Source organism: Nonomuraea sp. GTA35 (genome assembly GCF_041950525.1).
Lineage (GTDB): Bacteria > Actinomycetota > Actinomycetes > Streptosporangiales > Streptosporangiaceae > Nonomuraea.
In genome coordinates, this window is record NZ_JBGNUV010000016.1 from 56,228 (window position 1) to 110,893 (window position 54,666).

56 protein-coding genes and 4 pseudogenes (1 of these 60 running past the window's edge) are annotated in these 54,666 nt (G+C 70.1%); 30 read left to right on the forward strand and 30 right to left on the reverse strand.

Annotated elements, in window-relative coordinates; translation table 11 throughout:
- Together ACBJ32_RS47820 and ACBJ32_RS47825 are read left to right on the forward strand one after the other, a co-directional pair.
- Positions 1 to 223 carry the end of a S8 family serine peptidase gene (locus ACBJ32_RS47820; RefSeq protein WP_375132550.1) on the forward strand. The gene continues 986 nt to the left of window position 1, outside the view, so the window shows 223 of its 1,209 coding nt (coding positions 987-1,209); its start codon lies off the left edge, out of view; the stop codon is at positions 221 to 223.
- 181 nt (positions 224 to 404) lie between these two features.
- Positions 405 to 1,346, forward strand: coding sequence for a Tn3 family transposase (locus ACBJ32_RS47825; RefSeq protein ID WP_375132551.1), 942 nt, complete (start codon positions 405 to 407; stop codon positions 1,344 to 1,346).
- Positions 1,347 to 1,613: 267 nt separating this feature from the next.
- On the opposite strand, the gene ACBJ32_RS47830 is transcribed toward ACBJ32_RS47825, so the two are convergent.
- A complete protein-coding gene (locus ACBJ32_RS47830; RefSeq protein ID WP_375117904.1) occupies positions 1,614 to 2,213 on the reverse strand; it encodes a TetR/AcrR family transcriptional regulator in 600 nt (199 codons plus the stop codon).
- Positions 2,214 to 2,311: 98 nt separating this feature from the next.
- On the opposite strand from ACBJ32_RS47830, the gene ACBJ32_RS47835 reads away from it, so the two are divergent.
- Positions 2,312 to 3,802 (forward strand): carboxylesterase/lipase family protein, encoded by a 1,491-nt coding sequence (locus tag ACBJ32_RS47835; RefSeq protein ID WP_375132552.1) that lies wholly within the window; start codon positions 2,312 to 2,314, stop codon positions 3,800 to 3,802.
- Positions 3,803 to 4,206: 404 nt separating this feature from the next.
- Positions 4,207 to 5,184 (forward strand): SDR family NAD(P)-dependent oxidoreductase, encoded by a 978-nt coding sequence (locus tag ACBJ32_RS47840; RefSeq protein WP_375132553.1) that lies wholly within the window; start codon positions 4,207 to 4,209, stop codon positions 5,182 to 5,184.
- A 112-nt stretch (positions 5,185 to 5,296) separates the two neighbouring features.
- On the opposite strand, the gene ACBJ32_RS47845 is transcribed toward ACBJ32_RS47840, so the two are convergent.
- Positions 5,297 to 5,872: a TetR-like C-terminal domain-containing protein gene (locus tag ACBJ32_RS47845; RefSeq protein ID WP_375132554.1), complete on the reverse strand. Its 576-nt coding sequence runs from the start codon at positions 5,870 to 5,872 to the stop codon at positions 5,297 to 5,299.
- 67 nt (positions 5,873 to 5,939) lie between these two features.
- Between ACBJ32_RS47845 and ACBJ32_RS47850 the strand changes: the two genes are divergently transcribed.
- Both ACBJ32_RS47850 and ACBJ32_RS47855 read left to right on the forward strand, forming a co-directional pair.
- Positions 5,940 to 7,265 carry an alpha/beta hydrolase gene (locus ACBJ32_RS47850; RefSeq protein WP_375132555.1) on the forward strand — a complete coding sequence of 442 codons (1,326 nt, stop codon included), beginning with the start codon at positions 5,940 to 5,942 and terminating at the stop codon, positions 7,263 to 7,265.
- Between the two features lie 139 nt (positions 7,266 to 7,404).
- Entirely contained in the window at positions 7,405 to 8,007 is a 603-nt protein-coding gene (locus tag ACBJ32_RS47855) for a TetR family transcriptional regulator (RefSeq protein ID WP_375132556.1), read from the forward strand.
- Between the two features lie 88 nt (positions 8,008 to 8,095).
- Here ACBJ32_RS47855 and ACBJ32_RS47860 read toward each other — a convergent pair whose 3' ends face one another.
- On the reverse strand, positions 8,096 to 9,775 hold the full coding sequence (locus tag ACBJ32_RS47860) for a tannase/feruloyl esterase family alpha/beta hydrolase (protein WP_375132557.1): 1,680 nt from the start codon (positions 9,773 to 9,775) through the stop codon (positions 8,096 to 8,098).
- A 454-nt stretch (positions 9,776 to 10,229) separates the two neighbouring features.
- Between ACBJ32_RS47860 and ACBJ32_RS47865 the strand changes: the two genes are divergently transcribed.
- Genes ACBJ32_RS47865 through ACBJ32_RS47875 form a run of 3 tightly spaced genes read left to right on the forward strand, consistent with a single transcriptional unit; the run spans position 10,230 to position 13,378 of the window.
- Positions 10,230 to 11,291, forward strand: coding sequence for a hypothetical protein (locus tag ACBJ32_RS47865; protein WP_375132558.1), 1,062 nt, complete (start codon positions 10,230 to 10,232; stop codon positions 11,289 to 11,291).
- Between the two features lie 3 nt (positions 11,292 to 11,294).
- Positions 11,295 to 12,770, forward strand: coding sequence for a PrsW family intramembrane metalloprotease (locus ACBJ32_RS47870; RefSeq protein WP_375132559.1), 1,476 nt, complete (start codon positions 11,295 to 11,297; stop codon positions 12,768 to 12,770).
- Positions 12,771 to 12,820: 50 nt separating this feature from the next.
- The gene (locus tag ACBJ32_RS47875) at positions 12,821 to 13,378 is read left to right on the forward strand and encodes a hypothetical protein (RefSeq protein ID WP_375132560.1); all 558 of its coding nucleotides are present in this window, start codon (positions 12,821 to 12,823) and stop codon (positions 13,376 to 13,378) included.
- 12 nt (positions 13,379 to 13,390) lie between these two features.
- Here ACBJ32_RS47875 and ACBJ32_RS47880 read toward each other — a convergent pair whose 3' ends face one another.
- A complete protein-coding gene (locus tag ACBJ32_RS47880) occupies positions 13,391 to 13,774 on the reverse strand; it encodes a phytanoyl-CoA dioxygenase family protein (protein WP_375132561.1) in 384 nt (127 codons plus the stop codon).
- A gap of 122 nt (positions 13,775 to 13,896) precedes the next feature.
- On the opposite strand from ACBJ32_RS47880, the gene ACBJ32_RS47885 reads away from it, so the two are divergent.
- From ACBJ32_RS47885 to ACBJ32_RS47895, 3 genes are all read left to right on the forward strand, one after another.
- Positions 13,897 to 15,534, forward strand: coding sequence for a hypothetical protein (locus ACBJ32_RS47885; protein ID WP_375132562.1), 1,638 nt, complete (start codon positions 13,897 to 13,899; stop codon positions 15,532 to 15,534).
- A 419-nt stretch (positions 15,535 to 15,953) separates the two neighbouring features.
- Positions 15,954 to 17,498 carry a hypothetical protein gene (locus ACBJ32_RS47890; RefSeq protein ID WP_375132563.1) on the forward strand — a complete coding sequence of 515 codons (1,545 nt, stop codon included), beginning with the start codon at positions 15,954 to 15,956 and terminating at the stop codon, positions 17,496 to 17,498.
- 163 nt (positions 17,499 to 17,661) lie between these two features.
- On the forward strand, positions 17,662 to 17,862 hold the full coding sequence (locus tag ACBJ32_RS47895; RefSeq protein ID WP_375132564.1) for a DUF4158 domain-containing protein: 201 nt from the start codon (positions 17,662 to 17,664) through the stop codon (positions 17,860 to 17,862).
- 186 nt (positions 17,863 to 18,048) lie between these two features.
- Here ACBJ32_RS47895 and ACBJ32_RS47900 read toward each other — a convergent pair whose 3' ends face one another.
- Positions 18,049 to 18,210, reverse strand: coding sequence for a hypothetical protein (locus ACBJ32_RS47900; protein ID WP_375132565.1), 162 nt, complete (start codon positions 18,208 to 18,210; stop codon positions 18,049 to 18,051).
- Between the two features lie 206 nt (positions 18,211 to 18,416).
- Here ACBJ32_RS47900 and ACBJ32_RS47905 point away from each other — a divergent pair.
- The 4 genes and pseudogenes from ACBJ32_RS47905 to ACBJ32_RS47920 form a co-directional block, all read left to right on the forward strand.
- A pseudogene (locus ACBJ32_RS47905) lies at positions 18,417 to 19,172 on the forward strand (transposase); the annotation flags it as partial.
- A 276-nt stretch (positions 19,173 to 19,448) separates the two neighbouring features.
- Positions 19,449 to 20,093, forward strand: coding sequence for a carbonic anhydrase (locus tag ACBJ32_RS47910; RefSeq protein ID WP_375132566.1), 645 nt, complete (start codon positions 19,449 to 19,451; stop codon positions 20,091 to 20,093).
- Positions 20,094 to 20,195: 102 nt separating this feature from the next.
- Positions 20,196 to 21,188 (forward strand): L-threonylcarbamoyladenylate synthase, encoded by a 993-nt coding sequence (locus ACBJ32_RS47915; RefSeq protein ID WP_375132567.1) that lies wholly within the window; start codon positions 20,196 to 20,198, stop codon positions 21,186 to 21,188.
- 38 nt (positions 21,189 to 21,226) lie between these two features.
- Complete coding sequence (locus tag ACBJ32_RS47920) at positions 21,227 to 21,421, forward strand: hypothetical protein (RefSeq protein WP_375132568.1); 195 nt, start codon at positions 21,227 to 21,229, stop codon at positions 21,419 to 21,421.
- Between the two features lie 30 nt (positions 21,422 to 21,451).
- Here the strand turns inward: ACBJ32_RS47920 and ACBJ32_RS47925 are convergent, their stop codons facing one another.
- On the reverse strand, positions 21,452 to 21,700 hold the full coding sequence (locus ACBJ32_RS47925; RefSeq protein ID WP_375132569.1) for a hypothetical protein: 249 nt from the start codon (positions 21,698 to 21,700) through the stop codon (positions 21,452 to 21,454).
- A 617-nt stretch (positions 21,701 to 22,317) separates the two neighbouring features.
- On the opposite strand from ACBJ32_RS47925, the gene ACBJ32_RS47930 reads away from it, so the two are divergent.
- Complete coding sequence (locus tag ACBJ32_RS47930; protein WP_375132570.1) at positions 22,318 to 22,728, forward strand: hypothetical protein; 411 nt, start codon at positions 22,318 to 22,320, stop codon at positions 22,726 to 22,728.
- Positions 22,729 to 22,821: 93 nt separating this feature from the next.
- Here ACBJ32_RS47930 and ACBJ32_RS47935 read toward each other — a convergent pair whose 3' ends face one another.
- The gene (locus ACBJ32_RS47935) at positions 22,822 to 23,007 is read right to left on the reverse strand and encodes a hypothetical protein (protein ID WP_375132571.1); all 186 of its coding nucleotides are present in this window, start codon (positions 23,005 to 23,007) and stop codon (positions 22,822 to 22,824) included.
- Between the two features lie 40 nt (positions 23,008 to 23,047).
- Here ACBJ32_RS47935 and ACBJ32_RS47940 point away from each other — a divergent pair, with 40 nt between their 5' ends.
- On the forward strand, positions 23,048 to 23,764 hold the full coding sequence (locus ACBJ32_RS47940) for a class I SAM-dependent methyltransferase (RefSeq protein WP_375132572.1): 717 nt from the start codon (positions 23,048 to 23,050) through the stop codon (positions 23,762 to 23,764).
- Positions 23,765 to 23,860: 96 nt separating this feature from the next.
- On the opposite strand, the gene ACBJ32_RS47945 is transcribed toward ACBJ32_RS47940, so the two are convergent.
- From ACBJ32_RS47945 to ACBJ32_RS47975, 7 genes and pseudogenes are all read right to left on the reverse strand, one after another.
- Positions 23,861 to 24,430, reverse strand: a complete 570-nt coding sequence (locus tag ACBJ32_RS47945; protein ID WP_375132573.1) for a TetR family transcriptional regulator — start codon at positions 24,428 to 24,430, stop codon at positions 23,861 to 23,863.
- Between the two features lie 49 nt (positions 24,431 to 24,479).
- Complete coding sequence (locus ACBJ32_RS47950; RefSeq protein WP_375132574.1) at positions 24,480 to 24,725, reverse strand: alpha/beta fold hydrolase; 246 nt, start codon at positions 24,723 to 24,725, stop codon at positions 24,480 to 24,482.
- A 445-nt stretch (positions 24,726 to 25,170) separates the two neighbouring features.
- Positions 25,171 to 26,199 (reverse strand): alpha/beta hydrolase, encoded by a 1,029-nt coding sequence (locus ACBJ32_RS47955; protein WP_375132575.1) that lies wholly within the window; start codon positions 26,197 to 26,199, stop codon positions 25,171 to 25,173.
- A 216-nt stretch (positions 26,200 to 26,415) separates the two neighbouring features.
- Positions 26,416 to 27,351: an oxidoreductase gene (locus ACBJ32_RS47960; protein WP_375132576.1), complete on the reverse strand. Its 936-nt coding sequence runs from the start codon at positions 27,349 to 27,351 to the stop codon at positions 26,416 to 26,418.
- Positions 27,352 to 27,447: 96 nt separating this feature from the next.
- Positions 27,448 to 27,735 carry a tyrosine-type recombinase/integrase gene (locus tag ACBJ32_RS47965; RefSeq protein ID WP_375132768.1) on the reverse strand — a complete coding sequence of 96 codons (288 nt, stop codon included), beginning with the start codon at positions 27,733 to 27,735 and terminating at the stop codon, positions 27,448 to 27,450.
- A 295-nt stretch (positions 27,736 to 28,030) separates the two neighbouring features.
- Positions 28,031 to 28,243: pseudogene (locus ACBJ32_RS47970) on the reverse strand (hypothetical protein); the annotation flags it as partial.
- Positions 28,189 to 28,572 carry a hypothetical protein gene (locus ACBJ32_RS47975; protein ID WP_375132577.1) on the reverse strand — a complete coding sequence of 128 codons (384 nt, stop codon included), beginning with the start codon at positions 28,570 to 28,572 and terminating at the stop codon, positions 28,189 to 28,191. The pseudogene ACBJ32_RS47970 and the gene ACBJ32_RS47975, both read right to left, overlap by 55 nt.
- Before the next feature lie 358 nt (positions 28,573 to 28,930).
- Here ACBJ32_RS47975 and ACBJ32_RS47980 point away from each other — a divergent pair, with 358 nt between their 5' ends.
- A complete protein-coding gene (locus ACBJ32_RS47980) occupies positions 28,931 to 30,106 on the forward strand; it encodes a YbfB/YjiJ family MFS transporter (protein ID WP_375132578.1) in 1,176 nt (391 codons plus the stop codon).
- A gap of 110 nt (positions 30,107 to 30,216) precedes the next feature.
- Entirely contained in the window at positions 30,217 to 30,924 is a 708-nt protein-coding gene (locus ACBJ32_RS47985; protein ID WP_375132579.1) for an alpha/beta fold hydrolase, read from the forward strand.
- A 470-nt stretch (positions 30,925 to 31,394) separates the two neighbouring features.
- Here ACBJ32_RS47985 and ACBJ32_RS47990 read toward each other — a convergent pair whose 3' ends face one another.
- On the reverse strand, positions 31,395 to 32,267 hold the full coding sequence (locus tag ACBJ32_RS47990; RefSeq protein ID WP_375132580.1) for a hypothetical protein: 873 nt from the start codon (positions 32,265 to 32,267) through the stop codon (positions 31,395 to 31,397).
- Position 32,268: 1 nt separating this feature from the next.
- Positions 32,269 to 32,769 (reverse strand): SigE family RNA polymerase sigma factor, encoded by a 501-nt coding sequence (locus ACBJ32_RS47995; protein WP_375132581.1) that lies wholly within the window; start codon positions 32,767 to 32,769, stop codon positions 32,269 to 32,271.
- Between the two features lie 143 nt (positions 32,770 to 32,912).
- Between ACBJ32_RS47995 and ACBJ32_RS48000 the strand changes: the two genes are divergently transcribed.
- Positions 32,913 to 33,497 carry a hypothetical protein gene (locus tag ACBJ32_RS48000; RefSeq protein ID WP_375132582.1) on the forward strand — a complete coding sequence of 195 codons (585 nt, stop codon included), beginning with the start codon at positions 32,913 to 32,915 and terminating at the stop codon, positions 33,495 to 33,497.
- 54 nt (positions 33,498 to 33,551) lie between these two features.
- On the opposite strand, the gene ACBJ32_RS48005 is transcribed toward ACBJ32_RS48000, so the two are convergent.
- The 5 genes and pseudogenes from ACBJ32_RS48005 to ACBJ32_RS48025 form a co-directional block, all read right to left on the reverse strand.
- Positions 33,552 to 34,580, reverse strand: coding sequence for an aldo/keto reductase (locus tag ACBJ32_RS48005; protein WP_375132583.1), 1,029 nt, complete (start codon positions 34,578 to 34,580; stop codon positions 33,552 to 33,554).
- A gap of 79 nt (positions 34,581 to 34,659) precedes the next feature.
- Complete coding sequence (locus tag ACBJ32_RS48010) at positions 34,660 to 35,097, reverse strand: nitroreductase/quinone reductase family protein (RefSeq protein ID WP_375132584.1); 438 nt, start codon at positions 35,095 to 35,097, stop codon at positions 34,660 to 34,662.
- Between the two features lie 183 nt (positions 35,098 to 35,280).
- Entirely contained in the window at positions 35,281 to 36,180 is a 900-nt protein-coding gene (locus tag ACBJ32_RS48015; protein ID WP_375132769.1) for an AraC family transcriptional regulator N-terminal domain-containing protein, read from the reverse strand.
- A 75-nt stretch (positions 36,181 to 36,255) separates the two neighbouring features.
- A pseudogene (locus tag ACBJ32_RS48020) lies at positions 36,256 to 36,399 on the reverse strand (transposase); the annotation flags it as partial.
- A 405-nt stretch (positions 36,400 to 36,804) separates the two neighbouring features.
- Positions 36,805 to 38,208, reverse strand: a complete 1,404-nt coding sequence (locus ACBJ32_RS48025) for a sensor histidine kinase (protein ID WP_375132585.1) — start codon at positions 38,206 to 38,208, stop codon at positions 36,805 to 36,807.
- A 120-nt stretch (positions 38,209 to 38,328) separates the two neighbouring features.
- Here ACBJ32_RS48025 and ACBJ32_RS48030 point away from each other — a divergent pair.
- A pseudogene (locus tag ACBJ32_RS48030) lies at positions 38,329 to 38,790 on the forward strand (transposase); the annotation flags it as partial.
- Here the strand turns inward: ACBJ32_RS48030 and ACBJ32_RS48035 are convergent.
- Together ACBJ32_RS48035 and ACBJ32_RS48040 are read right to left on the reverse strand one after the other, a co-directional pair.
- Positions 38,772 to 38,924 carry a hypothetical protein gene (locus ACBJ32_RS48035; RefSeq protein ID WP_375132775.1) on the reverse strand — a complete coding sequence of 51 codons (153 nt, stop codon included), beginning with the start codon at positions 38,922 to 38,924 and terminating at the stop codon, positions 38,772 to 38,774. The pseudogene ACBJ32_RS48030 and the gene ACBJ32_RS48035 overlap by 19 nt on opposite strands.
- Positions 38,925 to 39,014: 90 nt before the next feature.
- On the reverse strand, positions 39,015 to 39,161 hold the full coding sequence (locus ACBJ32_RS48040; protein ID WP_375132776.1) for a hypothetical protein: 147 nt from the start codon (positions 39,159 to 39,161) through the stop codon (positions 39,015 to 39,017).
- 176 nt (positions 39,162 to 39,337) lie between these two features.
- Between ACBJ32_RS48040 and ACBJ32_RS48045 the strand changes: the two genes are divergently transcribed.
- Positions 39,338 to 39,670, forward strand: a complete 333-nt coding sequence (locus tag ACBJ32_RS48045; RefSeq protein ID WP_375132777.1) for a hypothetical protein — start codon at positions 39,338 to 39,340, stop codon at positions 39,668 to 39,670.
- Here ACBJ32_RS48045 and ACBJ32_RS48050 read toward each other — a convergent pair.
- Together ACBJ32_RS48050 and ACBJ32_RS48055 are read right to left on the reverse strand one after the other, a co-directional pair.
- A complete protein-coding gene (locus tag ACBJ32_RS48050; RefSeq protein WP_375132586.1) occupies positions 39,628 to 40,002 on the reverse strand; it encodes a hypothetical protein in 375 nt (124 codons plus the stop codon). The two genes, ACBJ32_RS48045 and ACBJ32_RS48050, sit on opposite strands and share 43 nt — an antisense overlap.
- Before the next feature lie 287 nt (positions 40,003 to 40,289).
- On the reverse strand, positions 40,290 to 40,490 hold the full coding sequence (locus tag ACBJ32_RS48055) for a hypothetical protein (RefSeq protein WP_375132587.1): 201 nt from the start codon (positions 40,488 to 40,490) through the stop codon (positions 40,290 to 40,292).
- A gap of 278 nt (positions 40,491 to 40,768) precedes the next feature.
- Here ACBJ32_RS48055 and ACBJ32_RS48060 point away from each other — a divergent pair, with 278 nt between their 5' ends.
- A complete protein-coding gene (locus ACBJ32_RS48060; RefSeq protein WP_375132588.1) occupies positions 40,769 to 43,564 on the forward strand; it encodes an AAA family ATPase in 2,796 nt (931 codons plus the stop codon).
- Between the two features lie 24 nt (positions 43,565 to 43,588).
- Here ACBJ32_RS48060 and ACBJ32_RS48065 read toward each other — a convergent pair whose 3' ends face one another.
- A complete protein-coding gene (locus ACBJ32_RS48065; protein ID WP_375132589.1) occupies positions 43,589 to 45,586 on the reverse strand; it encodes a hypothetical protein in 1,998 nt (665 codons plus the stop codon).
- Between the two features lie 362 nt (positions 45,587 to 45,948).
- Here ACBJ32_RS48065 and ACBJ32_RS48070 point away from each other — a divergent pair, with 362 nt between their 5' ends.
- Positions 45,949 to 46,110, forward strand: a complete 162-nt coding sequence (locus tag ACBJ32_RS48070) for a LysR family transcriptional regulator (protein WP_375132590.1) — start codon at positions 45,949 to 45,951, stop codon at positions 46,108 to 46,110.
- A 29-nt stretch (positions 46,111 to 46,139) separates the two neighbouring features.
- Here the strand turns inward: ACBJ32_RS48070 and ACBJ32_RS48075 are convergent, their stop codons facing one another.
- The 3 genes from ACBJ32_RS48075 to ACBJ32_RS48085 all read right to left on the reverse strand — a co-directional run bounded on the left by ACBJ32_RS48075 (position 46,140) and on the right by ACBJ32_RS48085 (position 47,989).
- Positions 46,140 to 47,054 carry an IS982 family transposase gene (locus ACBJ32_RS48075; RefSeq protein ID WP_375132591.1) on the reverse strand — a complete coding sequence of 305 codons (915 nt, stop codon included), beginning with the start codon at positions 47,052 to 47,054 and terminating at the stop codon, positions 46,140 to 46,142.
- A gap of 228 nt (positions 47,055 to 47,282) precedes the next feature.
- Positions 47,283 to 47,663, reverse strand: coding sequence for a hypothetical protein (locus tag ACBJ32_RS48080; protein ID WP_375132592.1), 381 nt, complete (start codon positions 47,661 to 47,663; stop codon positions 47,283 to 47,285).
- A gap of 71 nt (positions 47,664 to 47,734) precedes the next feature.
- Positions 47,735 to 47,989 carry a hypothetical protein gene (locus ACBJ32_RS48085; RefSeq protein WP_375132593.1) on the reverse strand — a complete coding sequence of 85 codons (255 nt, stop codon included), beginning with the start codon at positions 47,987 to 47,989 and terminating at the stop codon, positions 47,735 to 47,737.
- Between the two features lie 430 nt (positions 47,990 to 48,419).
- Between ACBJ32_RS48085 and ACBJ32_RS48090 the strand changes: the two genes are divergently transcribed.
- The 3 genes from ACBJ32_RS48090 (at position 48,420) to ACBJ32_RS48100 (ending at position 51,485) form a co-directional block, all read left to right on the forward strand.
- The gene (locus tag ACBJ32_RS48090) at positions 48,420 to 48,872 is read left to right on the forward strand and encodes a hypothetical protein (RefSeq protein WP_375132594.1); all 453 of its coding nucleotides are present in this window, start codon (positions 48,420 to 48,422) and stop codon (positions 48,870 to 48,872) included.
- A gap of 381 nt (positions 48,873 to 49,253) precedes the next feature.
- The gene (locus ACBJ32_RS48095; RefSeq protein ID WP_375132595.1) at positions 49,254 to 49,889 is read left to right on the forward strand and encodes an MFS transporter; all 636 of its coding nucleotides are present in this window, start codon (positions 49,254 to 49,256) and stop codon (positions 49,887 to 49,889) included.
- Between the two features lie 627 nt (positions 49,890 to 50,516).
- A complete protein-coding gene (locus ACBJ32_RS48100; protein ID WP_375132596.1) occupies positions 50,517 to 51,485 on the forward strand; it encodes an ankyrin repeat domain-containing protein in 969 nt (322 codons plus the stop codon).
- Positions 51,486 to 51,988: 503 nt separating this feature from the next.
- Here the strand turns inward: ACBJ32_RS48100 and ACBJ32_RS48105 are convergent.
- A complete protein-coding gene (locus tag ACBJ32_RS48105; RefSeq protein WP_375132597.1) occupies positions 51,989 to 52,378 on the reverse strand; it encodes a hypothetical protein in 390 nt (129 codons plus the stop codon).
- Between the two features lie 607 nt (positions 52,379 to 52,985).
- On the opposite strand from ACBJ32_RS48105, the gene ACBJ32_RS48110 reads away from it, so the two are divergent.
- Positions 52,986 to 53,603 carry a dihydrofolate reductase family protein gene (locus tag ACBJ32_RS48110; RefSeq protein ID WP_375132598.1) on the forward strand — a complete coding sequence of 206 codons (618 nt, stop codon included), beginning with the start codon at positions 52,986 to 52,988 and terminating at the stop codon, positions 53,601 to 53,603.
- 211 nt (positions 53,604 to 53,814) lie between these two features.
- Positions 53,815 to 54,636, forward strand: a complete 822-nt coding sequence (locus ACBJ32_RS48115) for an alpha/beta fold hydrolase (protein WP_375132599.1) — start codon at positions 53,815 to 53,817, stop codon at positions 54,634 to 54,636.
- Positions 54,637 to 54,666: the final 30 nt, after the last annotated feature.

Genomic DNA, 54,666 nt, shown 5'->3' on the forward strand with positions numbered 1-54,666 from the left:
CGCGCAACTCGGTGGAGGGCTGGTTTCCTGGTCCGGCACGAGCATGGCCACGCCGCACGTCGCCGGTGTGCTGGCCCTGTGGTGGGAGGAGGTCATGAAGTCGCCGGTGCCGGTGAAGGCCGCAACGGTCTTGGCGCGCATGCTCGCGCACGCCTCCATCGAGCCCTTCGTCCTGAACGTGGACATCGCCGACCGCGGGATCGGCATCGTCCGCGCCCCATAGCTGTACCAACCCGCGATGGCGTGACCCACGGCGGCCGGATCCGACAATTGGCTGACACATCCGGGCGGGTCGCCGCCGAGCTGGCGACCTCGGCGGTAGAGCCGGTCGCGGCGTTCGTGCCCGTCACTGATGATGACGCGGCGCACAGTGGCGGGTCTAGCTGGTCAAGCGCTAGCGCACGGTGCAGGGCTTCATCGAGCTGCTGCTGGAGGTGATTCGCTTCCGCGCGGTGGAGGCCGGCGCACCGGTGCTGGCGATGGTGCGCATGGCCGCGGCGGTGGCCAAGGGGCGTCGCCGCTACGGCCCTGGCGACGTCGCCGAGCGCGAGGCGCTGATTACCGGGTCGTGGCGGCCGCTCGTCTACCGCAACCCGGACCTGCCGGAGGGGCAGGTCGACAAGGCCGCGTTCGTGCTGTGCGCGGTCATGCACCTGCACCACGCGCTGCGCCGGCGCGATGTGTTCGCCGAAGGGTCCGAGCGGTGGAGCGCCCCGCGGGCCGCCCCGCGGGCCCGGCTGCCGGACGGGGACGCGTGGCAGCAGGCGCGGCCGCGCATCCTCACCTCGCTGGAGCCGGAGGTCGAACCGGCCGGGCATCTGGCCGAGCTCGCCGGCGCGCTGGAGGGCGCCTATGCCCGCGTGCTGGACGGGCTCGGCGCCAACACCGTGGTGCAGTTCGTCGGCGGCCGGCTGCAGCTGGCGAAGCTCGGCGCGGCCGAGGAGCCGCCGCTGATGAAGGAGCTGCGCGCCCTGCTGGATGACATGCTGCCCCGGCTGGACTTTCCCGAACTGCTGCTGGAGGTCTTCGACCGCACCGGCCTGCCGGCCGACTTCACCCACATCTCCGGCGCCGAGCCGTCGGTGGAGGACTTCGGGGTCATGGCCGACACCCGGCTGTGGCGGACCAACACCCGCGCCGTCTACGGGCCGCTGGAGCACATGTCCCGCCACACCGTCCGGCTGGACAAGATCCGCGCGCACTGGCGCGACATGCTGCGGGTGGCCGGCTCGCTGACGATGGGCACGGTGCGCGCCTACGACCTGATCCGGATGCTGTCGGCCGACGGCCGCACCACCGGCCTGGGCGAGGCGTTCGCGCACTACGGCCGCATTTCCAGGAGCTAAGGTTTGGAGGATCAGCTGGGCAGTCTGGGGCTGGCGTTCAGGAGGCCGCGCGAACGTGGAGCTGGTAAGGGTCAGTCGGTGGTTGACTGCCACGGTGCATGGGGCCTCGGTACGGCGGGCGTCGGCGCGGACGCTCAGGGCGTAGATGGGACGGTCGTTGCCGGGCGCGGTGCCGAGGTAGCGGTGGCCGGTCAGATGGCACCAGGCCGGGGAGCGGCCGGACTAGAGCTGATCTTGTCCCCACCTGACCCGTGTCCCGGGGGCAGGTCACGTACTCCTGAACAGCCGGTCCAGCTGCACGTCGATCGCGGCGAGCGCGTCCTGGGGCTCGATCACGTCGAGTTCGATCAGGGAGGTGAAGCCGGTGAGGGCGAGGAGCAGGTTGGTCTCGGTCGCCGGGTCGCGGCCGGAGTCGATGTGCCCGTCGGCGATCGCCTGGCGGACCAGCTGCTCGACGAGGGCCCGCCCCTGGACGAGGCCGCGGCGCGCCTGCTCGTGCACGGCCTCGTCGTGCAGCGCCTCCAGGACGTAGGCGGCGCTCATCCGGCTGGTCGCGCGGGCGTCGGCATGCAGGGGGAGCATTTCCGCGAGCGTCAGTCGCAGCACGTCACGGGGGTGCGGACGGTCACCGAGCTTTTCGAGCCCCTGGTGTACGCGCACCGAGGTCTGCTCGGACGCGAAGTCCATGGCGAAGGAGAGCATGGCGGTCCGGGAGGCGAAGTAGTGCTGCAACTGCCCGAGTGACATGCCCGCCTCCTGCGCCACCACGCGCATCGTCAGCTGTGTGACGCCGCGCTGCTCCACCACCCGCCACAGTGCGCGGGCGATCGCTTCGCGGCGTTCGCGGTGATCCACCTGTTTCGGCATTCGCCGGCCCCTCCCTCGTACCCCGGGACTGTTCCAATACAGTTGACATAATACACCTGACCCATAATCCTGGGGTCCACTCGAGGGAAGGAATCGTCATGTCCGAACAGCCAAAGGTACGGACCACGGAAGGCGTGGTGCAGGGGCGCCGGCGGCAGGGGCACGCGGTGTTCCGCGGCATCCCCTACGCCCGGCCCCCGGTCGGAGCGCTCCGCTTCGCCGCGCCCGCGCCGCCGCACCGCTGGGAGGGGACGAGGCAGGCGGTCGAGTTCGGCCCGGTGGTGCCGCTGTCCCTGCCGATCGACGTGCCCCCGCAGGGCACCGACTGGCTGACGCTCAACGTCGGCACTCCGGATCCCGGCGCGGCGGGACTGCCGGTGCTGGTGTGGATCCCCGTGGGCGGCTACCTCTCGGCGGCGTCGAGCGACCCGATGTTCGACCCGGCAGCGCTGGCCGAGGCGGGACTCGTCGTGGTGACCATCAACTGCCGCGTGGGCGCGGAGGGTTTCGCGTTCTTCGACGACGCGCCGCCCAACCGCGGATTCCTCGACCAGATCGCGGCGCTGGAGTGGGTGCAGCGCAACATCGCCGCCTTCGGAGGCGACCCCGGCCGGGTCACCGTGGCCGGGGTGTCTGCCGGGGCAGGGTCGGTCGCCGCCCTGCTGACGATGAAGCCGGCGCGCGGCCTGTTCCGGCGGGCCATCGCCCATTCGGTGCCGGGGCTGCACAGCACCCCCGCGCTGGCACGGCAGGTCACCGCCGCGTTCGCGGACCGGCTCGGCGCGGCGGCCCCCACCGCCGAGGCCCTGCGCGACATCGACCCATGGCACCTGGCCGCCGAACTCACCTCCTTCAACGCCGGCCTCCACGCGCACCGGGAGAGCTGGGGACGCCTCACGGAGACCGGCACCGCGCTGTGCCCCGTCGTCGACGGCGAGGTCCTCCCGGAAACGCCCTGGCCCGCGCTGACCGGCGCGCGCGCGAGCGGGACCGAACTGCTCGTCGGCCACACCCGGGACGAATTCCGGTACTTCAGCGTCATGAGCGGACGGTACGGCACCTTCACCGAGCAGGACGCCCACGCAGCCCTGGAACTGCACGCCCCGCAGCCGGACGGCGCGCGGGCCTACCGTGCCGCGTTCCCGCAGGCAGGCCCGGAGGAGCTGGTGGAGACGGTGTACTCCGACGCCCTCTTCCGCATGCCGTCACAGAAGCTGGCCGAGGCGAACGCCGCAGCCGGCGGCACCTCGTACCTGTTCGAACTGTGCTGGGTTGCCCCGGCCCGCGGCGGCATCCTGGGCGCCTGCCACAGCCTCGACGTGCCCCTGGCGTTCGGCACGCTGGACAGCCCCGTCGGCACCCAGCTCATCGGCGAGGAGCCCACTCCCGAGGCCGTCGCGCTCTCCCGCGAACTCCAGGAGGCATGGGTCCGCTTCGTCACCACCGGCGACGCCGGCTGGTCCGCCCACCGGAGCGGCGGGCACCTCACCCGCGTCCTGGACACCGAGTCGGAGACTCTGCCCTACCCCGAACAGGCATCCCGCCAGATCTGGGAAGGCCACTCCCCCGCCCCTTTCGATCTCGCGTAATTGTCCGGGTCGGCTCCTACGACTGCGACGCCGCCACTCACCTGCCCGTCGGGGACAGCGCGAATTGGCGTACAACCAGGCAACACCCGGCCCGCTTGGCATCAGATCCCACCCGAGGATGACGGACGGCATCAGGAGCCAGGAGAGGCCGACGGGAGAGGGCCCAGGTCACGGACGATCCCGGCCAGGGCCCGGATGGGCTCGCTCTCCGCCTCCCTCCGCCGCACCAGCGCGTACGGCGACGGCCGGCAGTCGATGGTTGCCCGAGCCGGCCAGGCGGCCGGGGCAGCCGCCGGCGTGTGGCCGGTGTCGGGCGACGACGAGGCGGATGTTGTGAGGTGGACCAGGCGTTGATGGCCGCCCCGGTACGTGCGAGGGTGGTCAGCGGCGGAGGGAGTTGAGCGATGAGATCGTTCACGGGAAAGATGGCCGTCGTCACCGGAGGCGGCGCCGGGATGGGACGCGAACTGGTCGTTCAGTTGGCCGCCGAAGGCTGTTCGGTCGCCGCGTGCGACGTCGACGAGGCCGGGCTGGCCGTCACCGCCGAGCGAGCCGCCAAAGCCGCACCCGGCGGCGGCGATGTGCGGGTCACCACCCACCACTGCGACGTGTCGGACGAGGCTCAGGTGACGAGGTTGCGCGACGAGGTGGTCGAGCGGCACCGGACCGGCCACATCAACCTGCTGTTCAACAACGCCGGCATCGGCGGCGGCGCCAGCTTCTTCACCAGCTCGCGAGCCGAGTGGGAGCGTACGTTCGGCGTCTGCTGGGGCGGGGTGTACAACTGCACGCGTGCGTTCATGCCGCTCCTGATCGCCAGTGATGAGGGGTGCCTGGTCAACACCAGCAGTGTCAACGGGTTCTGGGCGGCCGGCCCCGGTGTGCCGATGAGCGCGTACAGTGCCGCCAAGTTCGCCGTGAAGGGCTTCTCCGAGGCGATGCTGACGGACCTGCGGATCAACGCGCCGCACGTACGGGTCGCGCTGGTGATGCCGGGGCACGTCGGCACGGAGATCGTGATCAACTCCCGCCGGATCCACGGCCACTCCGAGCCTGACGACATGACCGCCGAGGAGCTCGCGGACGCCCGTGAGCGCGCCGCCGTCGTCGCGGGCGTTCCCGCCGACCGGTTGAGTGATGAGGAGGTTCGGGCTGCGGTCAAGAGCATGGGTGAGTGGTTTCGCGACACCGCGCCGCTGACGGCCGCCGACGCCGCGACCGTCATCCTTGATGGCGTACGCGCCGGCACGTGGCGCATCCTGGTCGGTGATGACGCCCACGCGCTCGACGCGGCGATGCGTGCCGACCCGCTGGACCTGTACCGGCCCGACAGCCCGACCCTGGCGGCCGTGTTTCCCGACATGCGCCGTCGCGAGGAGTGACGCGGATTCGGCAAGCCGGTCGCCCGGGCCGAGTCGCCGTCGTGGCGGCAGGCGCCGAGCTGCGTCGTCCTTTCGGTGACCGATCAGGCCGGGACGCGGCGACGACAAGACGTCAGGCTGCCCAGCCGCGCAGCGCGGCGGGGATCGCCGAGCGGAAGGTGGCCTCGGCCGCGGCGGTGTCGAGGGCCCCGGCCAGTTCGAGCGTCACCAGGCCGTGCAGGGTCACCCAGAGGGAGAGCGCGATCGAGGTCGCGTCACCCGAGAGTGCGCAGGCCGATCGAGCGCGGTCTATCGCCTCGATGAGCGGCCTGACGGGATCTGCGGCGCCCACTTCGCCGGACGGGTCGAAGCTCTGCACGCCGCCGAACAACACGGTGTAGAGGTGGCGGTGCTCGCGCCCCCATCGCCGGTACGCGACCGCCAGCGCATAGAGGTCGGCCAGGGGGTCATCGGAGGCCGGCACCGCCGACAGTTCCCGGGACAGCCCGGCGACCGCCCTGTTGCGCACTGCGGCGATCAGCCCGTCCTTGCCGCCGAACAGCGAGTAGACCGCGGCGGTCGCGGTCCCGGCGGCGGCGGCCAGGGCTCGGATGGTGATCGACTCCCGTGGGCGGGTGGCGAACATCTCGGTCGCGGACTCGATCAGGCGGTCCTTCACGGTGTCGTCGTTGGTTCTCGGCCTTCCCACGACGACCAGCCTAGCCGAGCTGGTAGTGTTTCCAAACGTCGTTTTGAAACAGCGTTTGGAAACTTTTATGTCTCTCCCCGTCGCCATCCGCCTCCTCGGCCGTCTGATCCTGACCCTGCTCGCCGTCGTGGGGCTGGCCGGACTGTTCCTCGCCCTCGTCGTAGTGACGGACGGCGCGCGCTCCGGCCTCGCCGCCTGGCTGACCGTCCTTGGAGCCGGCATCATCGCCGCGCTGTGGCGCGGCCGGGGCCGCACCTGGCCGGGCCGGCTGTGGCCCTTCGTCCCGGTGGTCACCGCCGCGGCGCTCACCGCGTCAGTCTGCGTCCCCACCGTTCCCACGACCCGGCAGTACCCGCCCGGCCTGCCCTTCGTCGCGACAGAGCACTGGAGCCTGAGCACGGGAAGCCGGGTCGCGGTCTACCACTATCCCCCCGCCGGCGCCCCCCGCCGTCCCACACCGCTCGTCTACCTCCACGGCGGGCCCGTCCGCTCCATCTCCGTGCTCGACCACCGCTTCCTGCGACTCCTGGCCGGACAGGGCTACGACGTGTACGCCTACGAGCACCCCGGCGGCGGGCGGAGCGACCTGCTGCCCATGCAGCAGTACACGATCGCCAGGTCCGTACGCGACCTCGCCGCCTTCATCGACCGCCTGGACAAGGGCCCGGCCGACGTCCTCGGATTCTCCGCGGGCGCGATCGTGCTCACCCGGGCCCTGGCCACCCCGGACACCGCCGCCCGCGTGCACCGGGCGATCATCGCCGAACCCGGCCCCATGGACGGCCCCACCGCACTGATCAGCGGGCACCAAGGGCGACCGTCCGCGCGCGGCCTCGCCCCGGCCCCGACCGGAGCACGGGCGACGCACGTCCCCCGCTACGCCGTCGCACTCGGCCTCGTCCGCCTCGGGCTCCTGCCGCCCGACACCGGCCTGATCACGCAGGCCGAAGGCGTCAACGCCTTCAAGGCCGCCGATCTCGGCAGCGACACCGCCTCCGCCTACTGCGCGCGCGACGCCGGCCGCATCCCCACCGAGGACACCGCGGAGAACTTCTCCTTCAACGCCGCCGCCAGCCTGCGCATCCAGCAGACGATCAAAGACTCACCCTCCATCGCTCCCGGGCTGAGCCGCTCCCGGACCCCCGCGATGCTGATGATCGCCGAATGCTCCTCACAGACACGCCAATGGCAGACCAGCATCCTCGCCGCCGACCCCGCCATCGAGCGAACCCAATACCTGCCCGGCGTCGGACACCGCATGTGGAACGGCCTCGACGACAACAACGAGCGCGCCGCCGCCGTCATCACGGCGTTCCTCCAGAGCCAGCCGTCGCCCCTGCCCAATTACCCAACCCGCGCCGGCATCTCCGCCTTCCTCCGCGACCACAGGTGAGGCCCGCAGCGAGCCGATGCCATCCCCGGATCACCCCCAACCCGGACGGCGCCGGACCGCCGCTACGCAGCGCGCCACGACACCGAGCCGGTGCCCCTCTGGCGCGTGGTGCCACCACGGCACTTGGTACGCTGGAGCGATGCCCACCGAAGGCCTCTGGAGCCGCACCCGGCACGCCGTGCACGACGAGATCAGTGCCGTCGCCATGGACCTGTTCCTGGAGCGAGGTTTCGAAGCCACGACGATCGATGAGATCGTCGCCGCCGCGGGCATCTCGCGCCGTTCCTTCTTCCGTTACTTCGGCACCAAGGAAGACGTCGCTCTGCGGCACCTCGCCGCCGACGGCGCCGTCCTGCGTGCCGCCCTGGAGCAGCGTCCGGCCGACGAGGACGCCTGGACCGCGCTGCTGCGGGCGTTTCTCGGCCTGGAGCAGACGTCGGCGCCCAAGGAACAGCTGCTCAAGATCTCCGCGATGATGTACGGCACGCCGTCTCTGCGGGCCCGTAGCGCCGAGAAGCACCGCCAGTGGCAGGACGAGCTGCTTCCCGAGGTCCGCCGCCGCCTCGTGTCGGCCGGCGGGGGCCCGCACGCCGGCGTTCAGGCGCGAGCCGTCGTCGCCGCCGCCATCGCCTGCATGGACACCGCCGGGGAGGCGTGGACCCACGCCAACGGCGAGACCCCGCTCGGCGAGTTCCTGATCGCGGCCTTCACCGCCGTCGCTCCCGTCATGACCGGGGCGTGACCGGGAGGCCTCCTACGGCTGCTCTCCACCCCCACCTGCCGCCCCGCCACCGCGCACCCCCTCCCGGGGCCCTCCGGGCCGGCGGTCATCAGCGCGTGGCACACGTGAAAGAAGCCGCGCTGTCGACGTCACCGGAGCCTTCGTACTTGGGCCAGCCAGGAAACATGCACAGCGGCCTGGTCCGGCCGGGCACCCCGGAATCGTCGGTCGCGACGAGGTTGTTCGCGGGATCGATGCCTTTCTCGACCCAGTTCTCGATGGCCGCCAGCTGATCCCACTCCGGCTGGAAAGACGACGAGGGTCCGTGCTGCGCGCCCGGGATCTCGTAATAGCGAACGAACGAGTCCACCCGCGACGGCCCCATGGTGGCCTGGATCCGCGCGTAATAGTGTTCCGTCGTTCTGGCCGCCGGTTCGGCGCTGCCCGTCCAGAGCAGCAGCTTGCCCCTTCTGTTCAGGAAGCCCGACAGATCGGTGACATTGGAGAAGAGCGCCGAGTGGGCCGCGATACGCGAGGCCATCCCGCTTCCGCTCGTCATGTCCATCGCCAGCGTGTTGAAGTTCGGGTCTCCCACGATCATGTGACGGATGACGCCGTCGGCGAGCGCCAGAGGCATTTGCGGGGTCGGCGGGAAAGCGGGCGCGGCCGAGCCGTAGACGCCGACCTGCGTCAGCAGCGCCTTCTGCGGGAAGTCGGGCACGCCACCGCCATGGTCGGCAATGTAGACCGGATAGCCGAGGACACTGGTTTCACCCGTGCCGATGACGTACGACAAGGGCTTGGGCTCGTTCATCCGCTTCAGCGCCGCGAGCTGGACGCCGGACAGGCAGGTGTCGCCCCTGTCCTGGCCCTTGGGGCAGCGCAGGACAGCGGGGTCGAACCGGACCTCGCAGGAGCGGACGTTGCTGATGACGCCGTCCTTCGCGCCGTCGAGCGGGTCGCACACCTTCATCACCCTGGTGTGGAGAGTGTGCCGCTCGGCCTCGTTCAGCCATGCCCCGGGCTCCGCCACCGCCTGGGCGGCATGGAGCATGTTGAGCGCCACCCCGGTGACATTCCAGCCCGCCGCGCCGGCGACCACACCGTCCCAATCAGCCGGCCAGCGCTGCGCGACGGCCAGCGCTTCGCCACCGCCCTTGGAATAGCCGATGAAATAGGATTTGCCGGGCCCGCGGCCGTAGCGGGAGGTGATGAGCGACACCGCGACGTCACGCGTCTTCTTCAGCGCGTCGCCGGCATAGTTCTTGAGAGCCTCATGATTGGCGCCGAAAGCGGCGGGCGGTTCCCCCTCTTCGGGCTGGTGCCCGGAGTCGCTGGAGAAGACCGCATACCCTCGGCTCAGCGGCAGCGGCATCTTCTGGGCGCCCCAGAGATTCGACGCGTTCGTGAGCGGCGGGACGAATCCATTCAGGCCGGCGCCACCGAGCATCACGGCCTTGCCGTTCCACTCTTCCGGCAACGCCACCTGGAATTTGATGTTCGGTGCGGCCGGGTCGACCGGTTTTATGTCTCCCGAGACCAGGCAGTGGGCGTCATAAGCCTGGTTCCCCGCGCCACCGGCATTCGCGGCGACCGCCGAAGAAATGGTGGCGCCCCCGGTCGGAAGAGCGATGGCCCCGGCCGCGATCGTCGTTCCGTTCAGGCCGGAACAGCTCTCGGCCGCCGACGCTTCCGCCTCATAGGCACCGGCGCCGACCGCCGTGAGCATGAGCGTGAGCGCCGCATTGAAAGTGGTGGACCATCTTTTGCGTCTGAAGAAAGAGGACATGCATCTCCCGTCCAGCCTTGGATCGCTACAGCACCGTGTGGCACGTCCACCAGGTGGAGCGGCCATCGCACGCCTCAGCGCGCCTTCCACCCCGTTGGCTCAACCTCTCCTGCGCTGCTGAGGGGTGGGTTCTTTCACCTGACGGACACTATATGTCAGATAGGCACTGAGTGCCAGACAGGCTCGGTGGGACTGCCTCATGCGCGCGCCCGCACGAGCGACCGCTGACCAGTAGCAGGTGTCGATCAAGGCGCCCGGCCCGAAGACCGTCACCGGCAAGCCGTCCGGCTGATCCGATCAGGTGGGGGTTGAACCGGGGATTTAAGTTAAATATCGGGCTTACGTTTCCGAAAGGGCCGTGCCCGTCGAAATCCCCGGTGAATTCCTCAAGGGGCCGGGATATCCTCGCGTGAAATAGCTCGGTGCTCGCCGGACACCTCTGGAAAGTGGATTCATGCGAAATGCCCTCTTTGGGATCGGCGCGCTGGGGTTTGTCGTCCTCCCCGCGCCCGGCGTCACTGCCATGGGCTACGCACACTCCGGCCCGGCCGCGGTCACCTGCGAAATGGGGGGAACAGGACAGCTGACCGTCCAGACGCCCTCACTCGTCCTCGCCGACGCGCCCGGCACGACGCCCTTCCAGGTGCGGCTCGACTTGAGTGGCGTCACCGCCGCACGGCCAGGCATACCCGCCCAGATTTCCGGCAGCGTCACGTTCTCCTTGCAACCCGGCGAGGGGTTCGAGGATTACGACAATCGCGCGGCTGCCGCGACAGCCGAATTGGTGGCCTCCCTTCAGGGGATGGCGGCGGGCGAACGCGCCTTTCTGAGCGGTTCCGGCAATCTGGACGACGGCACATGGAAGGCGGTCGCTGGCACGTATCGGCTGCACGCCAAGAGCCTCGCCCTCGCCATTCCCGGCGCGGGGTCTTGCCATGTGAGCGACTTCGAGCCGGTCGGCGAGTTCTTCGTGCAACCACCGGCCACGGACGGCGGCGAGGACCCGGCGTTGTCGCCCGTGGTGGCGACCATCCAGCGAGTCATGTTCGCGCTGGTCGTCGTAGCGGTCGGCATTTTCCTCTACGCGAACAGACCGAAACGATTCAGGCGCGGCCGAACGCCACACACGGCCAGCCCCTCCGGTCCTCAGGACGAGCAGGCCCGCGCACGACGCACGTGCGGTCCTCAAGCCGAGCAGGCCCGCGCATGGCGCAAGCTGCCCGAGCCCGTCGGTTTCGAGTCCCGGCCGCACCTGCGCCTCTTCCGCACCTTCACGTCGATCGCCGGGGGCTGCCTGCTCACGCTCGGGCTCGTCGTAAGCTGCGTGATCGACCGGAGCACCACTCTGGACGATCTCCCCAGCTTCCCGGGCCGGCCGTCCCCGCCCGTGCCGGATCGCGCCGGGCCGACGCCCTCTCCCTTCCACGCCGGCTCCCGGCAGGAGTTCTCCACGACCCGGCCCACGGCCACGCCGCCACCTGCCCATGCCCGCCCTCCCGCACTGCCCGGCAGGTGACCCATGACCGAGGAACAGCACACCCGCCTTCTCCCGGCCGGCCGGCGACAGCGCCTGGCGCTGCTCGTCCTGGTGTCGCTGCACGCGATGGTCGCACTGACCATGCTGATCAGCCAGGTCCGTCCGCCGCAGATCGACGTGGCCGAAGCAGGCATTCCGGAGCTGACCAAGGTCTCGGACTTCCTCGGCTCGCTCGTCTACTGGCAGTACGTTCCAGGCTGGGCGCTGCTGGTGGCGCTGGCGGCCGTCGCGTGGGCACATCTGCGGTACGCCAAGGCCCGGCACGTGGCGCCGAATCGCCGCGAGCGGGTGGCGCGGCGCTACCGCAGGGCCCTGGTGTTCACGCTGCTGTTGCTGCCGGCCTTGAAGATCCAGTCCCTGCTCGACCTGATCGCCTGGCCGGGCGCCCACGCGCTGGCCTTTCTCGTGTGCCTGCCGACGACCCTGTACGCCCTGTGGCTCGTGCACTGCACGCAGCGCTTCCGGCGGGTGCCCGTGCCCTTGCTGATGGCCGCCCTGGGATGGGGAGCGGTCATCGCCGTCGGCTTCGGCCTGACCATGAACGAGTGGTGGAAGTCCTTCTCCACCCTGCATTTCCCGATCCCGGACAACCCTCTGGACGTGATGCGCCTGAAGGACATCGGCCTGCCCATGATCTCGGGATTCTTCGAGGAGCTCGGCAAGGGGGCGGGCGTGGCGATCCTGTTCCTGCTGTATCGGCGGCACTTCCACTCCGTGGTCTCCGGCATCGTCATCGGCGCCGCGACCGGGCTCGGCTTCAACCTCGTCGAGAGCGTCACGTACATGGCCGCCTTCGACGGGTCGAGCGCGGGCTTCCACTTCTGGGGCCGGCAGGTGGCCGGGCTGATGGCCGCGCACACGGCGTTCACCGCCATCACCGGCGCGGCCTTCGGCATCGCCAGGCAACTGCACAGCCGCCCCCAGCAGATCACCACGATCGCCCTCGGCTTCTGCACGGCGGCCAGCGCGCACTTCTGCAACAACGCCATGCTCGACTACATCGCCAAGGAGTCCCACAAGTGGTTCACCGCCAGTGACACCGTCCACGTCCTGGTGGTGACACCTGCCCAGTTCCTGCTGTTCCAGGGCCCTCTGGTCGTCCTGTACGTGCTCCTGCTGCGCCGCGGGCTGCGCAGCGAGGCAGGAGGCCTGCGAGTGGCGCTGACCAACCTGCCGCCTGCCTCCCGCGAGGCGATCACCGAGCCGGAGGCGGCGGTGCTGCTCTCACCTGCCCGGCGCTTCCGGCTCAAGGTCGACGCGCTGCGCGCCGCGGAGAACCTGCGCCACGGCGTCGCCGCCTACCGCCGCCTGGCGCGTCTGCACGCCGCCCAGCTCGAACTCGCCACGGAACACTGGCACAGCCTGCGTGGCGAGGCCGACCCGTCCGCGCCGGACGAGGCGTCATCGCGGGCGCGCGTCCAGGCGCTCAAGACCGTTCTCGCCGGAAGCGGCCCATAGTGCCGGGCCCGTTTCGCCCTTCCTCCACCATCAAGCCCGAAGGACTGCCGATGAACGAGCGTACGCGGCGGCTGCTGGCGCGATGCCTGCTCACAGCCCTGGGAGCGGTGTGCTTCCTGCTGCTCGGTGCTTCCCCTGCCGCGGCCGGCTGCGGCAGCATCACCTACGAGCAGCGCCAGGAGCCCGCCCCGCCCGCGAACACGTGGGTCATAGCCGACTGCGACCAGACCGTGCCCGCAGTCGCCGCCGGTCTCGCCTGCGCCCTGGGCCTGGCCGCGACCGGCCTCTACACCTGGCGGCTGCACAGGGACGGCGCCGGCGTGGTCGTACCCGCCGGGCAGGGGAAGGTCCAGGTCGTCGGCCCCGGCGAGGTCAGGCTCGGCGACGTGGACGGTGACGTCGTCATCCAGGGCGGAACCCTCGTGGGTCAGGTGTCCGGCACGGCGGTGATGGTGGAAGGCGCGACCTTCGTCGGAAAAGCCGAGAACGTGGTCCAGATCGGCAGGCGCAACAACGCGATCGGTGACGTTGACGGCAAGCTTGTCCAGGCCCGATCGATCCTCGGCAGTGTTCTGGCCAAGGGGCGCAAGGTGTGGCCGCTCGACTGAGGCCGGGCCGCGTCAGTCCCAGGGGCGAGGGAAACTGTCGCCGTCCAGCCGCTCCCCTGCGGCGAGGCCGAGAGGGTCGGTCACGACGTGCTCGGTCCCGCTGTAACGGGCCGCCTCGTCCATGTAGATGGTCACGTGCGCGAACCGGGCCTGGTCGGTGCGGTTGGGCAGCGCCATGTGGCCGGTGTAGCCGCTGTGGAAGGTGCAGTCGCCGGCGCGGAGCGGCACGGTGACGCGGGGGATCCAGCGCAGCGACGGGTCCATCGTGAACAGGTCCTCCTCGTGGTGGAGGTCCTGCGGGCGCAGACCGGTCCGATGCTGGGTGCCGGGCAGGAACGTCGTGCAGCCCCGCTCCGGGGGAACGTCGACCAGCGCGATCCACGCCGACAGCGCCACTGGCCTCCAGAGACATCCGGACCGTGAGTGTCAGTCCTGTGTGTCAGGCTATCCACGTCTTGGGCCGGGCGCCGGCTGCCGACCGGCAGCGCTTCGTTGGGAGTGGAGTCATGCTGTCGTGCGTGTTCGAGGACTCGTCGTTCGACGAGCGTGCGCTACCGGTGATTCTCGCCGTGCACAGTGGCACACCCTCCGAGGACGAGCTGGAAGGCGCCGCGCTCATCGAGTACGATCCGGCGCCGGCGACGCTGGAGAGCACCGCGCGGTGGATGAGAATCCGGGACGACCTCACTGCGGAGGGCTTCACCCCGACCGAGATCCTGCGGATCTTCCTCCGAGCCGTCTCCCTCGCATACAACATGCCGGGGCCGACGATGGAGATGCTCGCCTGGATGTTCGCCGAGGCACCAGGCACCGAGGTCGCCCGCGAGGTCTGTGAACACCTGATCGCCCTCGGCGAGGCTCCCGTTCCGCCGGGAGCCCGACGGTGGCATCTGGACCGGGCAGGTGCGATCGCGGCGGCCCGCCTGGCCTGCGACGGTGATCTCGATCCGGGTTTCGACCGGCTGCTGGTGGAGGCGATCGTGCCGTTGCCGGTGGTCCGCGCGGCGCTCGCCGCGTTGCCAGTGGAGCGTCGAGAGGCGCTGGTGCTGTCGACGACGGACCGCATGAACATGGCCGCCGACATGCTCGGCTGGCTGCTGGACACCCGGGACCTGGTGGACACACCGGCTGTCACCGCCGCGCGTACGAGGTTGATCAACCAGGCCCCCGGAAGCGACGGGATGCAGGCGCTCATCGCGGAGGAGTCGCGCGGCACGCCGCGTCCGCTCCATCCGCGCCCGACCCCCGCCGCCCGAGAGGCGCTCCAATATCTGCGGGACAAACGCGCGAAGGAACGCCGCGCCGCGGACCTGGGCCTCCTCGCCGAACGTGCGTGGGAGCGCGCCATCTTCGTGGAGGCACCGGAGTTGAGATCGACGGCGGCGTGGGAGGCGGCCGGCGAGCGGCGCCGGGAGCAGATCGCCGACGCCGTCGTCACCGCCTTGGGGCCGGAGTTCTCCCTCATCGGACTGCGCTCGTTCGGCGGCTTACCGATCGCGGTGCTGTCGCGCCAGGGCATACGGTTCTGCCTCGTGCCCGGCGGCGGCGTCGACGTCGGCCTCTCACCTGAGGAGGAGGCCGAGATCCGCCACGCCGCCGACCAGCGCGAGGAGTGGGAGGGGGACTACACGCTCCTCGATGAGCTGGACCTGATGAGGCCGCTGACACACGTGGAGGTGGGCCCGATGGTCGTCGCGCAGGCGCCGAACCCGCCGCTACCACCGCACGAGGTGTCCGACGAACTGGAGAGGTCACCGCTACGGCTCCCCTCCGAGGCCGAGTGGGAGTACCTCGCACGGGGCGGTCTCGTCCACCGGCTCACCTACCGCGGTCCCGGCGTCCCCGACAGCGACGAATGGTTCGAGGCGACCGAGGCGCTCGGCGTCGACGGCGCGAACATGTTCGGACTGTACGGGTTCGGCTTCCAGCCTGAGCCCTGCACCGACGTGTTCCGTCCCAGCCATGACGGCCTCCCCACCGACGGGACCCCACGGCGCGGCGCAGGACCCCGCGTTGTCAAGGGCGGCGCCGCGTACTGCTACCCATGGCAGGGCTGTGGTGAATGGCACCTGCTGCTCTCGGCCATGCGAACCCCGCAGACGGCATGGGAGTACGCGCTCGCCCCCCGCTTCGTGATTGCGGTCCGAACCGCCTGAACACCGCACAAGCGGATTTCGCCCGCTACGCCTCGTTCGAGGAACTGCTCGCCGATCGACAGGAAGGTCAAAGCGATGCGGTTCAAGGATGGGCCGGACGTGATGGCGCCGCAGCGGCCTGCCCCGGTCGTCGAGGACCAGCGGACGGCCGGCGCGGTCGCCGAGGTGGAGGTCGAGCGCGTCGGCCACGGCGGGGTCCAGCGGCTGACCGGGACCTCACCTCGAACCGGCGCCCGCCCGCGACGGCCGCGCGCACCTCTGGCCGGCAACAGTAAAGTTCCACTACACAACGCGTGCGATCTGCTACTCATCGTGTCATGCATGTGAAGGAGAGCGCCTCAGCACCGGCGGGGACCGCCGACAGAGCCGCGAGCGCACACGTCCGATCGGCCCGCCGAAATCGGCACGCCCTGCTCGCCATGGCCGTCCTGGCAGGAAACGCGTTCGCGGGCATGCCGCCGGCCAGCGCCACCGCCAGTGTCACTGTCACGACCGCCTCCGGACCCGGCGCGGCCGCGGTGGAGAGCTATCTGCGGCAGATCCGCGACGAGCCGGGCCGGCTGGAGGCGTTCCTGACCGAGCTTCCGAAGGGCGCCGACCTGCACACGCATCTGTCCGGCGCGGTACCCACCGGCCGGCTGCTGGAGTGGGCGATCGACGACGGGCTGTGCATCGACGAGCACGAGGTCGCCGCGGCACCCCCGTGCGGGCCCGGCACGCGCCCGGCCGCCGACGCCCGCACCGACCAGGCCTTCGCCGACCGGATCATCGCCGCGTGGTCGATGAAGGGCCACAGCGAACGCTCCGGCGAGTCCGGGCACGACCACTTCTTCGCCGCCTTCGCCAAGTTCGGCGCCGCCACCGAGCACAAGCCCCGGATGCTGGCCGCGATCGCCTCCCAGGCCGCCGCCGAGCACACCACCTACCTCGAGCCGCTGATCAGCCGCCAGAGCGAGGCGATCAAGAAGCTCGCCGCCACCGTCACGTGGCGCGATGACCTGCCCGCGATGACCCGGCAGATCACCGGCCACCCGCAGTTCGAGCGCATCGTCGCGGCCGCGGACGCCGAAACCGACGCCGATCTCGCCCGCACCCGGGAACTGCTCAAGTGCGGCACAGCCCGCCCGGATCCCGGCTGCGCCGTGGAGATCCGCATCGACCACCAGGTCGCCCGCATCGGTGACCCGGTCCGGGTGCTGGCCAACCTGCTGGTCGGCTTCGCCCTGGCCGAACGCAATCCCCGCGTGGTCGGCGTCAATCTGGTCCAGCCCGAAGACGACCCCAAAGCCATCAGCGAATACGCCCGGCAGATGCGGATGATCGCCCACCTGCGCCGTTCCTACCGCACCGCACGGGTCAGCCTGCACGCCGGCGAGCTCACCCCGAAATTCGCTGGACCGGCGGCGCTGAAGTCACACATCCGCCAAGCGGTCCTGATCGCCGGCGCCGACCGCATCGGCCACGGCGTCGACATCGCCGGCGAGGACGACTCCGCAGACACCCTGGCCACCATGGCCGCCCGGCACACCATGGTGGAGATCAACCTCACCAGCAACTGCCAGATCCTGCGCGTATGCGGCGGCGAGCACCCGTTCACGCTGTATCGGCGCCACCGCGTCCCGGTCGCCCTGTCCACCGATGACGCCGGCATCGAGCACACCGACCTGACCCACGAATACGCCCGCGCCCTGCGCGACTTCCGCCTCACCTACGCCGACCTGAAGACCCTCGCCCGCACCTCGCTCGAGCACGCCTTCCTGCCCGGCGCCAGCCTGTGGCGCAAGGCCGGCGAGCACCGTCCCGTCGCCGCCTGTGCCGGCCAACACCTCGGAGCCGACCGCCCCGGCGCCGCTTGCGCCGCGTTCCTGCGCGACAACCCCAAGGCCGCCTTGCAATGGCGGCACGAGGCCGATCTACGCCGCTTCGAACAGCGCTACACCTTCTCGCCCGCGCCGTCACAGTAGCCGAGCCGACGCCGGGATCGAGGTCAGCAGTCCGTTGGCGTCCGACAGCCAGTCGCAGATTGCCTGGCTCTGGACGCCACGGATGAGCATCCGGCCGCTGGCGGCGATGTGGGTTCCTCCGTCTGGCACGGCGGCACTCTCACCGACGATAACTCTCTGTAGTTTGCGGCTCATCGCATCGACCCGAGCGCAGGGCCGTTACGACGGCCCGCCCTTCCGGGCCGGGATGGAGAAGATCTTCTTCCTGGACAACGAGGACACGGCCCTGATCGAGGGGCATTGCGGCCGGCACATCCGGTGCCGTTTCGCTCTTCAGCTCGTGACCGTTCGTGACCTGGGGTGCTTCCTGGCCGACCCGCTGTAGGTGCCGAGTCCGAGCTGGCGGCGCGGTGCGGGCGCACGCCTGGAACACCGGCGACGGCAACACCGCGATGGGCGACATGAGGAGCTCTGACCTGCTTCCAGGTCGCCGACGGTGACCGGCTTGCGCAGCGGGGCGCCGTGGCCGGAACCGCCGGAAGCGATCACGCAAGGCGTCCCGGTCCGGCCGCTAGGAGTCCTGGGTGAGGTCGGCACGGTGGTCGGTGGCCCACTGGGCGAGGGTGCGGCCGGGCTTGCCGAGGACGCGTTCGACGTCGGGCGGGACCGTGGGCGGCTCCTCGGCGTACTCGGCCTGGTAGCCGAGCAGGTGTTCGGCGATGTCGTAGGGCATCCCGGCGGTGATGTAGGAGGCGCGTGCCTGGCCGTAGGTGAGCGCTTCGAAGCGCAGGCTTCTGCCCAGTCCCTCGCCGATGGCGGCGGCCTGCTCGCGGTGGCTGAGCGCCTGCGGACCGCTCAGCGAATAGGCCTTCCCGGCGTGCCCGTCCTGGACGGGGGCGGCGGCGACGACCTCGTCGGTGTCGATACCACCAAGACACTCACACCGCAGCCGTGATCGACCACGTCGGCCGCGTGCTGGGCACCGAGCAGTTCGCCGCCGACACCACCGGCTACACCACGCTGCTGACCTGGATGCGGTCATTCGGCACCGTGACGGTCGTGGGCATCGAAGGAACCGGCGCCTACGGTGCCGGGTTGGCCCGTTACCCGCGCCGGCAGGGCATGCGCCTGACCGAGGTCGACCGGCCCCACCGCAAGACCCGACGCTTCCAGGGCAAGTCCGATCCGATCGATGCGATCCAAGCGGCCAAGGCCGCACTGGCCGGCGAGCGGACCGGCATGCCCAAGCAGCGCGACGGCCGGGTAGAAGCCCTGCGCTGCCTGCGGATCGCCCGCCGCTCGGCCGTCGACCAGCGCGCCGGCGCCCAACGCCAGATCAAGGCCCTGATCGTCACCGCCCCCGACGCCCTGCGCACCCAGCTGCGCGGCCTGCCTGCCAAGAAGCTCATCGCCACCTGCGCCGCGCTGCGCCCTCACCTCACGCACGCCCACGACCCAGCCACCGCGACGATGATCGCACTGCGGTCCCTGGCCCGCCGCCACCAGCAGCTCACCACCGAGATCAACGACCTCGACGAACTGCTGGAACCCCTCGTGGCCGCCATCAACCCCGGTACGAGAGAAAGGGATGGTGGAGTGCTGAGGCGCTGCTCAGAGGGTTCGTTTGCCGGACGATGTGACCCTCCGAACAGGTATGGTTGCGGTTTGATGAACACGCTCGTTCGGCAGGGTTGATCGCCGCTACGGTTTCCGGGGTCTGGACGCCGGGATCGAGGCGAGGGACGGCCTTGGGATGACGTGGATCGAGCGGACCGCCTATCCGCAGTTCAAAGCGGCTGACGTCGGCGCGGGTGCTGCACGTGTTCTTCACGCCGTCGCCGGAGGAGGTGGCCTGGGCCGAAAACCGATGTCGAGCTGGCCGCGTGATCTGCGAGGCGTTAATGCCGTTGGCGAACGTGCTGGCGGGGCGTCTGCGCGGAGCCGGTTCAGCAGTCCCGGTAGCCTGCGGTCATGACCGAGATGCTGACGCTGACGCCCGATGATGCGTTGGCGATGCTGCTGGAGGGCAACCAGCGGTTCGTCGCCGGCGCGCCGGAGCATCCCAACCAGGACGCCGCCCGCCGCGCCGAGACCGCGCCGGCGCAGAGCCCGTTCGCGGTGCTGTTCGGGTGCTCCGATTCCCGGCTGGCCGCCGAGATCATCTTCGATCGGGGGCTGGGTGATCTGTTCGTGGTCCGCACGGCCGGGCACGTGGCCGGCACCGAGGTGCTGGGCAGCATCGAGTTCGGGGTGAGCGTGCTGGGCTGCCCGCTGGTGGTGATCCTGGGCCATGAGTCGTGCGGGGCGATCGCGGCGGCCTGTGCCGCCGCCGACGGTGACAGCACCCCGGCCGGGTTCGTGCGTGACGTGGTCGAGCGGGTGATGCCGAGCGTGCTGGCGGCCCGCGCCGCCGGACACGATCAGGGCGAGCAGATCCTGCATGAGCACATCCGGCACAGCGCCGAATTGCTGCTGGAGCGCTCTCGGGTCCTGGCGGAGCGGGTGGCCGATGGCCGCCTGGCGGTGGTGGGCCTGTCGTATCGGCTGGCCGACGGCAGCGCCCGGCTGGTGGCCGCGCACGGCCTGAGCGGGGCTGCCGTCCCAACACACGCCTGAAGACGGTGAATACCCGCCGCTGGGCCGTCTGCCTCGCCGTAGGGGCGACCTCGTCCTGCGCGGGAGGGGGCGGCAGAGAGAAACAGTGGGAGGATTTCGAGGGTGACAGCAAGACCTGGTGACATCGACAGCGCGGCCATCCACAACGCGGCCGGGGTGCTGCGCGGTGGAGGCCTGGTGGCGTTTCCGACCGAGACCGTCTACGGCCTGGGCGCCAACGCCGCCGACGGCGCCGCCGTCACGCGCGTCTTCCGGACCAAGGGGCGCCCGCCCTCCCACCCGCTGATCGTCCACCTCGCCGACGCGGAGCAATTGGGCGACTGGGCCGAGGACGTGCCCGCCGCCGCGCTGCTGCTGGCCGAGCGCTTCTGGCCCGGGCCGCTGACGCTGGTGCTGCGGCGCGGCCGCCGGGTGCCGCTGGAGACGACCGGCGGCCTGCAGACGGTGGCCGTGCGCGTGCCCGCCCATCCCGTCGCGCTCGCGCTGCTGTCGGCCTTCGGCGGCGGCATCGCGGCCCCGTCGGCCAACCGCTTCGGCTCGGTCAGCCCCACCACGGCCGGCCACGTCCGCGCCGAACTCGGCGACGCCGTCGATGTCGTGCTGGACGGCGGCCCGTGCCAGGTCGGCGTCGAGTCCACCATTGTCGATGCCACGGGCGAGGCGCTGAGCATCCTGCGGCCCGGCGGAGTGACGCGCGAAGACCTTCAAGCGGCGCTGGGCCGCACGCTGGCGGTCCCCGCCACGAGTACGGTCCGGGTGCCCGGCCAGCATCCCTCGCACTACGCGCCGCGAGCCCGGGTCGTCCTGATCGAGCCCGAGCAGGTGATCGCCGAAGCGGAACGCGCGCAGGAGTCCGGCCACCAGGTGGGCGTCCTGCTTCCTGCCGGCTTGGCCGACGCCGAGGTGAAGGCGCACGCCGTGGTGGCGGTCCCGGCGTCGATGCCCGCCTACGCGCGCGAGCTGTATGCCTTCCTGCGCGAGCTCGACGAGCGAGGCTGCGACCTCATCGTGGCGTCTCTGCCGCAGGAGGTAGGGCTGGGCCTGGCGATCGCCAACCGGCTGCGCCGCGCCGCAGGACCACGGCCCGCCGCCTGATCGGCACCGCGCCGCCCCTGCCCGGTACCGCCGGTGCCTTGGTGGACTTCACCGACACCGATCGCAACAACGACGCGACCGAGAAGTTCGTCGCCACCCTCGCCGAGGCGGACCCGCTCCTCGCGCTTGACACCGTCTTCTCCTCCTCCAACAGCGGTACGTGGTGCTCGGCCGACTGGTGGAGGTGTGACACGACAAGCCCTTCCACGACGTGCTCCGCGAACGCCTGGTGATACCACTGGGCCTGCACACTGCCGCGACACCTACGAGGCGATCCTGCACCGCGCCGCGGTGCCGGAGAAGGCCAGGTGGGGACCGATGATCAGTTGGGGATGGTCCATCAGCGCGCGTTTGCCGGTCAGTTGCCAGGCGACCGGGATCGGCTGCGGATCGCCCAGCGCCCGGATCGGCGCCTCTTCCTTCCACTGCCGCTGTACCAGGCCGGCCAGGGCGGTCTTGGCGGCGATGATCATGGTGTCGGTGGGGCCAGGGGCAGGCTGGCGCAGGCCCATGTGAACACGGCGATTTCGTACACGGCGAGACCGCCCATCGTCGCCGGCGGTCCCGCCCAGTCCAGTACACCGGGTTTCTTGGTCAGGTCGAGCCAGCCGATGGAAGTGAGCAGGTGGTCAACGAGGCTACGAGGAGGATCGGGGCCAGTGCCGCAGCGATTCGCCAGCGCCGCCTGCGCACCTCACCAGTGGGCATGCTGTCGTCTCCTTCGCTCGTCACGGTGGGATCTGCAGGTTCGCGGCAGGGGGCTCGCTACGCCCTCACCGTGGGCTTTCCCGAGGTCAACGTTCTTCCGCGGCCGGTGCGGCCGGCGGCACCACCGATTCGCCTTGCGCCGGTTGTTGCGCAAGTTTCGGCGGGAGAAGAGTCGGCCGTGCGCCGCGGGCTCGCCGTGATCTCCAGTCTCGACGAGCAGGGGGCCGGAGAACCGAAGAGACGGGTGCGTGTATCGCGAGGCGGACTGTGGTGTCATGGATCAGTCGTCATACCCGCTGGCCGTCCGGCCAGCCTCATCGCGGCACATGCGCAGGCCACAGCCTGCGGCTGATGCTGCGTGGAACGCTCGCCCACACGATCGCGGTGGACCGGGAGCGCCTCACAACGTCAGGAGCAGGACATGGTGGACCTCGGTTTCGTCGGCCCGAGCCGTCCAGCCAACGATCATGAGTTCGTGAAGGTCGTCGATGGCGATACCCCTCGGGTGACCATGGACATTCGGGCGTTCGACCTCAATGTTCTCCTTACGGAGGCGGACAAGGCGTGGACTGACAAGCTGGGAGCGTGGCACGAGTTCGGCGAAGATCTCCTGCTGGCTTGTGAGTACCGGGCCTGCATCAAGCTGGGTGTGAAGAACCTGCAGGACCCGGCCAAGGCCATCGCGGAGGCTTATCAGCGGGTATGCGTTGATCTTCGGACGATGACCGAAGTAGGCCTCTACGGCTACCACCTCGTCCCACCGCAGCACCGGCTCTGGATCTGGGCATCGGACCTGGAGCAGTCCCGTAAGGACCTGCCTCTCGTCCGTTGAAGCCCAGATCAAACCCCGCAGGCATGTTCCCGCGCGTCGTCGTCGGACGTCGGCATGTGGCAGCGTCGGCCCCGAAGGGGCCGACCTGGTCGTTCAGAGCCCTACAGCGAACGCCACGAGCCCGCCTGGCCTCGCCTGCTCGATGTCGGCCGGCGCGACCCTGGCCAGGCCGCCGGCCGGATCGGGCGGGCCGTGCACGGCGTCATGGCCGCCGCGCACCCACGGCGCGGGGTCCGGGTGGCGGCCCGGCGGGAAATCCAGGAAGGGCTTTGCCCTCAAGTCGGGCCTGCCGGCTACCCGAACGTGCTTACCTGGGGGAATGGGGGTAACGAGTTCCTTTGACGATCCCGACGTCGCTGCCGCGTACGCCACATGGCGCGCGCGTGAGCTGGCCTGGCTGCTGGGCTATCCCTTCCTCTTCCGGGCGCTGGAGCTGGAATCCGGTGGCGGCCGGGGGCCGGTGCTGGACGTCGGCTGCGGCCACGGCGAGGTGGCGGTGCAGGTGGCTCGCCGCTTCGCGAGCCCGGTGGTGGCGGTGGACGCCTCCCCCGCGATGCTCGAGGTCGCCCGGCGCGAGCATGCCGACCCGGCGGTGACCTACCACCAGGCCGAAGGGCGGCGGCTGGACTTCCTGGACACGGCCTCCATGGGCGCGGCCTACTCCGCGTTCGTGCTGCTGATGCAGCCGTCGCGGGCGGCGATCCAGGCGCTGGCCGACGAGGTCGGCAGAGTGCTGCGCCCCGGCGCGCGGTTCGCGGTCCTGGACATGGACCATTCGCGCTCCACCGTCCTGGCGCGGCGGCCCGCCGCCGAAGGTGAACAGATCACGGTCGAGATGGGCGACACCGAGATCCACGACTACTACTGGCTGCCCGAGACCTACACCGAGATCCTGGCGAAAGCCGGCTTCGCCGATGTCCGCGTCGAATGGCTGACCTGGGAGGGGACCGCCGATCCCGCGCTGTTCTCCTGGCGTGACCGCGCGCCCGGGCCGGTCACCTGCTCCCTGGTCGTCCTGTCGGGCACCCGCCGCTGAAGGAGCGGCCCTGCCCGGCGTGACGAACGCGCGGCCGGGCGAGGGTCACCCGGCCGCCCGCTGCGGGCACCTCGTTGGTCTGTCACCGATCGCGCGTCATCGTGAGGGGGTGACCAACTGTCGGACGGCGTCGACGATGACGCGGCGGCGTTCGGGCTCCTGTACGAGGCCGCGCACGTCCTCTCCATGGCGCTGCCACATGTTCGCGATGGCCAGGACCAGGGCGAGCAGTTCGGCTGCGCTGCGTTGGTCGGTCACGACCCCGCGACGCTGTGCGTCCTCGATCGCCGTGACCTTCTCGGCCATTGACTTGGTGACGCTCGGGCGCACGTTCGGCTCGGCATCACCGCGTTCCAGTGTGTACCAGGCCACGAAGCGCATCACCGCGGGGTGCTCCAATCCCGCGTCGTAAAGCCGCCCGGCGTATTCGGGCAGGTTGTCCGCATCGAGCGGGATCCTGGACACGGTCTGTTCGACGATGGAGTCGTAGACGGCCTCGAACAGGCCTTCCTTGCCCTCGTAGAAGGAGTAGACCAGGCCGGCGCTGACTCCGGCGCGGGTGGCGATGCGGTCCACGCGTGCTCCGCCGATGCCGTGCTCGGCGAACTCTGCCAGCGCCCCCTCCAGGAGCTGCCGGCGCTTGCGCTCGGGGTCTCGCGTCCGCATCACTCCACTATCGTCTAATGAATGTTCATTTGACAAATGAGCGGGCTCGTCATGCTGGCAGTTCGGTGATCGTCTGCACAACCGCCGTGGTGTACACGTGCGGAACGCCGTGTCCGTCCGGCAGGCGCGGCAGTGCCGCTGTGGCGATGCGGCCGGCCGGCTCGACCGAGTGGGCGAGGTCGACGAAGTCGTCCGCCTCCCCGGCGATGACCAGCGTGGGAACCGTGATCGACGGGAGGTCGTTCTCGACGTCGATGGTGCAGGCGAGCACGATCTGTTTCTCCGGTGTCCGCAACCAGCGACGAGCCGGTACGCGGGCGTGCATGACCCGCCGCCGACACCAGATGTGTCACCCGCCCCCGGAAGGCCGCCGCCACCCTGATCGCGAGGGGAGCCCAGCGATCGCGAACCGGTCGTGACCGGCACTGGTGGCGACGTCGGCGATCTGTTCGGCCGGCACCGCGACCTCGAGCGGGCCATCCGGGAGCGGGCTGCGCCCGGAGCCGGGCAGGTAGAAAAGCAGGACGGTGCAGGCTGTGGCGGGTGATGGCGCCGAGCTGGTGCAGCATGCCGAGGATGTCCTCGCCGAACCATGCCTCGGCGATCTTGCCGTCGTGCACGGTGTAGATGCCGATGCCGAGCCATTCCGCGCGGCGGCCTGCGAAGGCCCCGCCGATGGCGCGCGCAGAGAGGTCTTGTATGCCCGGATTCCTGCGCTGTCACCGCCGTTGACGACCTCGTCAATGGCGGTGCACGGTCCGGGCGGGGTCTTCCCCTGTCCCGGCGAGCAGGCCGGGCTGCTCCGGGATGTGGTCGAGGATTGCGTTGATCCACGCGGTGGTGCGGTCCAGTGCGATCTCGCCGAGGGGGGTGGCCATGTTGGTGAAGGCGTGCGCGCCCTCGGGCCAGATGTCCAGGCTCGCGTCCCGGCCGGCGAGCCGAAGCCGGGTGGCCAGGATGATCGAGTCGTCGCGGAGCGGATCGAGGTCACCGACCGTGAGCAGCGTCGGCGGGAAGCCGGTGAGGTCGGCCAGGGCCGGTGACAGGTGCGGGGAGCGCCGCTGCGCGACGGTGTGGCCGGGCAGGCCGAGTTCGACCAGACCGTCTAACCAGGACCGGGTCAGCACGAGGGTGTCCTCGGTCGCGGTGGCCGCACTGGGGCTCATGCCCAGGTCATAGGGGCCGCAGTCCAGGTGCGCGCCGGCGAACATGCCGAACGCCGGATCACCCGCGTCGCGCAGGGCCAGCAAGGTGGCGGCGGCGAGGTGGGCGCCGGCGGAGATGCCGCCGATCAGCAGCGTGCCGGTGCCGAACTCGCCGGAGGCCTGCCGTGCGAGCCAGCGGGCCACGGCCACGGTGTCCTGGATCTGCTCGACGACGGTGATCTCGGGGACCAGCCGGTAGTCCGGGCTGGCTACGACTACGCCGGTGGCGCGTGCGATGCGGTCGTTGAGTGTGTCGTCGTCCTCCGGGGCACCCGCGGCCCAACCACCGCCGTGGATGCGGTACAGCACCGCGCGCGGCTGGTCCGGGGTGAACACGCGCAGCCGGATCGGGCCGCCGGGCCCGTCGACGACGCGCTCGGTCGGGGTCAGTCGCGGGGCGCCGGGATTGTTCGCGGTGCTCGCGCGCAGCGCAGCGAGCCCGTCGGCGGTGCGGACGTCCGGGTGCGGCATCTGCGCGATCGCGGCGTTGACGGTGCGCTGCGCATCGAGAACGGCGGGGTCGATGTCCCGGACGCGGAGGTCGAGGGCCGGGTAGGTGGTCATGATGGACCCTGTCCTTTCGGTGTGGGGCAGCTGAGGAAGCCGTCGTTGACGGCGAGGTGGGCTCCGGTGATGCAGGAAGCGCGGTCGGAGAGCAGGAAGCAGATGGCCTCGGCGGTCTCGGCGCCCGTGCCGGTCGCGAGGGCGATCTTCCCTGCGAATGATCGGGTGGACGTGGTTGGTGCAATGCTCCTGTTCGTGGACGAGGTCGGTGGGCGGTCAGATCGCGAACCGGACGCCGGTCAGCCGCTCGCTCTCCGTCCACAGGCGAACCCCCGTGGCGGGATCGTCGGCGCCGCGCGGCAGCGCCACCGATTTCGGGGTACCGGAGGTCTGGTCGCGTCCGGCCGGACCGTAGAAGCCACCGCTGGCCACGTCGCGGCTGGTCGCCGCGTAGAGCGAGGGCCACGCCGCGCCTTCCGGCGAGCCCATGACGAGGTTCCGGGTCAACGCGATCACGATCCGGGCCATCAGGCCCTGGCTGTGCCGTTGCAGGTTGGTCATCGCCGAGCCGGGATGCACGGCCACAGCGGTGATGGTGGTGCCCGCCAGCCGTCGGGCGAGCTCTTGGGTGAACACGACGTTGGCGCGCTTGGACTTGGCGTAGGCGCTCATCGCGCCGTAGCGCTGCTCGCTCATCAGGTCGTCCAGCCGCCCGCCGCGCCACGTCGCTGCGATCGCGCTGACCGTGACAACCCGCGCGGCCTCCGCACGACGCAGCGCGGGCAGTAGGCCCGCGGTGAGTGCGAAGTGCCCAAGATGGTTGGTGCCGACGGTCAGCTCGAACCCGTCCGCGGTGGTGTGGCGGTCGGGCACGTTCATCACACCGGCGTTGTTGAACAACAGGTCGATCGTCTCGGTAGCCGCCAGCCGGGAGGCCGCCGCGGCGATCGAGGCCAGCGACCCTAGGTCCAGCACCAGCGTGTCCAGTCGCGCGTCGGGCCGGTCGGCGCGCAGATCGGCGACGGCCTCATCGAGCTTGGTCTGACTGCGGCCGGCCAGGATGACCCGGGCGCCATGACCGGCGAGGACCCGGGCGGTTTCCAGGCCGATGCCGCTGTTGCCGCCCGTGATAAGCGCTGTGCGGCCGGTCAGGTCACCGATGTCAGCAGGGCTCCAGTACGCCGTCGGCCGCGCATGCCGAGTGGTCTGCATGGGCCCACCTTCTCTCGTATTGAATGTTCATTCATTAGCTGTACCGCAGCATTGCGGTACAGGCCGACGTTGTCAAATGAACGTTCATTACCGTGATCACGACGAACCGTGCTCGGCGGTGGCGTCGATCGTCGTGGAAGTCTCAGGAGCGGTCCCGGAGGTGAAGTCGGCGGGGCCAGGTGCGGGCTGCTGGGTAAGCAGGTCGGTGAGCTGGTAGGGGGCGTGGCCGTCCAGCGCGCTCTGGCCGCGGTCGTAGCGTTGGGGGGTGATCGGGGAGGCGTGTCCGAGCAATTCCTGAACGACTTCGACCGGGACGCCGGCAGCCCGCAGCAGCGTGGCCGCCGTGGCGCGGAGCATGTGCGGCGTCAGCTTCGCGACGTCCAGGCCGGCGGCGCAAGCCGATCATCAGCGGCCGCAGCAGGGCCATCACCTGCTCCGCCAGCGGCACGGCGATGTTCTTGCCGCCCTTGAGCCGGAAGCAGATCACCCCAGTGCCCGGCGTCGCGTTCCAGCCGTCCGACGGTGAGCCCTGCCGGCTCCCCTGCGCGTAGCCCGAGTGTGGCCAGCAGCGCCGCGGCGTCGACCGGACGAATGCGGCGGGACTGTGTCCGATCACGCGGCGGCGTATCGCGTACCCGTACAGCGATTCGAGCGTGGAGATGTGCCGTTTGACGGTGGCGTCGGCCAGCAGGCCGCCGCCGCGAGAGAACGCGGCCACATGCCCGCTGCCGGTGCCCAGCTGCTCGGCGTAGGCGATCAGCACGTCCCCGGTGACCTGCCACAGCCCGGCACCGGGCGCGGTGGCGGCCCACCAGCGCACGAACTTGGCCAGGTCGCTCAGCCGCGCGCGGCGGGTCGCGGCGCTCCTGCCCGCACGCAGCCACGCAGCCACGCAGCCACGGTCGGCCAGCCGGCCCGCTGACCGGGTATCGGCCCGTCGTCGGTACGCGGCAGCGCGTCGATGAGGTCGACCTCAGCGCCGGGCAGCTCGCCACCGTCACGGGCCCGGCGACGCGGCCGCAGCCCGGCGATGTCCCCGACCGAGTCCACCAGCGGTGCGGGCGGCGGCGGCTCGCCCGCCTGACCGAACGCGCCAGCCGCTCCCCCGCCACCGTGCGCGCCCGAGCCCGCGAGCGTCGCGGTGCTCGGCGCCTGGGTGTTCGCTCCGGGATGCCACACCGCGGCGGGCACGAGCACGTCGTCGGCTTCGTCGAGCGTCATGACCGCGTCCTTTGTTCGCCGGACCGGCATGTGGGCGCGTGCTCCTGCCGGCTTGCCCGCACGGCGCGGATGGGCAGGTCCAGATGCTCGCCCGGCCGATCGGCCTGTCGTGCCGCCTCGGCCCCGGCGCGCGGCGGTGGTGGGCTGCCGGGCCCAGGTCGGTCGTCGAGCCTTGGGACCTGGTATGCCATAGATCGTACCGGTCGGTTCGTTCTACTGCTAGCATCCGAGTTCGTACCGTTCGGTTCGATCTTTGGAGTGTCATGCCAGACACTTTCGCCTCACCGCGAATCCGGAACGTCTCGGACGCGCGGGACGCAACCCCCCGCGGCGATGGCGCCACCGAGAGACAGGACCGATGACGCAGCCGGCGCTGAAGGCGGAGCCCTGGGCGGCGTGGCAGGCGGGCCGGCTGGCGCTCGGCACCGCCTCGGCGCTCGGGCTCGCGCGCTTCGCCTACGGCCTGCTCCTGCCGGCCATGCGCGAGGACCTGCGCTGGACCCTTGCCGAGGCGGGCGCGATGAGCACCGCCAACGGGCTCGGCTACCTCCTCGGCGCGCTGGTGACCGCCGCGGTCGTGCGCCGCTGGGGCACCGCCGCCGCATTCCGCATCGGGATGGCGCTCACGGCTGTGTCGCTGGCTGCCACCGCGGCGAGCGATGCCTACCTGGCGCTGCTGGCCGCGCGGGCCGCAGCCGGAGCGGCGGGGGCGGTGGTGTTCGTCGCCGGCGGCGTGATCGCCTCGCGCGTCGCCGCCCGCGCGGCCTCCAGCACGCCCATCACCGTGTACTTCGCCGGCACTGGGCTGGGCATCGTCGTCAGTGGTGTGAGCATTCCCGCGTTGGGGGAGCACTGGCGCCTGGCCTGGATCGGCCTGGCCGTCGCTGCCGCACTGGCGACCGTGGCGAGTTGGAGCGCGGCGAGCACGGGCGAGGACGCGCCTGCCGCCGGGGCCGGCCGGGTCCGCGTGCTCCCGCTGTGGGGGGCCGCCCTGGCCTACCTGCTCTTCGCCGCCGGGTACATCACCTACATCACTTTCCTGTCCGCCTACCTCGCCGACCGACACGCCCCGCTTGGGCAGGTGGTGCTCACCTGGACGGCGCTGGGCCTTGCCGTCATCGCGGCGCCCGCGCTGTGGAGCCGCCCCACCGCCGAGTGGCCCGCTCCCCGGGCACTGGCCACCCTGCTCGCCGTCCTGGCCGGCGGAGCGGCGCTGGCGCTGGCAGCACCCACGCCACCGGTCATCCTCGCCTCCGCGATCATCTACGGGGCGACGTTCATGGGCGTTCCCGCCGCCATCACCGCCCTCATCAAGAGCAACGTCCCGCCCGCCGACTGGACCGCCACGCTGGCGGCCTTCACCACGGTGTTCGCGGCCGGGCAGACCGCCGGGCCGTGGATCGCCGGCATGGTCGCCGACCACACCTCGACCGAGGCCACCCTGGCGTGGACCGCGATCCTGTGCGCCGCGGCCTCCGCGATCACCATCGCCGGACGCCGCACACGCCCCGGCGCGCAACTGAGACGCGCCTGACACCGGCGACCCCGGCACGCAGACCGCGCATGCGGGCGGCGTTCTCCCGGGCGACGCCTCGCGAGCCACCAGACACGAAATCCGACAAGAGAAAGAGAGAAAGAAAGGTCATGGGCAACTTCGTGCTCATCCCAGGGATGTGTCACGGCGGCTGGTGCTTCGAGGAGCTCACGGGCGAGCTTCGCGCGCAGGGGCATGCCGTCTACCCGCTGACGCTGACCGGGCTCAGCGAGCGCAGCCATCTGCTGCACGGCGGAGTGAACCTCGACACGCACATCCAGGACGTGACCAGTGTGCTGGCCGCTGAAAACATCCAGGATGCGGTGCTGGTCGGCCACAGCTACGGGGGGATGGTGATCACTGGTGCCGCCGACCGCGCCCCCGAACGGGTGGATGCCCTGGTGTACCTGGACGCCATGGTGCCGGGGCCCGGCGACTCCACCTGGACCCTCGTCTCCGACCAGGAGCGCCGATGGTACATGGACGTGGTGGAGACCGGATACGCGGTACGGCCGCTGCCCTTCTTCGACTCACGGGCCACGCCCCACCCACTGGCCTCGCTGCTCCAGCCACTCCAGCTCACCAGCGACCTCGCACACATACGCCGCAGGGACTACGTGTACGCCGCGGGATGGGACGGTCAGTCCCCGTTCACCCCCGTCTACCAGCGGTTGCGTGAAGACCCGTCGTGGCGGACGTACGCGGTGGACAGCGGGCACAACCTCATGCGGGACGCACCGCAGGACCTGTTGAAGATCCTGCTCCGGGTCGTTGACCCCGCTGATGGCGAGGATCGGGGAAAGCCAATGACGCTCTGATGCCTCACCCCACCACGTGTCACTGGCCGGCGGCCTCCTGCTGTTGTGACGCTCGCGATGAGGACCACGTCGTCGCTCGTCATGAGCGTGCCGGCTGCGCGAGGCCTCTCTTGGCGGCACGGTGCTGACGGGGATCGGGCCTTACCCTGGTCCGGCGGGCACGCGGGGGCGGCCGCCGATACGTGGCGGCGACGACACTGCCCGGCTCGACCGCCCGTCTGGTGGGTGATCAGCCGGCTTGCTCGAGGTCGGCCTTGCCGCTGGCGATGCCCCCTGGGATTTGAGCATTGAGACCCCGGCGTGCTTGCCGATCCGACGCAGCCCCACCCCTCACCGCTGGCGTCCGCCATCGCCTCGCACATCTGGGGGCGCTCACCGGCCTCGCTCCCCCATACCGCTTCTACCAGTCCTCTGCAGCGGGAGACTCTCGTCGGGGTAATGCCGCCTCATCGGCTCATCTCCTCGCCAGGTCAGTCGCTTCCCCGGCCCAATGGGCCGAACGCCACGTCTTTTTCCTGCCCTAGCATCTGGGCCTGCGACCCGTAGGCGGTGACCGTGACCGGTGGCGAATCCAGGATGGTGAGAGGCTCGCCAAGCGCGTCCTCGCCACCAGCGGGGTCCGGGATCGGTCTCCCCGGCACCCGGGCGATGAAGAAACCGTTGGCCACGCGCGCATCGGTACGCCGCCCGTCCGCCCAGTCAATCTCGACCCGCCGCACGTCCGCCTTGATCCGGCCGACGACAACCCGGTAGGTGTCGTCCTTTTGGACCCGCTCCGGCCCCACCGCATACGAGTGCATATGCGAGGTGTAGGCGTCCACATGAAGGGCGCCCGAAAAGCCGGTCATGTTCCCCGGAGCCTTGAACCCCCAGTAGGTGAAGACCGCTCGCTCAGCGAAATCCTTCTGCGTGGTCGGCGTGCACAGGACAAAGCCGGACAGGCTGCCGACCAGAGCAGTCGACCCGCCGTTGTCCCGGTACTCCACCAGCAACCGGAAGTCCTTGACCGTGCCGTGTTCGGGGAGGCGCCGGTTGCCGTCCATGTTGTGCACCGGACCTCCCCTGGGCATGCATTCGCGCACGACCTGCAACTGCTCAGGGGTGTTGTCAGGCAGGCGTTCCACCTCCGCCGCGGTGACCTGACCGGAGCCCCCGGAGGTCACTACAGTCATCGCGGCGATCACCGACGCAACTGCGGCCAGCCCGGCGACCGACCATGACATGCGCCGACGCCGCAGGGAGCCGATCCGTGCTTGTCCGGCGTAGGCGAGCGCGTCAACAGGCCTGGCCTCCTCCGCCATCAGTCGCAGTTCCGCGGAGATCTGCTGTTCGTCGATAGTCATCTCAGGCCTCCAGAGTGACGGTCTTGCCGATCAGTTCGCGCAGCCGGGCGATGGCTTGGTGGGTCTGGCTGCGCACGGTCCCTATCGAGCAGCCCATGATCTTGGCCACCTCGGACTCCGAGAGATCTTCGTAGTATCGAAGCACCAGAACCGCCCTTTTACGCGTCGGCAGGAGCCGCAGCGCCTGGGCCAGAGTGATGCGCGTCTCGATCTCGTGAGTCCGATCATCTGCGGCCCGATCAGGAGGCGTCAGGACCAGCCGTTCGCCCGACCAGCGCGGACTTCGCCAGCGACCGACCTGTTCGTGGTACATGACCTGGCGCACGTACGCCTCCGGATTGTCGCGGATTCGCCGCCAGCGTCCGGCAGTCTTGGCCAGTGCCGTCTGCAGCAGGTCCTCCGCGGCGTGCTGATCGCTGGTCAGGAGGTAGGCGAACCGGATCAGACTGTCGGCGCGGGTGGTGACGAACTCGGTGAAGTCTCGCTGCTGGTCGGGGTGCAAAGGTTCTCCTCGGGTCTCACCCACATAGATGCGGGCGTGCCCGTGAATCTATGGTGTCGGTGCCAGAGGTCACTTGGAGTGACCATCGAGCTGAGTTCGTGGAGAACGTGTTGCCCGCCGAGATCGTTACCTCGTAAGGCGCGATGACGGGCCCCTTCGCGATCACCACGTCGTCCGGGCAAGCCCGCATCCTGGACCGCTTTGAGCTCTTTCCCACCGAGGGCGCGCTGCCGCTGCCGCTGGAGGAAGTCGCCTTCCGCCTCAACCGTGCCCAGGGCCTGGCCGGCATGGCCAAGGCCACCCGGGTCGGGATCCTGCTGCGCGACCTGATGGCCACCCGGCCCGCGCGGGAACCGGTGCTCGCCGCCCATCGGGAGCAGTTGGAGCACACGGTGGACGCTGCTGGACGAGGTCAGCGTGGTCGCCTCCCGGGCCGGCCCCGGCTCGGCCGCCCCCCTGCGCCAGGTCTGGGATGCCGCGGACTTGTCATTCGGGGCGGGCCTGCGTGGCGGCCGTACGAGCGGCTGAGCCCGTCGCGTCAGGAAGCGATGCTGCACGCGGCCGCCACCGCGGTGCACCTGGCCGCGGACGGGGCGATCACTGCCCCAGGCACACTCGGCTCGGTGCTGCGGCTGCTCCCGTCGGTGCCGAGGACCTCACTGCCGAAGGTCATCGCGCCGAGGCAGAGCGGGCTCACGCGCAGGCCGGTGGCGTCGAGTGTGCGGTAGGAGTCCAAGGACATCGTCAATGTCGCCCTTTCGACGGTGGAACGTAGCGGTCGGTCAGAGCGCGGAGCGCTCGGCGACCGGCCGGCGGCGCCGGTTCACGTGCGAAATGGCCGGCGGGGTGTAGGACACGTCGTTGGGGCCGGCGTCGGTACCGGGCGGAGCGATCTCGTCGATCCGGTCGAGGATCTCGTCGTCCAGGGTCACGTCGGCGCCGGCCAGCAGGTCGTCGAGCTGGTGCATGGTGCGTGGCCCGATGATCGCCGAGGTGACGCCCGGGTGAGCGATCGCGAACGCCATCGCCAGGTGGGTCATCGGCAGGCCGGCCTTCCCGGCGAGCGGGATGAGCTGTTCGACCACCTCGAGCTTGCGCTCGTCGCTGAAATGTTGCGGCGTGTAGCCGGCGCGGTGGGTGTTGGTCTGCTGGCCCTTGCGGTAGCGACCGGTGAGCAGGCCCTGGCCCAGCGGGCTCCAGACCAGGGTGCCCATCCCGTAGCGCTGGCAGACCGGCAGCACCTCTCGTTCGATGCTCCGGTTGACGATCGAGTACGGCGGCTGCTCGGTGCGGAAGCGCTCCAATCCGCGCCGCTCGGCGACCCACTGTGCCTCGACGATCTCCGAGGCGGGGAAGGTCGACGTACCGATCGCCCGTACCTTGCCGCTGCGGATCAGGTCGGACAGGGCTGACAGTGTCTCCTCCACGTCTACCGCCGGGTCGGGGCGGTGGATCTGGTAGAGGTCGAGGTGGTCGGTCTGCAGGCGGCGCAGGGAGTTCTCGACGGCGGTCATGATCCAGCGCCGCGAGTTACCCCGGTGGTTCGGATCGTCGCCCATCGGATAGTGCACCTTGCTGGCCAGTACGACGTCGTCGCGGCGGCCCTTGAGTGCCTTGCCGACGATCACCTCGGATTCGCCGGCGGAGTACACGTCGGCGGTGTCGACGAAGTTGATCCCCGCGTCCAGGGCCCTGTGGATGATCCGGATGGAGTCGTCGTGGTCGGGGTTGCCCATGGCCCCGAACATCATGGTGCCCAGGCAGTACGGGCTGACCTGGATTCCGGTCCGGCCCAGCGTGCGGTATTTCATGATTCCCCCTTGGAATCGTTCGTGGAACGTTCGGTGAGTGATCGGAACGGTGACGCTGCGCCCTTGGGGAGGTCCGGCACTATTCGGACGTCGGCTGTGTCGGCAACCGCTCGTCGTCGAACACGATCTCGACCAGTGGGCTATGCGCGAGCCACTTGTCGAGCCTCTGACGCCGGCCTACCCGCGCCGCGATCTCGGGCCTGTTCTGCAGGTCGAGTACCGCGGTAATCACTCGTTGTCGTGTCGGTTCGTCCACCGGCCTTGCGGTCGCGGGCAGGTCGGCCTGAACTCCGTGCTTGAGATGCACGACCAACCGCGGATTGGCCCGCACGTTCGCGTACCAGCTGCGGGGCATGGGCATGCCGGTCAGGTACCAGCGACCGTCCACGCGGTGGAACCAGATCTCGATACGACGTGGCAGGCCGCTGCGGGCGCCCAGGGTCGTGATGTCGATCGTGCGCTCGGCCGCGGAGGAGTCCGGCCCGATGGCGAGGGCGCGGGCGATGGCCGCGTCCACGGTCACAGTTCGGTCTGCCGCTCGTCGAGGGGCATGTTGCCGTTCATTACCAGCCTCCTGCTTGGTGGTGATTGTCCCGGAATCCGGGACTGATTCCGGTACATCCATGCAAGCAACGAGGCGAGCGCCAGGCTTTCACGATCCTTTCGCGTGGTTGCACAATCCTCTTCGCTCAGGTGGGGGTCATGGCAGCGCGGCCGCAGCGGGACCGGCTCCACTCCGCAGGCGCACCGCGTCGACGCTGGGCGGAGCACCGAACTGGCGCCGATACTCCCGGCTGAACTGGGACGGGTTGTCGTACCCGACGCGCTGACCGACGCCGGTGACGTCGTTCGGACGGTTCGCCAGCAGCAACCTCGCCGCCTGCAGCCGGATCTGCTTCTGGAACTGGATCGGACTCATCCCCGTCACCACCTGGAAGTTCCGGTGGAAGGCGGAGACGCTCATCTGCGAAAGTTGTGCCAGCTCCTCGACCCGGAACGGCTGGGTGTAGTTCTCCCGGATCCACCGAACAGCACGTTCAATGTGGCTCAGGCTGCTGTCCGCGAGGCCGAGCTGACGGACGGCGTCACCCTGTTCCCCGGTCATCAACCGCCAGAGGATCTCCCGCTTGACCAGCGGGACGAGCGCCTTGCGGTCCCCTGGCCGGTCGAGCAGGCGCAGCAGCCGTACGACTGCGTCGAGCAACTCCTCAGGGGCGTCACTGACCGCGATGCCCGGCGGTGCGGTGCCGGTGGACCGCGGCGACTCCCCCGGTCCGGTCTGCAGCAGCAGCTCCGCGATGACGGCAGGTTCCAGGGTCATCCCGAAACCGAGCGAGGGGCCGGCGGTATCGACGAAATGCCCCGTCACCGGGAGGTCGACCGAAGCGACGAGGTACTGGCCGGCACCATACTCGTAGACGCGGTCTCCCAGCGCCAGACGCTTGCTGCCCTGAGCGATGACCGCGAGCACCGTACCGGACATCGAGGACTCCGGCGAACCGGCGTGGTCGACCTTGCAGATCCGGACGCCGTCGATGGCAGTGGTCAAGCTGGGACGCGCATGCCGTTCCAGCAGGTCACGAAGCTCGTCCAAAGACATGTCACCATTGCAGCACGCTAGCCGTCGACGGCAAGCGGAAGGTCCACGAACACACAAGTCCCGCCCAGCCCCGGCGGGCAGATCCCGCCACGGCCATCCTTTCCGAAACCGCCACATCACCGCGTTGAACTGCTGCCGCAAGTCCGGATTGGTCCTGCGTAACGGCAGGTGAGGCTCGATCAATGACCGCTCTTCGTCAGTCAGGTGTCCAAGCGCCACGCCGATGGGCTACCAGGACCGCAGACCAGGGCGCAGGCCAATCCCGCTGCCTTCAACTCCGTCCACGCCCTGGCTGACCTGGTGCCAGGCCACGAAGCACGGGCCTGCACAGTCGGTTCCGGCCGCACGCCGCACGCCGCACGCCGCACGCCGCACGCCGCACGCCGCACGCCGCAAAGAGAGTGTGGATGGGACCTCGCCGCTGGCAGTGGCGAACTCCCGGCTCACACGAGGCGGCGGCCTCAGGCGGCGATTCCGCGTCAGTGTCCGGCGGTAGAGACGCGGGCGTAGCCGACCAGCGCACCGGAGAGCGCCGCCGGTCCCGCCTGCAGGGAGTCACCGCCGAGTGAGCCTTCCAGCAACGGCCCGTCGGGCAGGACACGTGCGGAGCTTGCTGCTTGTCGGTCATCCGGCAGTGGGCGGGGATCCGGGGGCATCCCGCGAGTTGCGTGGGAGCCGAAGCACGAAGCGGGCGCCCCGGTCGCTGTCCTCGATCCGCAGAGTGCCCCCGGCTTCCTCGGCGATCTGCCGGGCGATCGGCAGGCCAAGCCCACTGCCTCCGGTGTCCTTGTTCCGGGCGGGGTCCAACCGGGTGAAGCGCCCAAACACCAGCTCACGCTTGTCGGGATCGATGCCCGGGCCGTCATCCAGCACCTCCAGCACCGCGACTCCGCCCGGGTGACGCTCATCGGCCTCAAGCTGCACCTTGATCGTGATCGTGCTTGCTGCGTGCCTGTCGGCATTGTCGAGAAGATTGGTGAGCAGGCGGCCCAGGTGCTGCCGGTCAGCACGTACCGTCACGCCGGGCTCCACGTGGCAGAGCAGACGCTTGGTCGTCTGGAGACGGGTGCGCATCTGACACGCCTCGTCCACCAGTTCGGCCAGGTCGAACAGGGTGGGCGCGGTGGGAGCGCCCGCGTCGAGTTTGGTGAGCGTCAGCAGGTCGACGACGATCGACTCCAGCCGTTTCAGGCTGACCAGAAGGGTGTTGCACAATCTGGTCAGCGTGGTCGCCTCGGGTGCCAGCAGGGCGTCCTCCACTTCCGCACGCATCGCGGCGATGGGGGTTCTCAGGTCGTGGGAGGCGTCGGAGGCGAACTGGCGCTGCTGGGTCATCGCGGTGTCGAGGCGGGCCAGGGTGTGATTGATGCTGTCGGCCAGGTCGCTGATCTCGTCGCGGTTGGGCGGCATCGGCACCCGGCGGGAGGGGCAGGTGGCGTTGATCTCGTCCAGCTCGCTGCGGATGGCACTCACCGGACGCAGCGACGCGGTGACGATCCGGTTGCCGAGGCCGGTGATGGCAGCCGACAGCACAACCGCGGAGCCGATCACCAGGGACGCCAGCCAGGGCTCGACCCACCAGGGCACCACCGGGGAGGAGGCATAGACCGTCCAGTTCCCCTCCGGCCGGTCGGCCGACTGGGCGATCACGATGTCGCACTGGCCATGCCCGAAGACGCCGCCGCACACCACACCTTCCCTGGTGTTCTCGCCGTCCGGGATGAACGTCGCCATCGGCGGTTTGCCACGCAGCGCCACGGTCGACTCAACGACGCGCCCCTGGTCATCGACCACCTGGACGTTGCGGCCCGGGTACTGCGCAAGAGGGCCGCCTACCCTGCCCAGATCTTCCACGGTGATGGCGACACGGCCGCCGGCCGCGCGAATCTCCTCGCTGAGGGCGCCGGTGGCGTAGTGATGGATGGCGATCATGAGGACGACGGCCAGCAGCGTGCACAGCAAGGCCGATACCACGCCGGTGAATAGGGTGATGCGCCCGGTGATCGAGATGTTGCTGTGTACGGTCATCCTCTGCCCCCTCGGCTGCTCTTGTGATGGGTGGGGGAGATTCTGATCGGGGCTCGGGGATGAACGGGAACGACGAGTGACCCCGATCGCGACACTATTGATCATATCTACAAGCCAGAAATGGCACACGGGGCGTTGCCAGTGGGGGCGGGCACGGTGATCGTGGACGTCAGGGTCGAGGGGACACCGTGCTGCAGGGCGATCAAGGCTGTTCTGCCACGTCTACGGCCGGGCCGAGAGTGCCTCGCAGCGCATCCCGGGCTGGTCGTACTCGTTCGCCGCGGCGTTGGAGACGGGCGCAGTTCGTGGACGGCGCCGCTGGATGTGGTGCGGCTGGGGCCGGTCGACGACGCCGCCGCCGTCACCGCCGCCCAGCTGCGCGCCGTGATCGGGCGGCTGATCGCCGCAGGCCAGTGGCTCAGCGTAGACCCGGCCGTGCTCTCCGTGGCCGACGCCGGCTACGACATCACCCGCCTGGCCTGCGTCTTGCGCGACCTGCCCGTCGAACCACTCGGACGCATCCGCTCCGATCGGGTGCTGCGCTTGCGTGCCCCGGCACGCCGCTACGACTCCAAGGGCGGCAGGCCGCGCAAGCACGGCGGCGAGTTCGCCCTGGCCGAGACCAGCGCCTGGCACCAGCTGCCACGCCGGCCGGGCAGCCCGACCGCGACGCCGCCCGGGAACTGCTGGCCCGGCTGCGGATGCTGCACGCTCATCTGGGGCGACAGCGCCTACGCCGGGACACTGGTGGATTGGGCCCGCCGCTTTCTGCGCCTGGCCTTGAAGATCGTGACTAAGCGGCCTGGTCAGACCGGGTTCAAGGTGCTCGCAAGGAGGTGGATCGTCGACAGGCCTCTCTCCTGGCTGATGAACGCCCGACGCAAGGTAATCGACTTCGAACGCAAACCGTCGCACAGCGAAGCCCACCTGACCGTTGCCTCGATCACGCTCATGACCAGGCGGCTGACCAGGAAAAGCCGCAGGCATGGACCCGAAAGCCGGCGTTTACGCCGCCCGCCGCCTGAGAGTGCCACTGGCTCAGGAGGCCGTGGTGGGCCGGAAGGACGCGAAGAATGCCGCCGCCTTATCGCCGCCCCGGACAGCTCGCGTTCACTGCACAATACTCCGCATGACGGGAATCCTGCGGCCGCGCCTGGCGGCAGCACTGGACGAAACGGACCCGGTCGGCGGTGCCAGCGCGGTGCTCGCCGTCGTGCTGCGAACGCCGGGCTGTGTGGCGGCGCAGGCGTTCCAGGCGCTGGACATCGACGTGGACACGTTCGTCCAAAGAGTGGCGGAGGAGGTGGACAGGCACGTCGAGCCGCTCGATCGCGACGGCTGGCGCGCCCGCGCAACCACGGCGGCCCACCGCGCCGACCACGAATCCGGACGCCGGGCGCTGCGTGAGCTTGTCCTGCGTTACGGCGACGCTGGGGAGCCTGCCCCCGTTGCCGAGGCGTGATCAAGATGTGTGCGGCAGGTGTTGCCGGCCAGGTCCATGCCGTTGTAGCGGCCCGCCGCCAGCAGCGTGCCCTGGGCCGCGGCGGCGAAGGGTTCCAGTCCTTGAGCGGATTGCGCGGTGTAACGATCATCGGGGGCGATGGCCAGGGCGTCGGCCAGGGCCGTGGCCGTGGCCGCGTCTGGCGTGAGGATCATCTGCTTGGGTTCCACCCGGGCCAGGCGGTCGAGCGCCGAGGCCGGGGAGGCGCCCTCGAGGTCGGCCAGAGCGGGGAAGACGAAGAAGCGCCGGCCGCTGCCGGTGCGTTCCCAGCCCGGCGGTGCCGGCACGCGCACGATCGGCGCTCGTCCGAACGAGCGTTCCAGCTCGTGACCACAGGGCACCATGCCCGGTAGGAGTGCGCGGCAGATCGGCGAAGAGCGCCTCCGGCGTTGCCGCCACCGGTGGGCGGGTGTGCGACGTGCGAAAGCCTGGGCGCCTCGGCTCAGATATCGCCATCTCCTTGGCTCGGGCTCGCTACGCATCCCCGGGGGGATTGTGCCAAGGTCTGCTGGCACAGGCGGTCGCATACCGGGAAAACGTTGAACATGTGCTGTAGCGGAACCCGGCTCCAGGCCTGTGCTTACGCCCAGCTCGGCATCGGCAGTCCGCACCTGTGGCGGCCGGCCGCACCGCCCCAGAGCTGCAGGCCAAGAGCCGCCACCAGAGCCTGACCAGCCTCGGCCGCTACATCCGCCTCGGCGAAGCGGCCTCCGCCCGCGTCCTGCTCGAGAAGCACGCCGGGCTCGACCTCCACCAGCTCCGCCACTCCGCCGCCGCTCACCTCGGCGACGCCGAGGTTCCCCTACAGCTCATCACGACCAAGACCCGGCGATGGAACCCCCGCACCGCTATGCGCTACATCCGGCCCGGCAGCGAAGCAATCGTTGCTGTCACTGAACACCTCGCTCCACCCCGCCGAGTCCACTAACCAGCGGGAACCCCCGGTCGCGGTGTCTTTCTCCCGTATTGCCAGTGTGCTGCCCCCCTGTGCGGCCCCGCACGCCCTGGGTAAGCTCATCCGTGTCTTGGGGCGGCTTTCTGCGGGACCGGGGGTCTGCGATGACCGAGGCGGTGTTACGGCCCGAACTGGTGGGGCGGGCCGGAGAGAGGTCCTTGGTGGAGGCCGCGATCGCCGGCGGCCACCGCCTGGTGCTCATCGACGGGGAGCCGGGGGTCGGCAAGACCCGGCTGCTGGAGTACCTGGTCGAGCGGGCGGAGGCGGCCGGGCGCACGGTGCTGGCCGGCAGCGCCACCGAGTTCGAGCGGCTCGTCCCGTTCGGCGTCTACGTGGACGCCTTCACCCGCCTGTCCGACACCGCTCCCGAAGGCGGGCCCGCGGAGGCGGCGCTGGGCACCCTGCTGTCGGCGGGCAAGGCCGACCAGCTCGATCGTTACCACACCTACCGCGGCATCCGGTCGTTCCTGGCCCGGCTGGCCGATGACTGCGGCGCCGTGGTGGCGCTGGACGACCTGCACTGGGCCGACGCGCCCTCGCTCGAACTGACCGAGTTCCTGCTCCGCCGCCCGCCGGCCGCTGGGTTCACGCTGGCCCTCGCCTGCCGTACGGGCACCGTCCCGCCCGTGGTCGCCGAGGCCGTCGCGCGGCGGGACCCGCACGTCACCCGGCTGAGCCTGGCCCCGCTCGACGAGGACGCGGCGGCGCTGCTGGTGCCGCCGCAGGTGGACCCGGGCCGTCGGCGGCTGATGTACCGGGCCAGCGGCGGCAACCCGCTGTTCCTGCGGGCGTTGCTGGACGCCGACGACCGGTTCCTGAGCGAGCTGGCCGAGGGGCGGCCGGGCGCCACGCTCGCCCTCGAACAGACGTTGCTGGCCGTGCTGCGCCGGGAGTTGGACCGGCTGACCCCCGCCGGCCGGCGGGCGGCCCACGCGGCGGCGGTTGCCGGGGAGCTGGCCTCGCCCGTCGTCATCTCCCACGTCGCCGAGCTGGACGCGGCCAGCGCCGCCGCCGCCGTGGACGAGCTGTGCCGGCACGGCCTCGGCACGCTGGCGGGCGCGCGGTTCGCCTTCCGGCATCCGCTGGTGCGGGCCGCCGCGTACGACACGTGCGGGGCGGCCTGGCGCGTGACCGCCCACGCCAGGGTCGCCGGCCACCTGCGCCGCACCGACGGCTCGCTCGCGCTGCTGGCCCACCACACCGAGCGGTGCGCCGAGCCCGGTGACGAGCAGGCCGCCAGGACGCTGGGCGACGCGGGCATCGCCTACCTGGACTCGGCTCCGGCGACCGCCGTACGGCTGCTCCACGAGGCGCTGCGGGTGCTGCCGGAGCGCGACGACCTCGTCCCGTACCGGGGCAGGCTGCTCACCGGGCTGGCGCGCGGCACCGGCGTGATGGGCTCGCTGACGGAGAGCCGGCGCATCCTGCACGAGGTCATCCACCTGCCGCCCGAGGTGGCCTCGGCCGCGGTGGCCTTCTCCTCGGTGATCTCGCGCATGCTCGGGCGGCTGGACGAGGCGCAGGCGCTGCTGAGCGCGCAGACCCGTAAGGCCGAGGGGCGGGTACGCGCTCAGCTGCTGGCCGAGCTGGCCGCCGTGGCGATGCTGCGCTCGGACCCCGGGGGCGCCAGGCGGCACGCGCGCGAAGCCCTCGCGCTGGTGTCGGAGACGGCCGATCCCGCGCTGGAGGCGGCGGCGTACGCGCTGATGGGGGTGGCCTGCATGCAGGACGGCGACCTGGCGGCGGCGCGGACGCACAGCAGGCGGGCCGGCTGGCTGATGGACAGCGCCTCCGACACCGCCCTCGTGCCGCACGTCGAGCTGATCGCGCCGCTGTCGTGGAGCGAGATCTTCCTGGACCGGCCTGCCGACGCCGAACGCCATCTGACCCGTGGCGTCGAGCTGGCCACGATGTCCGGGCGCAGCTACGCGATGCCGTACCTGCTGATCGGGCAGGCGCAGCTCAATGCCAGGACGGGGCGGCTGGCGGAGGCCATCGAGATCGCCGAGCACGCCGCCGCGGCCTCCGAATACATCCGTAGCAGCGAGACGCTGGCGATGGCGCGGTGCGTGCTGCTCCTGCCGGTCCTGTGGCGGCACGGCATCGAGGCCGCCCTGGCGCTGGCCGGCTCGCTGGCCGCCGACGGGCCCGGGTCCGCGTGGTGGCAGGCGATGGCGTACGTGCCGGTGGCCCGTGTACGGCTTGCCGGGCGGGCCGGGCCCGACCCCCGGCTGCCACCGGTCCTGACCCGCGACACCGAGGTGGAACGACTGGCCGTGCAGTCGATCCGGGCCGGCGCCGACGGCGACGTGGTCACCGCGCTGGCCCGCTCGGCGGCGGCGGTCGAGGCCGCCGGCGACCTCCCGTACCGGCTCGGGCTCGCCCACGACGCCCGCGCCCGCGCGTTGAGCGGCCACGACGACCTGCCCGGGGCCGTGACCGCCGCCCGGATCTCCGCCGAGCGGTTCGCCGAGAGCGGCGCGGTCGTGGAGCGGGGCCTGGCCCATCAGCTGCTCGCCACCCTCCACGACCGGATGGGCGACGCGGCGGCCAGCCGCGCCGAGATCGGGCGGGCCAAGGCCGCCTATCGGGAGTCCGGGGCGGACTGGCTGGCCGGGCGGCTGACCCGGGCGGAACGGCGGCTGGCCGCCAGGGGACAGCGGCACGCGGCGCGGGAGACGGCGCTGACCGGGCGGGAACGGGAGGTGGCCGAGCTCATCGGCCAGGGGCTGACCAACCGCGAGGTGGCCGAGCGGCTCCAGGTCAGCCAGAAGACGGTGGAGACGCACGTGTCGCGGATCTTCAGCAAGTACGACGTGCGGTCGCGGGTGGCGCTGGCCCGGCGACTGGCCGGCGGCGACCTCCCGGCCGGACGGCCGGAGCCGCCGGCCGGCTCGTGACCGTCCGGCGGCTCCAGGGCGTTCCTACGCCCACTCCTCGTTGGTGATCTCTGTGATGTCGTCGTTGATGTGGATGCTGGGCGAGCAGGGGTCCGGGTGCGACTTGGTGTTGGAGAACTGGATCCAGAAGAGCTGGACGGGCAGCCGGAGGCCGCCGCCGCTCACCACGGACGTCGAGACCTGCATGGAACCACCGCCGCCCGGCTCCACCTGGGTGGGCTTGCACGGGTCGCCGGTGGGCGTGTTCGTGGCCCCGCCGGTGCCGCCCGTCCCGGTGCCGCCGGTCCCGCTGCCGGAGCCGCTGCCGTCGCCCGAGCCGCCACCGTCGCCGGTACCGCCGCCAGTGCCACCGCCAGTGCCACCGCCAGTGCCACCGCCGGTGCTTCCGCCAGTGCCGCCACCAGTGCTTCCGCCGGTGCCACCACCCGAACTACCACCGGTGCCGCCACCCGGGACGGTGCTCGAACCGCCGTGCTCGCCCGGCTCCCCGGTCGGGTATGTATAAGTGGCCGGAATCCAGCTGTAGCCGCTTCCGTAGCCACCACCACCGCCGATGCCACCGCTGACCACCTGCGCCCCCGGAATCGCGGGGAACGGGATCGGGTCGGTGACGATGGTCACCGGGAACTTGGTCTCGCCGTTGGGGCGGATGTAGTGGCAGATGCTGTCGATCTCGGCCCCCTCGCACATCAGCTCGGGGTGAGCAAGCGCCCATTCCTCGAATTCCCGCTCCGCCTCCGGGTCCTGCGCGTCGGCGATCGGGTTGGTGTGCACGTTGGTGAAGTCGGGCCCGTTCGGGAACAGGTCGGGGAACGCACCGGCCATGAAGGTCGCCAACGCCTTGCCGATCGCCACCGCGCCCGGCTCGTTGGGGTGGAAGCTCTCCTGGGCGATCTTGAAGGCCTTGGTGTTGCCGATGAGCTCCTTGCGGACCTTCAGCCCGTTGAAGTACGGCGCCGCCTGACCGAGCTCATGTCCGGCCACCACGCTGGTGCCGTTCGGCCCGGCCGTGTTCGGGTCGAAGACGTGCAGCTTGACGGAGGGGTACCTGGCGCGGAAGTTCGCGACCGCGTCCTTGATCGCCTGGTTGACGGCGGCGGCGAACGGATACATCTGGTCCAGCGCGGCGCCGGTGATCTGGGTGATGCCGGCGTTGCCGGACGCCTTGACGGCCAGCGGATAGAGCGCCACGACGATCGCCGCCTTGCCCGCCTTGGCATGCGTGTCGACCAGGGCCTGCTCGACGTTCGCCGACACCTGCGGGATCCGCTTCAGCAGCCGCTTCACCTCGAGCTCCACGTCGCGCGCCTGGTAGTTCGGCATCGACGGGTCGTGGATGTCCTCCTTCAGCCAGCCGACGTAGTGCGAGGCGATCGCAGACGACAGCAGCGACCCGAAGCCGGCGTCGTTGCCGCCGAGCCCGAAGTAGACGATGTCGGTGTCTGCGGGAACGCCGTCGAGCTGGGGCGGGTTGCGTACGACGCTGCAGCTCTTGTTCTCGCAATGCTGCTGCTTGAGGTGCTTGGTCTCCGCCCCTGACGAGGCGTTGAAGTGCATCTCGTCGCCGCCCCAGGTGGAGCGGATCTCCTGCGGCAGGATCGTGTACGAGCCGATCGGATAGCGGCCCTGCTGCAGGTAGGCCCAGGCCAGATGGGCGGGCGCGTACCCGGACTGGTGCTTGAACAACTCCGTGGGATAGCCGACGTAGACGCTGCCGTGGCTGGCGCCCTCGCCGCTGGTGTAGCTGTCGCCGACCGTCGCCCACTTGTAGTTGCGCTTCGTCGGCTCGGTGGTCGGCTCGGTGGTCGGCTCGGTGGTCGGTGGCGGAGTCACAGGGAGCGGGGGAAAGTTCGGTATCGGTTTGAGCGTCGGCACGATCGGCCCTGTGGTCGGCCGGGGCAGGTTCGGCCCGGCGGAGGCCGGTCCGCCGGCCAGCACGGTCGCGACGATGGCGGCAACGAGCCCGACAAGGCCCAGCCGCCCGACCAGGAGCCAGCGCCGTAACCGGTGGGGAGGTCGCATGGAGGGAGTTTCCTTTACGCCGGAGGGGACAAACGGGATGTCGTACCGCAGGCATCCTCCGCCCCCGCGCGCTCCCTAACATCGGGTGCTCCCCACCCGACCACCCCGACTTTTGCCCTCGGGGAGGGCGACCGCAGATTGTTATCGTTCTCAACTCACGACACCAAGACGCGTGGGCAGCCCACTGCGGCGTCATTCCCCGCGAGCGAATCCTGGCCTTCTACCGCCGCACCGCCCCGTGGGCTTGGTTGACGTGGCAAGTCGAGCATCGCAACACGTTCGACTTGGCCACTCCCCACAGGCCGAACACCCGATCGGAGGACGCTTACACTATTACACCGATTGCAACGGGAGGGAACGGGATGGGCCTGCGTCAGTTCGAGTATGCCCTGGCCGTCGCTGAGGAGGGCTCGGTGACGGCGGCGCCGGAGGTGCTGCGTGTCGCTCAGCCGTCGGTGTCCCAGCAGATCCGCGGCCTGGAGCGAGTGCTCGGGCCACGCCGGCCATGTGGCATCGCCGGCTAGATGATTGATGCCAAGGGGTCTGGTTACGGTTAGTGGTCGTAGGCGATCAGGGATCGCTTGATCGGTTGGCCGGTTTTGTCGTTGTGCCAGATCACGCTGGTCAGCGCGAGGATGCGGGTCAGCACCCGGATGATCACGCCGGCCGCGGTGCGACCGCCGTGGCGTTCCAGGTCCAGCTGGCTCTTGAGGGTCTTGTTGATCGACTCGATGGTCTGGCGCAGGGGCTTGAACAGCGCCGCGCCGGGCCGCTCGGGCTCGCCCTGGCGGGCCGGGCGCAGCAGCTGCAGCTCACGCTCGGCGAGCTCGGCTTCGAAGAGGCGGCCGTAATACTGCCGGTCAGTGATGATCGTCTGATCCGGGCGGGCGGCCAGCACGTCGGGTGCGGCCTGCAGCATGCCGAGCAGGACCTCGCGCTCATCGGCCTTGGCACCGGCGAGGGCGAACAGCACCGGCAGCCCGCCCAGCGTGCACAGCAGGTGCAGCCGCAGCCCCCAGAAGTAGCGGGAGTGGCAGGCGCAGTAGCCGTACTCCGCCCACCCGGCCAGCGCCGAGCGCCGGGCCGTCTCCCGCGAGCGGCCGCACTCGATCGGCGTGGAATCGACCACCCAGACGTCGTCACTCCACAACGAGGTATCGGCGGCCAGGATCCGGATCATGTGCCGGACCAAGCTGCAGGCGCTGCGCAGCCGCCGGTTGTAGCCCGGCCGGCCCGGCAGGTGCGGGAACATCGCGCCCAGTTCGGCGCGGGCATACCGCAGCCAGCGGCGCTCGGAGGTGAAGCCCAGCAGCGCCGACAGCACTGCCAGGGTCACCAGCTCAGCGTCACTGAGTTTCGGCGCGATGCCGACCTTCGGCCGCCACGGCGCGAGTTGCGGCTGGACCTTCAACACATCGTCGATCCGCACGTACAGTGCGGTTGCGAGGGTGTTTAACTCTTTCGTCACACATCCAGCTTGGACACCCTCGCCCTATCTCCGCAGCTACGCCTTGGCATCAATCATCTAGGTCCCTCGGGCCCGCGATGATGTCTTTCCTTCCTGCTGATCGCATGTGTATCCGCGAAGGCGAGACGGCGTGGGACCCCTGCCGGAACAGGACGACACCATGCCGAAGAGCAGCAGCGCCGCCCGCCGCGAACAGGCACGTGCCCTGGCCGCCCCCGAGGGCATCGCCTACACCGAAGCCCTCCGCCGCCTGGACCCGGTCCGGCCTCGACAGCACCAACGCCACCGCGTCGGCCTTGAACTCGGGCGGGCGAGGTAGGCGGTGCGGTCCTCGCCGTGGCCGATCTCGTGCACGCTGGGGTGCCAGCCGAGGCCCTCGTCGGCGTCGTAGGCGAGCAGCGCGTCCGCATTGTTCACGCGGGCGCCGAGGGCGGGCTCGTCCAGGGCGTCGACCACGATCCAGCCGTCCCGGACCAGGTCCCGACGACGGGCCGGCAGATCAGCAACGGCGACCACTGCGGTGCCCTCGTGCCACCGGTCCACGGTGATGCTGACGGTACGCACGTCCGGGGTGCGCGGATCGGGCAGGTGGATGGTCGCGATGCGCATCAGCGGGCCTTCCGCCGCGCCGGTCTACGGACAGGTGGACCTTGCTGTTCAGCCCTCCAGCCTGGCCGCCTTCAACCGCACCCGGTGCCGTCGCCGCAGCCGCCGGCGTCCAGCGCGTTGATCGTCCCCGCCCTCGCCTGCTCGGCGTTTTGGGCTGTTGCCCCTTCGGCGAATCCCCTTTCCTCCTCGACCGCCTTCTCCGACACCTGCAGCAACGACGGATCGAGGGCCACCCTCGCGGTGTGATGGGGGGGCGAGCCGTCGTGGAGTCCGCGCTGACCAAGCCGAGGTTTCGCCCGCCCGCGGGCGGCGACCTCACCGATCACGGCCTCCATCAGGTTTTGCAAGACGCAACTGGCACGCGCACGAAGACGCCATGACAATGCGAGGCCGATCTGCGCTACGGCTTGCGGCGCTTATTCCACCGAGCGGTGTTTGTCTGAAGTGGCGGAGGGGGCCTGCCAGACAATCCCTTCGGCTTCGACACTGGGATTCGGCCACGCCGCTCACGCTCCTGCAGGGCGGAGGTGGTCGCTGGACAGACAAGGCTGTGCCCTGAGCGCAGCGCCTCGGGCTGCCGGGCAGTGGACAAGATGGCCGGGCTGACCGCCAGATCGGGCGGCAGGCCGCAGTCGGACTTGCTGTCACCCGACAGCCCAGCCACCGTCGGCGAGGAGCTTTGGGCCAGGGACAGCAGCTAATTAGCTGACCAACCACAAGAAACGCGAGGTATCCATGCGGGTATTCAGTTCGGTGATGCGCTCGACCGTCGCCAAGATCGGCCTAACGGCGGCAGTGGCAGGCGGACTGCTCACTGGCCTCACTGCAGGGCCCGCCGCCGCAGGCGAGTGCGCGACCCCCTTCTGCGGAGGCACCGTCTACAACGAGAATCAGAACGCCAGCTATCGTGACGTCGTCGTCACCAATTGCTGGCAGGACGGCCCGACCAGAGTCGATGGCGCCCTTCCCCCCTGCGCCACGAACGGGTGGAGCTCCGCACGCTACAGAGCAGCGTGGTGGCTCGTCAGGGGCCAGAATTCGTCCGCCTACAAGCACTACTACGACGTCGACGCGTTCCGCGTCGACGCCGGCTGCGTGTTGAGCGGAAGCCTCGGCGGCAGCACCCAATCGTTTGGACCGTACTCGACAGACAAGTGGATCAAGATTAGCGGCACATCCGTGCTCAAGGTGTATACGCACAGGTGTTAGAGCCTGTACGGAGTTCAGATCAGAGGGATTGCCTGCGGTCTCCTCTGCGCCCCCGGAAAGGTCTTCGCCATGGCACGCGGAGACCTCACCTGCGAGTAATGGTCCCTGATCGAGCCTCACCTGCCCTTGGGTGAGCGAGGCCCGATCCCGGACCTGCGATAACAGTTCAACGCGGTGATGTGGCGGTTTCGGAAGGGCAGTTATCGGCGTACAGGTATTTGTGCAGACCTCGTACGAGTAGTTATACAGAGCGTCGATCAGCCAGAGCGCGTTGGTCATCGTGGCGCCTGACAGGACTCGTTCCGCAGGTGTTCAGATCGCCGGGGGAGACTTCTGCTGCTCTGCTGCCACGTCGTCCGGCAGGCCGAGCACACCGTTCAGGTGGGCCGACGCGCCACGGCCGCGACGACAATGGGCGGGCAATGGGTCTCCGGGCTGCGGCTGGCCAGAAAGAACCGCGGCGTGCGCCTGCTCGTGGCATACACGCTGATCACAGGGCTGGGCGAGGGCATCTTCGCGACGCTCGCGGCACCGTTCGTGGCAGATGTGCTCGGCGGAAAAGGGGACGCCTACGGGCTGTTCCTGTCGGCGCAGGCGGTCGGTGGGATCGCCGGCGGTCTGGCGATCGCCGCCCGCCCGGGGAACGCCACGCCGCGGGCGCTGTTCGGATGGGGAACGGTCGTCTTCGGCCTGGCCGACCTCGCGCTGTTCACCTACCCACTCCTGACGCGGGAGCTGTGGCCTGCCATCGCGCTGATCGCCCTGGCCGGGCTACCGGCCGCGGCAGCGATGGCGGGACTCACCACATGCGCCCAAACGGTCACCGGCGACGACCGGTTGGGCGCGGTGTTCGGGCTTCTCATCAGCGCCCAGGCTGCCACGTCGCTGCTCGGGATGGCGCTGGCGGGCGTGCTCGGCGAGCGGCTCGGCATTGTCCCGACGCTCTGCCTGCACGCCGGCGGGCTGATCACGGCGGGTCTGCTCGTTGTGGTGAAGTCGGAACGTCATACCCATTGACCTGCGATGACGTGGGCTCATACCGGCCTCTTCGCGATATCACCAGCTAACGTCTTCTCTGATCTCGAACCGATCTCTCGGTTTCTCAAGATCACATATGGAGTTGAAGACACTCTCTTGGTCCAGCCGACCAGACGGTTCTCTCGCTGTGGCCGGGTTCCGGTCATCGGCCGTTCACCAGTTCGTACAGGCTCCAGCACAACCCGACGCGTTGCACTCCGGTGTCGCCGCGCAGCGCCGCGTCGCCGGGCAGTTCCTGCTGCCGCCCGAGCAGGCCCGCCTGCGAGTAGGAGCGGTACGGCGAACCGGGCCTGCTCGGGGGCCAACCGCTCCCCCGCCGTGCCTCAACGCCGCCGCCGGCGGGGCACGTCGGGCGAAAGGGTTCCGTACGGGCCCGGGGGTGGATCGGGGCAGGTCTGCGTGGTGCCGGGCTGGTCTGCCACAGCCGCCTCCGGACGATGCCGTCGTCCCCCGCTCGCTCGGAACGTACGGAAGGATCCGGCAAGGGTCATGACGGGAAGCTGGTCCTTGCCACGTTCGAGGTCCACTGACTCGATCAGCGGCCAAGGATGTCGGTGCCGTACGCCATGATCGGCCTCCATAGATCTCGTACCCCCAAGGAGTGTCATGGTCGGCAACGACGGAAGCGGATGGTCCGGCATCGGCTGGGACGACTGGAAGAAGCTCGACCTGATCCGCGCCCGGCTCGACGCGGGCGCCGACCCCAACACAGGCGTGTACTTCCACGTACGGCCGCTGCACGCTGCCGCCGAATGCGGTTCGCCCGAAGTGGTCGCCGAATTGGCCCAGCGCGTCGACGACGTCGATGCCGAACGGGAGGGCCGTACCGCCCTCTGGGGTGCCGTCTTCCACAACCGTCCCGACAACGTCCGCTCCTTGGTCGCCGCCGGAGCGGATCCGTGGCGGCCGATGATGAACGGATGGTCCCCAGGACGGCTCAGCCTGGCCACCCCCATCCCTGACCTGCTGCCTGTTCCTGACGGCGAAGCCGGACTGTCCGCCGCGGAGAGCGCCACCGTAGCCGAGGCCAGGCGTTTGATCACCGCGTTGGGCCAGGAAGCGGACGACGGCTTCAGCGTCGCGTGTGTGGCCGGCGTCACCGCGGCCGAGGCGGCACGGCGACTGGAGGCCGTACCGGCCGATGACGACGACGTGGCAGAGCTCATGGACGATCCCTTCTCCGACCTCGACAACGCCCTGGCCATCATCGGCCTCACGGACGTGCCCGGCGGATGCGTCGTCTTCCAGCCGTGGGGCTACAACGCGGACACGCCCGGCCTCATCAAGCGCTTGTCGGTCGACACCGTCTGCTACGGGATGTTCGCCAACCCCAAGAGCGGCAACCAGGGAGCCGTCGCCCGCGACGGCGTCATCGAGGAATGGGACACCCACCCCGGCGGGGGCAGCGTCTCCGCCGCCGCATCCACGCAGGAGATCCTCACTACCTACCTCTACCATGGCCACGCCGTGGCCTACTGCTTCGCTGGCGCGGGCCTGCGGCCGACCGACGCCCGATCGCTCACGGATCAACCTGACGTGTGGCTCAGGCTGCCCGAGCGGGACTGGTGGAGCTGATCCGGGGCAGACGGAGCGGAGCTTGCTGGTAACGGTGAGGGCGTCAGTGACGTCCTCGGCGGTGACGGATACGTAGTGCTGAGCGCGTCTCCAGGCGTTTCAGATGTCACACCTTCCGCAGCGGCCGCTCAGGGTCCCGCGGCGGAAGTCGGCGAGCGCCATCGAGTCGTTGTGCAGGCCGACCAGCTCGCCAAGCTCAGCACTCGCTCGCGCCGCCTGGAAAGATGCTGCGCGAGCACGCGGCAAGGGTAGGTCGCCATGGCAGGGTAAGGGCCTGCAGCCCGAGCCCGTGACTGCCCAGGCGGTGTCCGGTAGTCCGTGACGGCCGGGCGCGCGCTCCAAGGCGGGTAGCCGGCCAGCGCGGGTCAGGAGTAGGCGAGCCACAGATCGGTCTCGGACGTGGCGATCGTGTCGACGGCGTTGCCCCAGAGATCGACCAAGACGGCCGAGAACCGACGGCCCTCGGCGTCCTTCTCCCAGGTCAGCAGCGCGTGATCGCCGTATCAGCCCATCACGCGCACGATCTTGCGCTCGCATCTGGCCAGCAGCCGCCCCGACGAGGTCTCGTGCACGCACAGGGCGGGCCGTCCCGCGCAGTCGGCGAGGAACCTGCGGCCCGACGGGGAGATCCACTGGTCGGCCATGGGCGCCCCTACCTTCGGCAGCCGCCCCACCTGGTGGCCTCGGCCGTCGAAGCTGCGCAGTTCGGCCGTCTCCCAGACGCCGTCGCCGTCGGTGTCGAGCGCGACCGCCGCTGCCATGGTTTCGCCGTCGGCGTTCCAGTGCAGCCGGCTGACCAGGCCCTCGTCCCGCAACGGGACGAAACGCGAACTCCGCGAGCCGGACCTGATCACCAGCGCGCCAGCGACCTGGAACTCGCCGTCCGCGAACACCCGGCCCGTGGAGAGCAGCGCGTCACCCGTCCGCGTCCAGACGGGTCTGTCGAGGCGCCCGTCCTTGACCGGGCCGGGGACCTCGAAGACGGCTCCCCGGCCGCCTCCCGGACGGCAGCACGCGTACGCACGGTCCGCTGTTCTTGTCCGAACGCCGCCCGGTCCCCGCCCGCCGCCCGGCGGCCGCTTGCATCTGCCCGCACACCGGCCGAGCCCGGCTCGGCTACGACCGCGCCCGCGTCCTGCTGGACAAGTACGCCGGGCTCGACCTGCGCCAGCTTCGCCACTCCGCTGCAGCTCATCATGGGCAAGACCCGGCACAAGAACCCGCGCACCGCCATGCGCTACGTCAGACCCGGTGCTGAAGCCATCGCCAAGGTCACCGAGGTGCTCGCGCCCCGCCGCCGTACTCACTGACTGCGCACGTCAGCACCCAAATGGCGGCTGATGACATCCGCGTTGACGGCACCCCAAGGAGCTTGAGGTGGACCAGATCGAGCATTCATCAAGAATATGAATGCTAGAGCCGCCAGTTTGGCATTAGACGTCATGCCTCGTCTGCCTCCATGCTGATACCAGACAGATCGTCACGAGAAGGACTGGGGCAATGACCACAGGTACGGGCAAGGTGACCTGCGATCTCACGATCACGCTCGACGGGTACGCGGCCGGGCACAACCAGAGCGAACAGCGCCCGTTCGGCGACGACGGCGGCGACGGCTGGGGCGACAGGCTGCACGCCTGGTACGTCGAGGGTCCGGAAAAGCACCCCGAGATCTCCCGGATGATGACAGCCAAGGCATTCATCATGGGCCGCAACATGTTCGGTCCGGTGCGTGGCGAGTGGGACCGGGAGTGGAACGGCTGGTGGGGCGACAACCCGCCGTACCACGGCTCGGTCTTCGTGCTCACCCACCACCCGCGTGATCCGCAGCCGATGGACGGCGGGACCACGTTCTACTTCGTCACCGACGGCATCGAGGCCGCGATGAAGCGCGCACGCGAGGCAGCCGGCGACGGCGACATCTCCGTCCACGGCGGCGCGACCACCGTCAACCAGTACCTCGCCGCCGGCCTGATCAACGAGATGCGACTGCACATCGTGCCGTTCACCCTCGGCGCCGGCACGCGACTGTTCGACGGCGTCCCGCCGCTGAACCTCGAGCAGGTGTACTCGCGATCGTCGGACTCGGCTCAGCACGTGACCTACCGCGTCCTGCCCTGACCCGTACCGACACCACCGCCGGCCAGGTCGGCCCCCCGTGGACCGCTTGGACTGGCCGAAGTAGTGCAGGTTGGGCCGCCCGTACAGAGCACGGACCGACACCACGAAGCAGGGCCTTGGTACAGCCGTCATGGTGATGGCCGCCCGGGTTTCGAGTCCGCGGGAACATTTGTCCAAGACTGGCTGCCGGCCGCCCGTGCACAGTCTCCCCATGAGTGAATACGACATTGAGCACTCGCACGGGATGCACGTGGTCCATGACGGCCCGCGGCAGGCGCCGCCGTTGCTGCTCATCCACGGGTCGGGGGCCTCGGGCGGTTTCTGGGGTCCGGTGGTCCCGGCGCTGGCCGGCCACCATCACGTCGTCCGGGTCGACCTGCCGGGTTGCGGCCAGTCCCCGCCTGCGCCGTCGTATGACGTGCCCGCGCAGGCGGGTCAGGTGGCGGCGCTGCTGGACGACCATGGGCTTCGTCACGTCGCCGTGGCCGGGCACTCCAGCGGCGGCTACGTCGCCACCGCGCTCGCCGAGCAACGTCCCGACCTCGTCGGTTCGCTTTCGTTGATCAGCACCGGCCCGAGCCCGGATGCGCTCCTCCGGCAGCCGTTCATTCTTCGGGTGCTGCTGGCCCCGCCGTTGGGCCCGCTCATCTGGCCGAGGCGTTCGGATGCGATGATCCGCAAGGGGATCAGCGCGACGGCGGTCCGCCCGGTGGTCCTCCCGGACGACGTGGTCGCCGACGTACGGGGCATCACCTACCGCGCGATGCGGACGGTGCTGCGCCAGAACACCGCCTACATCGCCGCGCGGAGCGTGCCCGAGCGTCTGGCCGCCCTCGGGGTCCCCGTACAGGTGATCTTCGGTGCTGCGGATCCCCGCTGGGAGCCGTCCTCGGCGCACCGGTACGACGCGGTGCCGGACGCCCGGGTCGAGTTGCTGCCAGGCGTCGGGCACCTGCCCATGCTGGAAGCGCCCGAGACGGTCGGCAAACTGCTGCTGAGCTTCACGGCAACGGGGGCCGTCGACCACCCGTAATGCCTGATGCCTGGACTGGCCATCTGTTGC

Bases quoted from the DNA above. Each gene is read 5' to 3' on its own strand.
- ACBJ32_RS47830 (WP_375117904.1), bottom strand. From the start codon at position 2,213: ATGCCGAAACAGGTGGATCACCGCGAACGCCGCGAAGCGATCGCCCGC.
- ACBJ32_RS47835 (WP_375132552.1), top strand. From the start codon at position 2,312: ATGTCCGAACAGCCAAAGGTACGGACCACGGAAGGCGTGGTGCAGGGG.
- ACBJ32_RS47840 (WP_375132553.1), top strand. From the start codon at position 4,207: ATGAGATCGTTCACGGGAAAGATGGCCGTCGTCACCGGAGGCGGCGCC.
- ACBJ32_RS47850 (WP_375132555.1), top strand. From the start codon at position 5,940: ATGTCTCTCCCCGTCGCCATCCGCCTCCTCGGCCGTCTGATCCTGACC.
- ACBJ32_RS47855 (WP_375132556.1), top strand. From the start codon at position 7,405: ATGCCCACCGAAGGCCTCTGGAGCCGCACCCGGCACGCCGTGCACGAC.
- ACBJ32_RS47860 (WP_375132557.1), bottom strand. From the start codon at position 9,775: ATGTCCTCTTTCTTCAGACGCAAAAGATGGTCCACCACTTTCAATGCG.
- ACBJ32_RS47865 (WP_375132558.1), top strand. From the start codon at position 10,230: ATGCGAAATGCCCTCTTTGGGATCGGCGCGCTGGGGTTTGTCGTCCTC.
- ACBJ32_RS47870 (WP_375132559.1), top strand. From the start codon at position 11,295: ATGACCGAGGAACAGCACACCCGCCTTCTCCCGGCCGGCCGGCGACAG.
- ACBJ32_RS47875 (WP_375132560.1), top strand. From the start codon at position 12,821: ATGAACGAGCGTACGCGGCGGCTGCTGGCGCGATGCCTGCTCACAGCC.
- ACBJ32_RS47890 (WP_375132563.1), top strand. From the start codon at position 15,954: ATGGCCGTCCTGGCAGGAAACGCGTTCGCGGGCATGCCGCCGGCCAGC.
- ACBJ32_RS47900 (WP_375132565.1), bottom strand. From the start codon at position 18,210: ATGCCCTACGACATCGCCGAACACCTGCTCGGCTACCAGGCCGAGTAC.
- ACBJ32_RS47910 (WP_375132566.1), top strand. From the start codon at position 19,449: ATGACCGAGATGCTGACGCTGACGCCCGATGATGCGTTGGCGATGCTG.
- ACBJ32_RS47925 (WP_375132569.1), bottom strand. From the start codon at position 21,700: ATGGGCCTGCGCCAGCCTGCCCCTGGCCCCACCGACACCATGATCATC.
- ACBJ32_RS47930 (WP_375132570.1), top strand. From the start codon at position 22,318: ATGGTGGACCTCGGTTTCGTCGGCCCGAGCCGTCCAGCCAACGATCAT.
- ACBJ32_RS47940 (WP_375132572.1), top strand. From the start codon at position 23,048: ATGGGGGTAACGAGTTCCTTTGACGATCCCGACGTCGCTGCCGCGTAC.
- ACBJ32_RS47945 (WP_375132573.1), bottom strand. From the start codon at position 24,430: ATGCGGACGCGAGACCCCGAGCGCAAGCGCCGGCAGCTCCTGGAGGGG.
- ACBJ32_RS47955 (WP_375132575.1), bottom strand. From the start codon at position 26,199: ATGACCACCTACCCGGCCCTCGACCTCCGCGTCCGGGACATCGACCCC.
- ACBJ32_RS47960 (WP_375132576.1), bottom strand. From the start codon at position 27,351: ATGCAGACCACTCGGCATGCGCGGCCGACGGCGTACTGGAGCCCTGCT.
- ACBJ32_RS47975 (WP_375132577.1), bottom strand. From the start codon at position 28,572: ATGACGCTCGACGAAGCCGACGACGTGCTCGTGCCCGCCGCGGTGTGG.
- ACBJ32_RS47980 (WP_375132578.1), top strand. From the start codon at position 28,931: ATGACGCAGCCGGCGCTGAAGGCGGAGCCCTGGGCGGCGTGGCAGGCG.
- ACBJ32_RS47985 (WP_375132579.1), top strand. From the start codon at position 30,217: ATGGGCAACTTCGTGCTCATCCCAGGGATGTGTCACGGCGGCTGGTGC.
- ACBJ32_RS47990 (WP_375132580.1), bottom strand. From the start codon at position 32,267: ATGACTATCGACGAACAGCAGATCTCCGCGGAACTGCGACTGATGGCG.
- ACBJ32_RS48000 (WP_375132582.1), top strand. From the start codon at position 32,913: ATGACGGGCCCCTTCGCGATCACCACGTCGTCCGGGCAAGCCCGCATC.
- ACBJ32_RS48005 (WP_375132583.1), bottom strand. From the start codon at position 34,580: ATGAAATACCGCACGCTGGGCCGGACCGGAATCCAGGTCAGCCCGTAC.
- ACBJ32_RS48015 (WP_375132769.1), bottom strand. From the start codon at position 36,180: ATGTCTTTGGACGAGCTTCGTGACCTGCTGGAACGGCATGCGCGTCCC.
- ACBJ32_RS48025 (WP_375132585.1), bottom strand. From the start codon at position 38,208: ATGACCGTACACAGCAACATCTCGATCACCGGGCGCATCACCCTATTC.
- ACBJ32_RS48035 (WP_375132775.1), bottom strand. From the start codon at position 38,924: ATGAGCGTGCAGCATCCGCAGCCGGGCCAGCAGTTCCCGGGCGGCGTC.
- ACBJ32_RS48040 (WP_375132776.1), bottom strand. From the start codon at position 39,161: ATGAGCGTGATCGAGGCAACGGTCAGGTGGGCTTCGCTGTGCGACGGT.
- ACBJ32_RS48045 (WP_375132777.1), top strand. From the start codon at position 39,338: ATGACGGGAATCCTGCGGCCGCGCCTGGCGGCAGCACTGGACGAAACG.
- ACBJ32_RS48060 (WP_375132588.1), top strand. From the start codon at position 40,769: ATGACCGAGGCGGTGTTACGGCCCGAACTGGTGGGGCGGGCCGGAGAG.
- ACBJ32_RS48065 (WP_375132589.1), bottom strand. From the start codon at position 45,586: ATGCGACCTCCCCACCGGTTACGGCGCTGGCTCCTGGTCGGGCGGCTG.
- ACBJ32_RS48070 (WP_375132590.1), top strand. From the start codon at position 45,949: ATGGGCCTGCGTCAGTTCGAGTATGCCCTGGCCGTCGCTGAGGAGGGC.
- ACBJ32_RS48080 (WP_375132592.1), bottom strand. From the start codon at position 47,663: ATGCGCATCGCGACCATCCACCTGCCCGATCCGCGCACCCCGGACGTG.
- ACBJ32_RS48090 (WP_375132594.1), top strand. From the start codon at position 48,420: ATGCGCTCGACCGTCGCCAAGATCGGCCTAACGGCGGCAGTGGCAGGC.
- ACBJ32_RS48100 (WP_375132596.1), top strand. From the start codon at position 50,517: ATGGTCGGCAACGACGGAAGCGGATGGTCCGGCATCGGCTGGGACGAC.
- ACBJ32_RS48110 (WP_375132598.1), top strand. From the start codon at position 52,986: ATGACCACAGGTACGGGCAAGGTGACCTGCGATCTCACGATCACGCTC.
- ACBJ32_RS48115 (WP_375132599.1), top strand. From the start codon at position 53,815: ATGAGTGAATACGACATTGAGCACTCGCACGGGATGCACGTGGTCCAT.